Origin of the sequence: Arthrobacter sp. ok909, assembly GCF_900104405.1 — a bacterium.
Lineage (GTDB): Bacteria > Actinomycetota > Actinomycetes > Actinomycetales > Micrococcaceae > Arthrobacter > Arthrobacter humicola.
On the sequence record NZ_FNJS01000015.1, the window covers coordinates 1 to 57,671 of the forward strand.

The window sequence follows — 57,671 nt, forward strand, 5'->3', positions numbered from 1 at the left end:
CGGCGCGGTCCCGCACGGATCCCGCCGGCGGGGCCAGGAACCTGGCCGCCCGCGCGTAGTCGGCGGCCAGCTGAACCTTCAACGCCGCGGTCCGGGCCTCCAACCGGGCCACCTCGGCCAACCCGTCCAACAACGCATCCGCCAGATCCCGCAACGGATCACCACCACACAGGCCACCCGTATCCCGCAACGGATCAGCATCCCGCTGGGCGCCAGCATCCCGGTCGGCGGCGGGCGGATCAGCATGGTCGGCGCCGGCGCCGGCGCCGAACAAGGCAGCCAGCACAGCAACAGACGCGGCAACGGCCTCCACCGCCACCCTGGCGTCCGCGCCGGCGTCCACATCGCCATCCACGCCGCTGTCCACACTCGAGGCTGCTCTGCTCTCCACACCCACAGCATCTCAGGAGCCACCGACATTTTGATGAAGTGTGCGGCAGCGTCACGCCGACGCTGACTTCACCGCTGAAAGGCGTTTATCGCCAAGAGGCTGGCGCCCCGTTCACTGAGCCGTCTGCCCTGCTGCGCCCGCGGCGCCGGCCCACAACAAGAGCGGCGATTACCGGCTCCGGACGTGTGCCGGGAAACGATCGCACCAGCTTGCCGAAGCCGTCACGCCAAAGTGGGAGGCCCTGGCTAGACCTCCGCTGTTAGCCGCTGGCTGATGACCGTGGAGACGCCGTCGCCGCGCATCGTGACGCCGTACAGCGCATCGGCCACTTCCATGGTTCGTTTCTGGTGCGTGATGACGATCAGCTGGCTGGATTCGCGCAACTCTTCGAAGATGGTGATGAGCCGGCCCAGGTTGGTGTCATCGAGCGCTGCTTCCACCTCATCCATGACGTAGAAGGGCGAGGGCCGGGCCTTGAAGATGGCCACCAGCAGCGCCACCGCCGTCAGGGACCGCTCCCCGCCGGACAGCAGCGAGAGCCGCTTGATTTTCTTTCCCGCCGGGCGCGCTTCCACCTCGATGCCGGTGGTGAGCATGTCCGAGGGGTCGGTCAGGACCAGCCGGCCCTCGCCGCCCGGGAACAGCCGGGCGAAGACCCGCACGAACTGCCGGGAGGTGTCCTCGAACGCTTCGGCAAAGACCTTCTGGACGCGGTCGTCGACTTCCTTGATGATATCCAGGAGGTCCTTGCGGCTGGATTTCAGGTCTTCGAGCTGCGTACTGAGGAACTGGTGGCGTTCCTCGAGCGCGGCGAATTCCTCGAGGGCCAGCGGATTGACCTTGCCCAGGGCCGAGAGGTCGCGTTCGGCGCGTTTGAGCCGCTTTTCCTGTTCCTCGCGGACGAAGGGCTTGCCTTCGCTAATCTCCCGGCCATCCTCGTCCACCGGGGTGCGCAGCGCGGCCCACTTATCGCCCGATTCGCTGGCCGGCACCGGGACGGGCTGGTCGGGGCCGTAGTCGGCCACGAGTTGGTCGGCCGTCAGCCCAAGCTCTTCAATACTCCTGAGTTCCAGCGCCTCGATGCGCAGCCGCTGCTGGGCGCGGGCGAGCTCGTCGCGGTGCACGGAGTCGGTGAGTTCGGCCAGTTCGCGGGCCAGGGCGTCGTTGCCGGTGCGGACCGCGGCGAGTTCGCGCTCCATTTCGTCCCGGCGTTCCTCGGCGCTGTCCCGCTCCCGGCGCGCCAGCTCCACGGAGACGTCGATGAACCCGATAACCTGCTCCACGGCGTCGGCGACGGCGGCGGCGCGCCGGGCCTGGAGCCGCCGGCGGCGGGCCCGTTCCGCAGCCTCTTCACGGGCGCGGCGTTCAGTGGCGGCGGCGCGTTCCAGCGAGGTGGCCCGGTTGCGGGTGGCCGTGAGTTGTTCCTCGGCGCTGCGCAGGGCGAGCCGGGCCTCCATCTCGGCCGTGCGCGCCAGCGAGGCGGCCAGGGCCAGGGCGTCGCGGTGTTTCGGAGAGGGTTCCTGCTCCGCGGGGGCCTCCTGGGCCGCGGCGAGCCGCTCCGCCACCGCCTCGAGTGCCCCCTGTTCGCCGGCGATGTTGGCCTCTGCCCTGGCCAGGGACGCGGTGAGACGCTCACTTTCGCCAACGGCGCTGCGCAGCACCGAGTTGAGGTGGCCCAGGCGTTCGGCGACGGCGGCGAGCTTCGCGTCGGAGTCGTGGAGCTTCGCGAGGGCCCCGTCCGCGCGGTCCTGGGCTTCGGCGCGCCGGGACCGGGCGGTAGAGAGGGCGAAGCGGTTGCGTTCGAGGCCGGCGGTGACAGTGGCCAGCTTGGCGGCGGCGTCGTCGACGGCGGCCTGGACTTCCAGCAGCGACGGCGCCGTCGCGGAGCCACCGGTGACGGTCAATGCCGTCACGACGTCCCCGGCCCGGGTCACGGCGGTGAGCCCGGGATATGCGGCAATCAGGTCCGCCGCAACGTCGAGGTCGTCCACGACGGCGACGCCCGCCAGCAAGGCGGCCAGCGGCAGCCCGGCGGCATCGGGTGCCGTCACGGACACCAGTTCCGCGGCCCAGCGCGCTCCGGCGGGAAGCGGGGCCTCTGCGCCCAGGCTGGTGCCGGTGCGGGGCGCGGCAGCAGCACCGGCAGCAGCAGCAGCGGCACCGGCGGAAGGATCGGCGAGCAACAGCGCGGCGCGGCCGGCGTCGTCGTCGCGCAGAAGCCGCACGGCCGCAGCGGCCGTCTCCCGGTCCCGGACCACCACAGCGTCGGAAGCGGTGCCGAGGGCCGCGGCGACGGCGGGCTCGAAGCCAGGCTCGACCGTGATCATGGACGCCAGAGAACCGAGCACGCCGGCGGCCAAAACTCCCGAGTCCCCTGCACCGAGCACGTGCTCGGAGCCGTCCTTCCGGTTCAGGCCCAGCTGGAGTGCATCGCGGCGGGCCACGAGGGCGCCGCGTTCGCGCTCGCCCTCACGCTCGGCCGCTTCCAGCTCCTCGATGCCGGCGAGGATCTCGTCCAGCTCCGCACTGGCGGCCTCGTACTCGGCGTCGAGCGATTCCTCGCCGTCCTCAACGCCTGCCACCTGTGATTCCAGTGCGATGAATTCGCTGTGCGCCTGCCGGCGGCGCTCCTCGCCCGCTTTTTGCGATTCGCGGAGGCGTCCGAGCTCGGCCTGGGCCGATTCGACGCGGGACCGTGCGGCGCCGACCTGCCCGGCGAGCCGGGCCAGGCCTTCGCGCCGGTCCGCGGCGGCGCGGAGCAGGGCCGCCAGCCGCTTGTCCTCGGCCGCGGCGGCCTGTTCGGCGGCCTGCTTGGCGGCCGACGCGGCGTCCAGCCCCTCGGTGCGGTCCAGGATCTGGCGTTCCAGCCCGGCCTGCTCTTCGCGGACGCGGGCGGCCTGTTTCTCCAGCTGGTCCGGATCCCGGCCGGTGTCCGGAACCACGTCCGCGGCGCCCAGCAGGCGGCGGCGTTCCTCGGCGAGCGAGCCCAGGGACCGGAGCCGTTCGCGTCCCGTGGAAAGGGTGTACCAGTTGTCCCGGGCGGCGTTCAGCGCGGGGGTGGCCTCGGCGGCAAGCTGCTCAAGGACCGCCTGGCGCTGCCGGCCGGCCTCGAGGTCGCGTTCGACGACGCCGCGACGCGCCTTAAGCGCCGATTCATCCGCGACGTCCCGGGCCAGCGCGGACTGCAGCTGCACGAGGTCGTCGGCCAGCAGGCGTGAGCGGGCGTCGCGGACCTCGAACTGGACGGTCTGGGCACGCCGGGCCACTTCGGCCTGCTTGCCCAGCGGTGTGAGCTGCCGCCGGATTTCGCCGGTGAGGTCACTGAGCCGGGACAGGTTGGCCTGCATGGCTTCGAGTTTGCGGACCGTCTTTTCCTTGCGGCGTCGGTGTTTGAGGATGCCGGCGGCCTCCTCGATGAACCCGCGCCGGTCCTCGGGGGTGGCGTGCAGGACCTTGTCCAGCTGCCCCTGGCCGACAATGACGTGCATTTCGCGGCCGAGGCCCGAATCGGAGAGCAGCTCCTGGATGTCCAGCAGCCGGCAGGCCGCGCCGTTGATGGCGTACTCCGAGCCGCCGGTCCGGAACAGGGTGCGCGAGATCGTCACTTCGCTGTACTCGATCGGGAGGGCGCCGTCGCTGTTGTCGATGGTCAGGGAGACGTGGGCCCGGCCCAGGGGCGGACGGCCGGAGGTGCCCGCGAAGATCACGTCCTCCATCTTGCCGCCGCGCAGGGTCTTGGCACCCTGTTCGCCCATGACCCAGGCCAGGGCATCCACCACATTGGATTTGCCCGATCCGTTGGGGCCCACCACGGCGGTGACGCCGGGTTCGAATTCAAACGTTGTCGCTGAGGCAAACGATTTGAATCCCCGGACGGTCAGACTCTTCAGGTGCAAGGTACTTCGGATCTCCTGGCTGGCGGACTGGGCACGCTGTTGGGCGAAAGCATGATTCGGACGGACATGGATGGTCGGGGACGGCCCCGGGTACCTACAATCTACTGCGGAGCTGCGGCAATTCCGCGCACAACCCGTGCGGGGCCGCCGCAGATGCCGCAGCCGGCATGTGCAGAAACCTGCCGGCACCGGGCATAGTTAAGCTCTTGGGCTTGTGTTTGAAGGGGCAGTCAACCGCTGGAGCGCAGGACGGACATGAACAGGGGCTTGAATTGGTAGGGAATGCGACATTCCGGCACTACAACACCGCGTTGCTTTCGGTGAGCAGCGTCGAAGCTCCGACGATCGTCAGTTCCAAGGATTTCGACCACAGGCTGGCTTTGACCCTGCGGCGCCTGAAGTTCCCGCCGAAGCTGCTCGAACGGGTCGCCGGCATCACGCACCGGCGCTGGTGGGCCCCCGGGACATCGTTCGACGACGCGGCCATCGAGGCCGGCGCGAAGGCCCTGGCCGAGTCCGGCATCGAAGCGGCCGACGTTGGCCTGCTGATCAACACCTCGGTCACGCGGCGCAACCTCGAACCCTCCGTCGCAGTGAAGATCCACCATGCACTCAGCCTGCCGTCGTCGGCCATAAACTTCGACCTCGCCAACGCCTGCCTCGGATTCGTCAACGGCATGACCCTGGCGGCCAGCATGATCGACTCCGGCCAGATCAAGTACGCAGTCATCGTCAACGGTGAGGACGCCCAGGCCACGCAGGAGGCCACCCTGGCGCGGCTGCAGCGGCCCGAGACGACCCGCGAGGACTTCAACCGCGAATTCGCCACACTCACGCTGGGCTCCGGAGCCGCTGCGGCTGTCCTGGGCCCGGCGGACCAGCACCCCGGGGCGCACCGGATCGTCGGCGGCGTGATGCGCGCCGGCACCGAGCACCATGAACTGTGCGTGGGCGGCATCGACGGCATGGCCACCGACACCAAGGGCCTGCTCGATGGCGGCCTGCAGCTCGTGGTCGATGCCTGGAAAGAGGCACAGCCGGAGTGGGACTGGGCCTCGATGGACCGCTACGTGACGCACCAGGTGAGCAATGCCTACACGCAGGCCATCATCGACGCCATCGACCTGGACCCGGACAAGGTCCCGATCACGTTCCCGCACTGGGGCAATGTGGGCCCGGCCTCCCTGCCCATGACCCTCGCGGCGGAGGCACAGACCCTCGTGACCGGGGACCGCGTGCTGTGCATGGGCGTCGGCTCCGGCCTGAACACCGCCATGGTGGAAATCGTTTGGTAACCGCCGACTGGACCGGCGTCGACCCCGAGTGGTCGCGCTGCATCGATGTGGCGTCCACTTCCGCAGCGGATGAGCCTGGGACCGTGCGCCGCTGGCACCTGCTCGACAACGGCGCCCAGCTCGCCCGCCGCGGCCTGACTCCCGCCGGCACGCTGCTGTGCGTGCACGGCAACCCCACGTGGTCGTACCTGTGGCGGACCCTGCTGGCAGCCGGTTCCGACCCCGCGCATCCGTGGCGTGTGGTGGCCGTGGACCAGCTGGATATGGGCTTCTCCGAGCGCACCGGCACGTTCCGGCGCCTGGCGGACCGGATCAACGACCTCGGCGACCTCACCGCCGCCCTCGGGCTGGACGGGCCGGTTGTCACCGTCGGCCACGACTGGGGCGGCGTGATCAGCCTCGGCTGGGCCCTGGCGCATCCGCAGCAGCTCGCCGGTGTCGTGCTGACCAATACTGCCGTCCACCAGCCCCCCGGCTCACCCATCCCGCCGGCCCTGCGACTGGCCCTGCACCCTGCCGTGCACCGCTGGGGAACGACGACGTCGGACACCTTCCTGCGGGTGACGCATTCCCTGGCCCGCCCGCCGCTCGCAGAGGATGTCCGCAGCGCCTTCATGGCCCCCTACCGGGGCGCCGGCCGCCGCGCCGGCGTGGGAAACTTTGTCGCCGATATTCCCGCGGACGCGTCCCATCCGAGTTTCCCGGCGCTCACCCGCGTCGCCGAAGGCCTGCGCAGGCTGAGCGTTCCGGCCCTGATGCTCTGGGGACCGCGGGACCCGATCTTCTCCGACCGGTACCTCAAGGACCTCGTCAGCCGGCTGCCGCACGCGAAAGTCCACCGCTTCGAGGGCGCCGGCCACCTGGTCGCCGAGGACCGGGACATTGCCGCCCCCGTCTTCGAGTGGCTGGCGGAGAGCGGCCGGGACAACGGCCCCGAGGACGGTCCGGCGCCCCACCCCCTGGCGCCCGAACCCCCAATGCCTGAACCCTCGACGCCGGACCCCGGCACCGGGCTCCCGCCCCTGTGGGCGCCGCTTACCGTGCTGGCGGCAGGACCCCATGCCGGGGACACCGCCGTCGCCGAGATGGCCGCGGACGGCAGCGTCGCCCGCTCGCTCAGCTGGCAGGAGCTGGAACGGAACATCGCCGCCCTCGCAGCCGGCCTGAAGGAATCCGGTGTCCGGCAGGGCAGCCGGGTGAGCCTGATGGTCCCGCCGGGCGTGGACCTGACCGTGGTCCTTTACGCCTGCCTGCGGCTCGGCGCTGTGGTGGTGGTGGCCGACGCCGGCCTAGGCACCCGCGGCCTGAACCGCGCAGTGAAGGGTGCGACCCCGGATTACGTCATCGGGATCGACAAGGCCCTCGTCGCCGCGTCGGTGCTTGGCTGGCCCGGCCGGCGCATCAGTGTGCGGGACCTGCCCGCCGCCCGCCGCCGCGTCCTCGCCGTCGAGACTTCCCTCGCCGCCCTCGCGCGCCGCGGAGCCACACGCAGCCCGGAACCGGGCGAGGTTCCGGACCCGGGCCCGGACTCCCCCGCCGCCGTGCTCTTCACCTCCGGCTCCACCGGTCCGGCCAAGGGCGTGGTGTATACGCACCGGCAACTGGCCGCAATGCGGGACACCGTGGCCGCGACGCTGGCGATCCGACCCGGCGCACGCCTCGTGGCAGGCTTCGCACCGTTCGCCCTGCTGGGACCTGCGCTGGGAGCAGTGTCGGTGACGCCCGCCATGGACGTGACGGCGCCCCGCACCCTCACTGCCCGCGCGCTGGCGGACGCCGCCGCGGCGATCGACGCCACGGTGGTCTTCGCCTCGCCCGCTGCCCTGCGCAACGTCCTTGCGACCCAGGGCCGCCTGGACGGTGCCGGCCACGAGGCCCTGGGTCGCGTGGAGCTGCTGCTCTCCGCCGGCGCGCCCGTCCCCGCCTCCCTCCTCGCAGAGGTCCAGCGGCTGCTGCCCCGCGCCTCGCTGCACACCCCGTACGGGATGACCGAGGCGCTGCCCGTCACGGACACCAGCCTCGAACAGATCTGCGCCGCCGAGGCCGATGCCGCCGCCGGCACCGTCGCAGGGGCCGGCAACGGCGTGTGCGTGGGCCGGCCGGTGCACGGCGCCCGCGTGGCAGTCATCCCGCTCGACGCGGACGGCTCAGCCCCCGGGAACCGACCCGTCACCGAGCCGGGATTGGCCGGCGAGATCCTCGTCAGCGCCCCGCATGTGAAGGAAAGCTACGACAGGCTCTGGCTGACCCAGCGCGAGAGCGTCCGCACGGCCGGATGGCACCGCACCGGCGACGTGGGGCACTTCGACGCCGCCGGGCGGCTCTGGGTGGAGGGCCGACTCGCGCACGTCGTGACCGCGCCGGGTGGTGTGGTGACGCCTGTCGGCGCCGAGCAGGCCATCGAGCGCCTGGACGCCGTCGGGCTGGCCGCCGTCGTCGGGGTCGGCCCCGCCGGAACGCAGGCCGTCGTCGCCGTCGTCGAAACCGTTCCGCCGCTGCGCCGGGCCGGCCCCGCCGCGCCGGACCTCGCCGGGCGGGTGCGCGATGCGGCCCGTCAGGCAGGCGTCAGCGTCTCCGCCGTGCTCACCGTCCCCTCCCAGCCGACCGACATCCGCCACAACGCCAAGATCGACAGGGCCCGCCTGTCCCGGTGGGCTTCCGCGGTGCTGGCCGGCGGCCGGCCGGGCACGCCGTGAGGGTCCTCGTCACCGGCGCGAGCGGCCTGCTCGGGCGGGAAGTCGCCGGACTTCTCGTGCGTCAAGGCCACGTCGTCACCACCTTCCAGCGCCGTCCCGCGGGCGTCGATGGCGCCGCGGACCTCTCCGGGTCCGTCACGGACGGCACCGCTGTCCGCCGCGCCGTCGCCGGGGCCGGGGCCGGGGCCGGGGCCGGGGCCGGGGCTGTCATCCATCTGGCGGCGAAAGTCTCCTTCACGGGCCGTGCCGCCGATTTCGACGAGGTGAATATCGACGGCACGCGCCGCCTGCTGCGTGCGGCCCGCGACGCCGGCGTGCGGGACCTGGTGTATGTCTCGTCGCCGTCCGTGGCCAATTCCGGGGCTGCTATCGCCGGACTGGGCGCGGAGCCGGCGGACCCGGCCCGCGCGCACGGCGACTACTCGCGCACCAAGGCCGAGGCCGAGCTGCTGGCACTGGCCGCGGACTCGCCGGACTTCCGGGTCGCGGCGGTGCGCCCGCACATCGTCTGGGGTCCGGGCGATACGCAGCTGGTGGAACGGGTGCTGGAACGTGCCGGCCGCGGCCGCCTGCCGCTGCTCGATGCCGGGGCGGCCCTGATCGACACCACTTACGTGGACAACGCCGCATCGGCTATCGTCGCCGCCCTGCACCGCATGGAGCACATTCACGGCCGGGCGCTGGTCGTCACCAACGGCGAGCCCCGCCCGGTCGGGGAGCTGCTGGCGGGCATCTGTGCCGCGGGGGGCGTCTCCGCGCCGTCGTGGCGGGTGCCGGGCAGGCTCGCGCGGGCGGCCGGATCCGTGGTCGAGAAGCTCTGGGCCCGTTCCGGCCGGTCCGACGAGCCGCCGATGACCCGGTTCCTCGCCGAACAGCTCTCCACCGCCCACTGGTTCGACCAGCGCGAGACCCGCGAACTCCTCGACTGGACCCCCGCCGTGTCCCTTGATGACGGCCTGGCGAGGCTGGCCGAACACTACGGTTCACTTCGCGGCGGCGCTTGAAGGTGTCGGCCGGATCCTAAGGACGCGGGCGCCGGCCGCCGCGCTACCGGACCACCGACGGGGAAAACCCATGCTCGATGAAGAGGACGGGCTGCGCGGCCGGGTCCGTTGAGATGGACCAGATGTCGCTGTCCACCTCGGAGCCGTCCCGGGGAAGGGCGTACAACAGGGTGGAGTTGTCCAGCCACTCAATCTGATCGTCAATGCTCTGTTTCTCCGCCAGGACGGTTTCCGTGCCGCTGGCGAGGTCCACGACGGCGACACTGCGGTGGCCAGTCAGGGTGCCGTTGTCGCTCTTCTTGTAGGCGATGCGGGTGCCGTCCGGGGAAACGGACGGGCATTCAATGCCGCTGCGGACCACGGTGAGCGTCCGGCCGGCAATGCTGCCCTGGACCAGCCAGATGTGCCCCTGCGAGGACGCCGTGGCGTAAAAGACGTCGGGCTTTCCGGGAGCAAACGTGACGCCCCAGATGTTCCTGTCGGTGGCCTTGATCCGGGTGCCGTCCAGCATCAGGGCGAAGCCCTCGAGGCTTCCGCTGCTCTGGCCCGTCTTGTCCCGGATGACTGTTTCGGTGGAGAACCCGGCGGCGGAGTAGGAATGGCCTGACACGAAGACGGTCGTGGCCATCAGGGACCCGTCGGCGCTGGTCCTGGCCCGGTTCGGGATGCCCGGCAGCGGCCAGCTGCGCGTCTCCTGCCAGGTGCTGTTGTACACGGTGGCCTGGAAGGTGGTGGCCAGTCCCTGCGTGGTCTGCAGGCATAAGGTCTGATCGTGCGTGCCGTAGACGCGATCGCAGCTCGCTCTGCTCAAGGCGCGCTGACCGCCGGGCCCGGACAGCGGCACGGTGGCGGCCGAGCCGAACCCCTGGCCCGGCGCGGTGTTGCGGAACAGGACAAAGGGTGCCGCCGGCAGGGCCGTGGACGCGGTGACGTCGACCGGCGGCGGTGCACTCTGGCTGGCCTGGGCGTCCCGGAAGGCTAGTCCGGCGTAGAGTCCAGCCGCCGCAATGGCGCCCACGGTGATGAGTACCAGGGCCAGGAGGCGCTTCCTGCTGATCGCGACCCGCTGGGCTGAGGTTTCTTGTCCGGACGTGGAATCTGTGTCCCGCGGGCGCCCGCTGGACCCTTTTCCGGTCGTGGATCCTTTTCCGGGCGGGCGACCGGTGCGGGTGGCCGTCATGCGCCGGCCTCCTGTGCACGGGTCGTGCGCATCAGCACGGCCGCGGCCACCAGTGCCGCAGCCAGACCGGCGGCGGCCGTCGTCATTGCGGCGGGGGCCCCGACGGCGAACCAGAGGATGCCGAAGCCGGCCGACGCCGCCATCCGACACAGCGCCACCACGGTCTGGGCGGCCCCGATGCCGGTGGCCACTTTGTCCGGGCTGACCAGCCGGCTCGCCAGCGCGGCCAGCACGCCGTCGGTTGCGGCGTAGAAGAGTCCCAGGAGCATCAAGCACGCCACCGTGACGCCCAGGCCGCCGAACGGCACGGCGGCCAGCAGGTAACACGCCAGCAACGCTCCGTGTCCGCCCAGGAACACCCGGATCCTGCCCCAGCGGTCCGCGAACCGGCCCAGGGGAACGGCCAGGGCGAGGTACACGACGTTGGTTCCCACATAGAGCAACGGGAACCACTGCACGGCGAAGGAGTCCCGATCCTGGAGCACGAGGTAGATGAAGCCGTCCCCGACGGTCAGCAAAGCGAGGATCCCCGCGGTCACGAGCAGGCGGGTCAGTCCGGCGTCCTTCAACTGGCTCCACGTGAAGGGCGGCCGTGCCCGGTCCGGCCGCTGCGCCGTCCGCGGCGTCCTCCGGTCTGGCACCACCAGCACCAGGAGGGCGACGCCGATTACGGCGAAGGCCAGCGAAACGACAAAGACGGTGCTGAACCCGTTGGGGATGAACAGGAGGATCAGGAACGCCAGGAGCGGCCCTGTTGCGGCGCCGACGGTGTCCAGCATGCGGTGTACGCCAAAGGATCTGGCCAGATGCTCCGGTTGGGCAGACGATGAGATCAGGGCGTCCCGCGGCGCGGTCCGGATGCCTTTGCCGATGCGGTCGCCTGTCACGATCCCGGTGATCGCCCAGAACCCGCCCGCAAACAGGAAGCCGACCCGGGCCAGCATGGAGAGCCCGTAGCCTGCAACCGCCACCCGTTTCGGGTGGCCCGTGCGGTCCGAGGCCCACCCGGCGGCGATGCGCACCACCGCGCTGACGCCCTGGTTGAGACCGTCAATGAAACCGAAGGCAATGGTCGAGAGGCCCAGAAATCCGGTGACGTACAGCGGCAGGATGGCGGACACGGATTCCGAGGAGATGTCGGTGGCCATGCTAACGATGCCCAGCCAGAGAATGACAGGCGACAGCCGGAAGGCCACGCCCGGTCCGGGCGGGGCTTCCGTCCGTGTATCGCCGGCGTTCTTCCTGCCACCGGTGCGGTCGGCCATTGAGATGTACACGGCGGCCTACCCTTGCGTGTCCGGCGTCGTGTCGGCCCTTTTGACTCCGGCTTTAACGCCGGCGCGATAACAATTCCTACAGTCCCCAGCTCCCATGGCGACAGTTTGTCACCGGCCAAGAGGGGTGCGGAAGCGTAGGACTACTTGTTTTCGGCCTGCCTACCAGCGGCCGTTACGCGGTCTGGGCTGGCAGACGGGGCAGGTATAGGACGAGCGGTTCATGAACTGCTCCCGCCGCATGATGCTCACGAGGCCGGCGGCGGCGCAGCGCTTGCACTCCTGGCCCTCACGGCCGTAGGCGTTGAGGGAGCGGTCGAAGTATCCCGAGGCGCCGTTGACATTGACGTAGAGCGAATCGAAGCTCGTCCCGCCGGCAGCCAGGGCGTCCGTCATGACCTCGCGGGCGGCGTCGAGCACGCGCAGCGCGTCGGCCCGGCGCAGGGTGTCGGTGGGCCGGGCATAGTGCAGCTGCGCCTTCCAGAGAGCCTCGTCGGCGTAGATGTTGCCGATCCCGGAGACCAGGCCCTGGTCCAGGAGCGCCCGCTTGAGTCCGGTCTTCCGGGCACGCAGGCGCCGGTAGAAGGTGGCGAAGGAAAAGTAGGGATCCAGCGGGTCCCGGGCAATGTGCGAGGCTTCCTCGGCGATGAGCGGCAGCGGTGTTTCGGCGAGGCCGCCAGGGCCGCCGTCGTCCGTGGGAATCAGCGAGGTCAGGAACAGGCCGCCGAAGATGCGCTGGTCCACGAACCGGAGCTGTTCCGGCATACCTTCGGCCGGGCTGAGCCGCAACCGGACTTTCAGGTGCTTTTCATCCGGCACGCCGGGGTCCTGCATGAGCAGCTGGCCCGACATCCCCAGATGGGCCATGAGGGCGACGGCGGGGGCCGGTTCTCCGGGGGCAGCATCTGCGGATACGGCGGGCGTGTCCGCCAGCGGCATCCAGAGGAATTTGCCGCGGCGGACCACGTCCAGCACCCGCGCGCCTTCCAGGTTGCCGGCGAAGTCCTCCGGTCCCAGGGCGTGCCGGCGCAGGGAGCGCGGATCCAGGACGTCGACGGCGGTGATGGTCCGGCCCCGCACCCAGCTCACGAGCCCGCGCCGGACCACCTCGACTTCGGGCAGTTCAGGCAATGCCGCTGCCTAGCTGCCGGTTTGGGTGTCGGAGGCCTGGGCGTCGGAGGCCTGGGTGTCGGCAGCAGGGGTCGTCAGCCGGCGCCAGGCGTCGGCCGCAGCTTCCTGCTCGGCTTCCTTCTTGGAGTTGCCGGTGCCGGTGCCGTAGTCCGTGCCGCCGATCCTCAGCACCGCCTCGAACGTCCTGGCGTGGTCCGGTCCGGAGCCGTCAACCGCATAGTTGATGGTCCCGAGCTGCCGGCTGGCCGCCAGCTCCTGGATACTCGTCTTCCAGTCGGTTCCCGCGCCAAGGGCCGCGGCATCCTTCAGCAGCGGGCCGATCAGCCGCATGACCAGCTGCCGGGCCGTTTCGATGTCGTTGGAGAGGTAGGTGGCGCCGATCAGCGCCTCCATGGTGTCCGCCAGGATCGAGGCCTTGTTCTTGCCCTCGGTGAGCTTCTCGCCCTGTCCGAGGTAGATGTACTCGCCCAGGCCGATGCTGCGGCCAATGCCTGCCAGCGCCCGCGTGCTGACGACGGCGGAACGGCGCTTGGCCAGGTCGCCTTCGGGCAGCGTGGGGTTGTCACGGTACAGCGCGTCAGTGACGGAGAACCCCAGGATGGAGTCGCCAAGGAATTCGAGCCGTTCGTTGGTGGGGATGCCGCCGTTTTCGTAGGCATAGGAACGGTGTGTGAGCGCAAGACGAAGCGTCCCGGCGTCAATAGTGACACCGAGACGCTTCAGAAGCTCTTCAGTTGAAGACATCTTTTTCAGCCTGTTGGCGGATTAGACGTCTGCGACCTTGCGGCCCTTGTACTCAAGGAACAGCGCGGTGCCAGCCGAGTCGGTAACGACCTTTGCCTGGTGCGGCAGGCTGTAAACAACCTGGCCGTTCTCTACGGTCTTCACCAGGTGGGGGGCAGTTGCCTTCCACTGGGAGCGGCGGGCGCGGGTATTCGAGCGAGACATTTTCCGCTTCGGGACAGCCACGGCTAACTCATTTCTCTCTAGTCCAACACTTACAAATCAGTTTTGCCGGTCAGGCTTAGCCAAGTCAGCCAGGGCGGCCCAACGAGGATCTACGACCTCGTGGTGATGCCCCGGCTCGTCTTCCAGGCGAACTCCGCATTCGGAGCAAAGGCCCTGGCAGTCTTCCCGGCACACCGGCTGGAACGGCAGTATGGTGACAACTGCGTCCCGCAACACCGGCTCAAGATCGATTAGATCGTGCTCGACTCGACGTTGCTCTTCTTCGTCTTCTTCGTCCGAGAACACAGCGTCCTCATAGAAGAAAAGTTCTTGCACATCGACCTCTTGGTCATACGCAAGGGGATCCAGGCATCGGCCGCATTCGCCAGTTACTTCAACGAGCGCGGTTCCTGATACCAGAATTCCTTCGTGTACGGCCTCGAGCCGCAGATCCAGCTCGACATCCGAGCCTTCCTGCACGCCAATGAGTGCCACACCAAGATCACTTGGCGCGGGTACATGTTCCTTCAGTGTCCGCATGCTTCCCGGACTGCGTCCGAGGTCCTTGACGTCGAACGCCAGGGGCGAACTAGCATCTCGCTTAATGAGAACTCCTGTTGAACATATGACCGACGTACCATCTTAGCCTGAACTTCCGGACGGACTCAAACCGGGCAGCAGGTCAGCAGCATGATGCCGCAAACCGGCCCCCGGGCCGGGCCGCGCAACCGGCAGCAGGCCGCCGAGTACCGGTCAAGCTTACACTTTGCGGGCACGGTTCTGGACCGGCTCCCCCGGAGCCAGCCGCTTCAGCACGGACCGGGGCACAAAGTCCGAGACATCCCCGCCCAGGGTGAAGACCTCTTTGATGAGGGTGGAGGACAGGTGCAGGTAGTGGCTTTCCGCCGGCAGGAACACCGTCTCGACGCCGGTCAGCTGCCGGTTCATCGTGGCCATCGGCAGCTCGTAGTCGAAATCCGAGGACGAGCGCAGGCCCTTAACGATTGCGGAGACGCCACGCTGCCGGCAGTACTCGGCCAGGAGCCCCTCCCCCACGGGTTCCACCACGATGCCGCGCAACGATGCAAAGGTTTCCCGGGCCATGTCGATCCGCTCTTCCAGGCTGAAGCGGTACTTCTTGGCGTAATTCGTGGACACGGCCACGATCACCTCGTCGAAGAGGCCCGCGGCACGGGCAATGACCTCCAGGTGGCCATTGTGAATGGGATCAAAGGAGCCAGGGCATACGGCGCGTCTCATGGTCCGAACCTACCGTATTCGCGCCGCGGGCCGGGATAGCATGGCTGAATGTCAGCATCGAAGAACCGCTTCGCCCTGCCTTTGACCGTGCAGCCTTTTGCCACTCGGCCTTTCACCATGCAGCCGTTCACCATGGACGGGGGCGTGGCCCTGGTCACCGGCGCCGCCATGGGCATGGGCCGGCTGTACGCCCTCCGCGCCGCCCGGGAAGGCGCCGCGGTGGTGATCCTGTGGGACATCGACGCCGACGCCCTGGCCAGCACCGCCGCCGAAGTCACCGCCCTGGGCGCCCGCGCCGTCCCCCGGACAGTGAATCTGGCGGACCCCGCCGCGATCGCCGAGGCCGCCCGGGAGGCCCGGGCCGAAGGGCCGCTGGCGTTGCTGGTGAACAACGCCGGGATCGTCCGCGGCGCGTACTTCTGGGACCACACCCCGGACCGTGACATCGCCCTGACCATGAAGATCAATGCCCTGGCACCCATGTATGTCACCCTCGAATTCCTGCCGGACATGATGGCCGACGCCGGCCGGCCCCGCCGGATCCTCAACGTCGCCTCCGCCGCCGGCACGGTGTCCAATCCGCGGATGAGCGTCTATGCCGCGTCCAAATGGGCCGTCATCGGCTGGAGCGACTCGCTCCGGCTCGAGCTGGAGCAGCAGGGCTACCGCCACGTGGCCGTCACCACGTTTTGCCCCAGCTACATCTCCACCGGCATGTTCGAGGGAGCCCGCGGTCCCCTGCTGACGCCGCTCATGACGCCGGAGGATGCCGTGGACCGGGCCTGGCGGGCCACCGTCGCCGGGCAGCCGCAGCTGATCGCCCCCGCCATGGCCAAACTCGGCAAGGTGCTCAAGGGCATCCTGCCGGTGCGGGCCTGGGACTTCGTGGGCGGGAAAGTCTTCGGGATCTACTCCACCATGGACAAGTTCACCGGCCGCGCCGTCCCCGACACGAAAGCAGGCCCCCGATGACCGCGCCGATCCCCCTTCCGTGGCAGCGCGCGGCGACGGGCGCCAACCTGCTCTCCGCGGACGGTTCGCTGGGCGTGACGATCTTCGAGGAGATGACCACCCTGGCCCTCAGCACGGGTGCCATCAACCTCGGCCAGGGCTTCCCGGACGAGGACGGCCCCGTGGAGATCAAGGAGGCCGCCCAGGCCGCCATCGCCGCCGGTGCCAACCAGTACGCGCCCGGCAAGGGCATCCTGCCGCTGCGGGAGGCCATCGCCGTCCACCAGCAGCGGTTCTACGGGCTCGCTCCGGACCCCGAGACGGAGATCATCGTCACCACCGGCGCCACCGAGGCCATCGCCGCCTCGCTGCTCGCCCTGGTCGGCCCCGGAGATGAGGTGCTGACGTTCGAACCGTTCTATGACTCCTACGGCGCCATCATCGGGCTCTCCGGCGCCACCCATGTCACGGCCCCGCTCCTGGCCCCGGATTTCATGCCGGACCCCGCCGCGCTGGAAGCTGCCTTCAGTGCGCGCACCAAGGTGGTGCTGGTCAACAACCCACACAACCCCACCGGTGCCGTGTTCCCCCGCGAGGTGCTTCAGCGCGTCGTCGAACTCGCCGAGAAGCACGACGCCGTCATCATCACCGACGAGGTCTACGAGCACCTCACCTTCGGCGCCCGGCACATCCCGATCGCCACGCTGCCCGGGGCGGCCGAACGCACGCTGACCATTTCCTCCGCCGGCAAGACTTTCTCCTTTACCGGGTGGAAGATCGGCTGGATCTCCGGGCCGGCGCATCTGATGGCCGCCGCACGGACCGTCAAGCAGTTCCTGAGCTACAGCTCCGGCACTCCGTTCCAGGCGGCGATCGCGGTGGGGCTGGGACTGCCGGACGAGTTCTACACCGGCATCGCGGACACCCTCCGGTACAAGCGCGACATCCTCAGCGAGGGACTGCGCGCGGCCGGCCTCGACGTCTTCACGCCGCAGGGGACGTACTTCGTGAACGTGGACACGTCTCCGCTGGGCATCACCGATTCCGTGGAGCTGGCCCGCAGGCTCCCGGCCCTCGTGGGTGTCGCCGCGATCCCGGTGCCGGTTTTTTGCCACGCCGACGGCGCCGAGCGCACCCGCAGCCTGCTGCGCTTCGCGTTCTGCAAGCAGCTGCACGTGCTGGAGGAAGCGGCCGAGCGGCTGGCGACCCTGCGCGACAGGCTGTGAGGATGGCCGAGCAGCAGCCCGGCTCCTCACGGTTCCTGCGGACCACGGGACAGCACGCCGAGATCGAACCGGATCCTTTTACCGACGGCGGCTTCGTGCTGAGCATCGGCGGCGCGGAACAGTCCCACGTCAACCTGGCCGATCCCGGGGACATCTTCTACGAATACCTGCGCAGGATCGGGCACGTGGTGGACCTCGCCGCTCCGTGGGGCGAGCCGATCACGGCGCTGCATCTGGGCGCGGGCGCCCTGACCTTGGCCCGCTACATCCAGGCCACCCGGCCAGGCTCGGTCCAGTACGCCGTGGAGCTGGAGCGGGAGTTGCTGGACTTCGTGCTGGCGCAGCTGCCCCTGCCGGAGGGAACGCAGCTGCACACGGTGATCGGCGATGCCCGCGACGCCCTCGCCGGGCTTCCGGCGGAGCTGCGCTTCGACGTCGTGATCCTGGACATCTTCTCCGGCCCGGAAGCACCGGAGCATATCGCGTGCACCGAGTTTTACCAGGAGGCGGCGGCACGGCTGACGCCGCGCGGGGTGCTGATTGTCAACGTGGGCGACGAACCCGGTCTGACCCTCGTCCGCAGCCAGGTCGCGGCCCTGCGCCGGGCCATGACGGACGTCGCGGCGTTCGCGGAGGCCGGGATGTTCACCGGCCGCTACCCCGGCAACATCATCCTGACCGGGACGCAGGGCCCGTGGCCGGAGGTCTGGACGGCGGCGCTCACGGCGCGCGGTCCGCATCCGGCCAAGGTCCTGGCCGGCGTCGAACTGGACGTGCTGTCCGATTAATCCGCGGCCGCGACGCCGGGCTCGGCGAACCACAGCCGGGTTTCCCCGTACTTCTTCTCGGCGAAGCGTTCCAGGCCCTCCGGCCACGCCGGCTCTGGACTCCGGGAGGAGCGTTCCACCACGACGACGGCCCCCTCGCCCAGGTGCGGCACCAGCTTGGCCAGCACGGCGGCGAGGGCCGGCTCGTCCAGCGGGTAGGGCGGGTCCAGGAACACCAGGTCCCAGAGCACGGCGTCGGCGGTCCGTTCCAGGAACGATTCGACCTTGGACCGGTGAACGAAGACCACCTTGCGGCGTGCCACGGTGTTGACCAGGTCCGCGTTCTTCTGGCAGACGGCGCTGGCCTTGGCATCGAATTCGACCAAGTCCACGGAGTCGGCGCCACGGCTGCCGCTCTCCACGCCCAGTGAGCCGGAGCCCGCGTAGAGATCCAGCACCCGGGCACCGGTAATGACGTTAAAGGCGTCCAGCCGGGAAAACAGCGCTTCCTTGACGCGGTCCGTCGTGGGACGCGTCATGTTCCCGGGGACGCTGGTCAGGGGGCTGCCGCCGGCCGCGCCGGCGATGATGCGGCTCATGCGCGATCCCCCGTGGACCTGTTTGCCTGGCTTGTGGTGCTAGCCGCGTTCAAGGAACGCCTCCTTCTCGGGGTTCAAGTATTCGTCGATGGCCGCGGCGAGCAAGGGCCTGCCCGCCAGCGTGGGATCGGCTGCCACGATCCGCTGGGCGTCCTGCCGGGCCCGGGCAATCACGTCCTCGTGTTCGAGCACGCGCAGCAGTTTCAGTGTGGAGCGCCCGCCGGACTGCGAGGCGCCCAGGATGTCGCCCTCCCGGCGCAGTTTGAGGTCCTCCTGGGAGAGTTCGAAGCCGTCCGTGGTGGCCGCCACGGCGTCCAGCCGGCGGCGGCTCGGATGGCCCGGCTCCAGGGTGGTGACCAGCAGGCAGGTCCCCGGCAGGCCGCCGCGGCCCACCCGGCCGCGCAACTGGTGGAGCTGGGAGATGCCAAAACGGTCCGCGTCCAGGATCACCATGAGCGTGGCGTTGTGCACGTCCACGCCAACCTCGATCACGGTGGTGGAGACCAGCAGCTTGGTCTGGTTGGCCGTGAAGGAGGCCATGGTCTCGGACTTCAGGGCGGGGTCCTGCCGGCCGTGCAGGGGCGCGACCGGCACCCCGGCCAGGGCAGGCTCGTCCCGGAGGTGTTCCACGACGCCGGTGACGGAGGCGAGCTCCCGCGCGCCGTTCTCGCCTTCCAGGTCCGCCGCGGACGGTTCGGCCTCGCCCGGGGTGAAGTCGCCGTCGTCGTCGTCGCCGATCTTGGGGCACACCACGTAGACCTGGTGGCCGGCGTCGATCTCCTCCCGCGAACGGGACCAGATGCGGCCGGCCCAGGCCGGGTGCTCGGCGAGCCCCACCACGTGGGTGGAGATCGGCGCGCGGCCCGCGGGGAGTTCGTCCAGGACGGAGGTTTCGAGGTCCCCGAATACGGTCATGGCCACGGTCCGGGGAATCGGGGTGGCGGTCATGACCAGCAGGTGCGGCGGTTTGCTCGCCTTGGCCCGGAGGGCGTCGCGCTGTTCGACGCCGAAACGGTGCTGTTCGTCCACCACGATCAGCCCGAGGTCGTAGAAGGACACGGTCTCGCTGAGCAGGGCGTGGGTGCCGATCACGATTCCCGCCGTCCCGGAGGCCGCGTCCAGCATGGCCTGCTTCCGCGCCGCGGTGGGCATGGAGCCGGTGAGGAGCGTGACCTGGACGGCGTCCGGACCGAACCCGCCGAGCATCCCGTCCCGGGAGAGCGGCCCGAGCGTGCGCCGGATGGATTCGTAGTGCTGGGCGGCAAGGACTTCGGTGGGGGCCAGCAGGGCCGCCTGTCCCCCGGCGTCCACCACCTGCAGCATGGCGCGCAGGGCCACGATGGTCTTGCCCGAACCCACCTCGCCCTGGAGCAGCCGGTTCATCGGCGAGTCCTGCGCGAGCTCCTCGGAGAGCGTCTTGCCGACGGCGGCCTGCCCGGCGGTCAGCGTGAACGGCAGCTGGCGGTCAAAGGCCGGCAGCAGCCCGTTTGGTGCCGGGCGCCGGGCCGTCGCTTCCTCGGCGGCCAGCTGGGCCCGACGGCGGGCCAGGGCGGACTGAAGCACCAAGGCTTCCTGGTAGCGGAAACGGTCCCGGGCGCGCTGCCAGTCGGCCGGGGTTTGCGGGGCGTGGATCAGCCGGTAGGCGTCCGCGACCGGCAGGAACTTCTCGCGCGCCGCGATCTCCGCGGGCAGCGGGTCGCCGAGGGCCTCGAGTTCCAGGGTGTCCAGCAGGGTCGAGATGACCTTCTGGATGGACCAGCTGGTGAGTTTCGCCGTGGCCGGGTACACCGGGATCGGCATAGCCGCGAGCTTCTCCGGGTCCAGGCCCGGGGTGTCGGGGTCCTCATCGAGCAGCAGGAAATCGGGGTTGGTCAGGCCCAAGGAGCCGCCGTAGCGCGTGACCTTGCCGGAAAACATGGCGCGCCGGCCCGGCTGGAGCTCGGCCTTGGCCCGGAACCCGTTGAAGAAGCTGACCTTGAGCGTGCCCGGCAGTCCGCCGCCGGCCCGTCCGGAACCGGCGGTCCCGGCGTCGTCGGAAATCACGACGTCGGTGAGTGAACCGCGCCGGGCGCGCATGGCCCGGGTGCTGTTGGAGATCACCCGCGCGATCAGGGTCACTTCCTCATCCAGCGGGACCTCGCTGATGGGTGTCAGCTCGCCGCGGCTGAGATAGCGGCGCGGGAAGTAGTTCAGGAGCCCGCCGACGGTGGTGATGCCAAGGTGTTTTTCGATGACAGCCGCGGAGCGCTTGCCGATCCGGCGTTCCAGGCCCAGTTCAAGTTCAGCGTGCATATCCGTTGGGGTTTCGGGTTTCAGCGGCCAGGACCGGGGCCACGGCGGCAGCGGTGACGGCGGCCTCCGTGTCCGGGTCGCGCGGCAGGGCGAGCTCGCTCACGGAGATGTCCGTGGGCTCGCCCAGGGAACGGATCAGCGCAACGGCAGGTCCGGCATCCAGGACGTGGACGTGGACGCGCCAGCGGTAGTTTCCGGCAGCATCCACGGCGCCGCCCACCTGGCTCATGATCACGGAGTCGCCCATTTCGTCGAGCCGCTGCCGCATCATGGCGGCGTCGAGCGGGGACAGGGAGATGGTGCACATGAGTTCGACGCCGTCGTCGCGGGGCATGCCGACGTGGATGTGCGGATCCTGGACGTCGTAGCCGTGCAGGCCGTCCAGCAGTTCGCTCTGGAGCTCCTCGCCGAGCACGGCGGAGCGGAGGCAGTCCAGGATCAGGAGCATGCCCACGCCGCCGGCGTCCACCACGTGGGCGGCGTGCAGGGCAGCGAGCTGGTCCTCCGTGTGCACCACGGCGGCCAGGGCTGCCTCGACGGCGGCGTCCAGGGCCAGGCCGAGGGTCTGGTTGCTGTCATCGCCGTCGTGCGCGGAGTCCACGGCGGCCACGGCGCGGGCGGCGGCTTCCATCACGGAGAGCATGGTGCCGGGCACTGGATCACTCAGCGCGGACCAGGCCCGGAGCTGGGCCCGGTTCAGGGCCGCAGCCAGCAGCGGCGAGCTGATCCGGGTGTGTCCGGCCAACGGTTCGGCGGCGGCGCAGAGGAACACGGCAAACAGTGTTCCCGAGTTGCCGCGGGCCTGTTCCATGGCTGCCTGGCCGGCCTGCGCCAGGACGGCGCCGACGTCGTGCTGGGCGGGGTCCGGGGCGGCAACGGCGTACCGGGAACTGTGCGGGGAACTGTGTTGGGACGTTTGCGGCGCGGGGTCTGCGCCGGCGGCGTCTGTTCCGTGCGCTGCCTGGGCGGCGGCACGGGCCGCAGCCCGGGCGGTCAGGTAGAGGTTGGTGCCGGTGTCGCCGTCGGCCACGGGAAAGATGTTGATGGCGTTCAGGCGGTCGCTGTGGTTTCCGAGCGTTGTCTCCGCCTTGCTCAACCACCGCTTCATCGCTTGCGCGTTGGCGGCAATTTTAGTTTGCAAAGTGATCCCATCCCACAGCGTCAGCGGGCCTGCCCGCGATCTTTACTCCCGTGCTTTCAGTTGGTGCAGGGGTCTCTACCGAGCCTATCGCAGTGAAACCGGCAGGGAGCTGAACCCCCGCGGGGAATGTGGCCAACAGCCCGTGGTCTTCGCCGCCGCCCAGGACCCAGGGCATCGGGTCTGCCCCCAGCAGCTCCGACGCCGGCAGCAGCGGAACAGCGAGTTCCTTCAGTGCGGCGGCGTCCAGGTTCAGCACGGCATGGCTGGCCGCGGCCATGCGGTTGCCGTCGCGGACCAGGCCATCCGAAATGTCCATCATGGCCGACGCGCCGGCGTCACGGGCCGCAGGGCCCGCGGCGAGCGGCGGCAGCGGCCGGCACTGGGTGTCCATGAGGGCTCGCTGTGCGGCCGTCAGCTCCGCGACGCTGATCTCCGATTCCAGCAGCGCCAGGCCGGCGGCGGCGCGGCCCACCGTTCCGGCCAGGGCCACCGTGTCCCCCGGCCGGGCCCCGGAGCGCAGGACCGGCTCCTTGCCGTCGAGGGTGCCCACGACCGCCACGCTGACGGCCAGTTCGCGGCCGCGGCCCAGGTCCCCGCCGGCCACCGTGCAGCCGCGAGCCCCCAGCTCCCGGATGCCGGCGGTGAGGCCGTCCGCGAAATCCTCCACCCAGGACACCGGGGTTTCCGGCGGCATGGTCAGGCTCACCACAAGGGACGTGGACCGGGCGCCCATGGCGTTGATGTCGCTGAGGTTTTGCGCGGCGGCCTTCCAGCCGACGTCGTACCCGCTGGTCCGGTAGCCGTTGTTCCATTGCAGCCGGAAGTCCTGGTCCGCCACCTGGGTGTCGATGCTCAGCACCGTCCGGCCGTCCGGGGCCGCGACAATGGCGGCGTCGTCCCCGGGCCCAAGCAGCAAGGACGTGCCCGCCTCCGGGCCGCCGGCGGGCTCCGGGATGATGAGCCGCGGGAAGATGCGCTCCAGCAGCTGGGACTCCGAGAGCCCGGCCACGGTCAGGCCGGGCTCCGCGGGCCGGGTTTCGGACACGGAAGTTACAGGCACGGGAGTTTCAGACACGGGAGATTCAGGCACAGCCCTACGCTACCGCGAGGGGCTGACACCGCCGAACGGGGGCTAGAAGGTGGTCTTGAGGCAACCAAACTGTGTATTGCCCGTCGACATCCCCGCTACGCCCAGCCCCCACGCGCACACGGTGTACGTGCCGCGTTTGGTGACCGGCATGACAACCCGGTAACCGTGGTTGCCGGAGACCTGGAACACCGAGTTCACGTCGGCCCTGTACTGGTTGGCCACGTAGGCCGTGCCCTTGGTGGTGCCGTCGGGGGACGTGACATACAGGTGGACGGGGATGCTCGCCTGCGTCATGCCCGGGTCCATGCCCCAGCCGCTCGCCACCAGTGCGGATCCCGTCCCGCCAAGCTGGACTTTGAGGGACTCCAGGTACCCGATGGGTGCGGGAGTGGCTGCGACACGCACCGTCGAGCAGCCTAGGAAGCTGTTGCCCAGCGGGAAGACGCTGACGGCCAGAGCGTAGGCACAGATCTTGTACTCACCTGGCGCCTTGACCGGCAGCGCCACCGTATAACCGTGGTTTCCGGTGGTACCCATAACCTGGTTGACGTCCGCTCGGGCCTGGTTGGCGGTGTAGGCGGAACTGGTGGTCACTCCGCCGGGGTCGGTGACGTAGAGGTGGACAGGGATAGGGGCAGCCGGAGTGCCCGGATCAAAGGTCCACCCGGTCGCGGTGATAGTCGCCGTCGTCGCGTCGGTCTTGGCAACCGTACTCTCCAAGTAGCCGACTGGCGCCGGCGTTGCGCGTGGCGTGAGGTATTTACAGCCCAGAAGGCTGTTGCCTTGGCTGAACGGGCTGACAGCCAAGCCGTAGGCGCACACCTTGTATTCACCGCTCACCGTCACTGGGATGTCTGTGGTGAAACCGTGGCTTCCGGTCACGCCCATCACCAGATTGACGTCTGAGCGGCTGTTGTTGGCAGTGATGGCCTGAGACGTCGTTTTCCCCGCCGGATCCGTCACGTAGATGTGGACGGGAATGGACGCGGCAGGCGTCCCGGGATCGTAGCTCCAGCCGGCGGCACGCAGCACCGTGATCCCGCTGGCCTTGGTGAGCGTCAGGGACTCGAGATAGCCGGCCGGGGGCGCCGTCGCTGCAAGGGTCAGTGACTGGCAGCCCAGGTCCGCGTTCTCAGAACTGCCCACGGCGGTCACGCAGACCTTGTATACCCCGGCGGCCGTTAGATTGAAGGACCGGGTGAACCCGTGGTTGCCGGTGACCTGCATGATCTTGTTGACGTCCGCGCGGGCCTGATTGGCTGCTACGGCGTAGCCCGTTGCGGTACCGCCGGGCGGGGTCACATAGATCTGGACCGTGGACGATGCTGAAGGCTGAGCGGAGTCGTACGCCCAGCCGGCGATGTCGAGGCTGGCCGTGGCGCCGGAGCGGTTGATGGCCATGGACTCGACGTAGCCCACGGCGGGCGCTCCGGGCGGTCGGATGGTCACGGTGGCAGCGGTGTCGCTGACGGAATCGATGCTCACCTTGGTGCCCGCGTGGGTGCTGAAGGTCTGCCCGGCCTGCCAGGCCTGGGTGTTGCTGTAGTAGCCGTTGAAGGCGGACGCACGGGTATCTGGTGGAAGCAGGATGGAGGAGTTGCCGCCACCCTGCTGGGTGATTTTCACACCGCGGTTTCCGTTTTGCGCGACGACGGCGTCGTAGCCCACTGGGGCGCGGAGTTCCAGGAAATAGACCTCGCCGGATTTCGGGTCCGTGAACTTCGCCGCCCGGTTGGCACCGGTTCCGGCCCAGGGTGTGAGGGTCACCGTCCGTGGGGCAGACACCGTGCCAAGGTTGGCGATCTCGTTGCCGTTGCCGAACCGGCCCATTTCCCAGAAGCTGGCGCTGATCTCCGGCATGATGTCCCAGTGCGAGATGCCCATCAGGTCCAGGTTGTCGCCGTAAGGCTTGATGCTGCAGGAGGGATCGGCGAAGCCGGCATACGGCCCGGCGGCCACGTCCATGGCACCGCTGCCGCACAGCAGGCTGTTGGCATGATCCATGCCCAGGGCATGGCCGAATTCATGAGTCAGTACCGGAGTGGAGAGCCGGCTGTTCTGCGGCATCAGGATGCGGCCGCCAATGTTGCCGTTGCTATAGGTCATGCCCGCGGCGCCGTTAGTGAGGTAGGAGCCCGGGATGAAGATCACCAGTGCCGTATAGGAACTCTGCGTCCAGCCCAGCTCTTGGGAGACGGTGTCCACGATCTGCGACGGCGACTGGGTGGAAGTCGCGGCCGACTTGTGCAGGGACTGCGACGAGCTCAGGGCAATATCCACCCGGCCCGCCGTGGCATATGCCCAGTAGCGGTTGGCCGCGCTGAGCGAGGCCTTCGCCGCGGCCATCGGTACGGCCGCATCCGTTTCGGCCAGCGTCTTGTCTGCCAGCTGCACGGTCACCACGGTGGTTTTCATGGTGCCGGCCAGCGGCGCGCTCACGTAGGTGTATTCGGACTTGGCACGACCCGCGGGAGGCTCCGGGCGCACAAAGTCATCCACTCCGGGTGCCGGGCTGGGGTCCGCGACTGCGGGGACGGCAGTCGGAGCCACCGCCTCAATCTGCGTGGCGACCGCGGCCACAGCGGCCTGGGGCAACGCTGCTGCAAGCATCACGGCGGCAAGCACTGTTGCCGCTATGTTCAGTTTTCGCAAGATTGCTCGCTTAAGGGTGAGACCTCAGGTGGAGACCTGGTGGTGGGAGCGACGTAAGGTGCCTATAGCATAAACGCCAATTCACGCCTGTCACCCCCATAACTTTGATCCCTTAAATCACAACTGCATCACGCATTTTTCTTTGCAAGTTTTTTCGCAGTAATCGCGCACCATTTCGCCACCTGAAATCTGCGTGCCAAACTCTTAGCCGTGCCTCCTTCCGTCGCCGCGGTGAATACCGCCACCCGCAGGGTGCTGGCCTTCGCCGTCGGAGGCTTCCTGCTGTTGCTGCTCGTTGCCGCCCAGATGTTCGTCAACGTGGATCCGCTCAGCCTTCACCGGACCGACGCGGTCATCATGCTCGGCGGCGCGGCCTCCGAGCGGCTGCCGGTGGCACGCCAGTTCCAGGAGCAATTCCACATCCCGGTCCTAGTGATCTCGCACACGGACACCGTGGGCAACCGCGTGGCGGATGAGGCGTGCAATGCAGCCGCCTTCCCCAACGCGGACGTCATCTGCTTCAGGCCCCCGGATCTGGACACCCGGGGCGAGGCGGAGGCGATCTCCCGGTTGATCGAGGCCAACGGCTGGAGGTCCGTCACCGTGGTGACGTCCAGCTATCACGTCACCCGCGCCGGTCGGCTGATCAGGCAATGCACGACGGCGGACGTCCAGATGGTTGCCTCACACCCTGACCTGGATTTCATCCAGTGGATCCGTCGGTTTGTGATTGAAACCGGGGGGCTGATCGATGCATCTTTCCGGCCGGAATGCGCCAATCAGCGGGCGGAAATGTAACAATTGAACCTCATCCGGTTGAACTGGTCAGCCGGTTCGGGCAACTGACCGAGGCGAGGAGGACACGCTGGAACACTTTTCCGAGGTCGCTCCCCCGCTGGTTGCCACACCCCGGCATTTGCGACGCCGCCGACTGCACCAGGACATTCCCGACACGCTGCTGGTCCCCGGCGCCGAACCGCTTCCGCTGTCGACCGAAACTACGGCGTCTGCCGAATGGCCGGCAGAGGATTCGACACACGGGAAGGGCAGAAGCGACAATCCAGTTGTCGGCCGCCAGAAGCAGGAGTCCATAGAAGTTTCACGGCGACGGAAGCGGACCATAGCGCTTTGCATAGTGATTTTGGTCGCTCTCAGCATCCCTGCGCTGGTGCTGGCACTGATCTTCGCCGGCTAAGGGTCCCGGACGGCTGTCCGAGTTCACGGCTCGGCTGTGCAGTCGCGTAGGATTCAGTGGCAAACCAACTCGCGATCCTATGGGGGGACTTTCCATGCCCAGCATCATGCCGATTTTCGGGACGCGGCCAGAGGCCATCAAGATGGCCCCTATCGTTGCCGCGTTGCAACAATCTGATCATTTCGATTGTGTCGTGACAGTGACCGGGCAACACCGCGAAATGCTGGACCAGGTCAACGAGCTCTTCGGCATCGTGCCGGACCACGACCTCAACATTCTCCAGCAGCGCCAGTCCTTGTCCGCGATCATGACCCGCACCATTGACGGGCTCGACAAACTGTTCACCGACAATAAACCGGACGCAGTAATTGTCCAGGGCGACACAACCACCTCCACTGCAGGAGCCATCGCTGCGTTTTACCACGGTATTCCGGTGGTGCACGTTGAAGCCGGGCTGCGCAGTGGAGATCTTTTTTCACCGTTCCCGGAAGAGGCAAACCGGAAGATCACCAGCCAGATTGCCAGCCTGCACCTGGCGCCGACCAGCACCAGCAAGGCTAACCTGCTGGCCGAAGGAGTGAACCCGGACGACATCGTCGTCACCGGCAACACGGTCATCGATGCTCTGCTCACCACCGTGGACAAGCAGATCGCCTTCACCGATCCGCAACTCGAAGACCTCGCCGCCAGCGGCCGGAGGATCCTTTTGGTGACGACGCACCGCCGCGAGAACCAGGGTGATGCCATGCGCGGCGTGGGAAGGGCGCTGGCCCGAATCGCCGCTTCCGAGCCGGAACTGGTTATCGTTTTGCCCGCCCACAAGAATCCCGTGGTACGCGAAGCCGTCCTACCGGCACTCGAAGGCCTGTCCAACGTCGTGGTCACCGAGCCCTTGGCATACGGTGAATTCACTCGAATGCTCTCGCTGGCTCACGTCGTTCTCACAGATTCAGGCGGCGTGCAGGAGGAGGCTCCGAGCCTCGGCAAGCCCGTTCTGGTCATGCGGGACAACACGGAGCGTCCGGAGGCCCTCGCTGCTGGAACGGTATCGCTGATCGGCACCGACGAGGAACGAATCGTCAGCGAGGTATCGCATCTGCTGAAGGATCAAGACCACTATGATTCCATGGCCAATGCGGTAAACCCTTACGGCGACGGCAAAGCCGCCGAAAGGACCGTCGCAGCTTTGGAGCACATGCTGAATCTCGGCGACCGAATTGCCGAATTCGGTCTATGACCGAACAGCTAAGCGCGGGCCCGGCGACTGAATCTCGTGTATCAAAGCGCAGTAGAAGACTGGAGAACCGATGGTGCAGCCGATCAATTTTGAGGTGATGAAGGAAGCGGTTTCCCGGCAATTGCCCCAGGGATCCGACGAAGCCTCCCGATCGCGAGCCGCGCGGCTGTATCGCCAAGGCGAGATCGTCAGCGCAAGATTTGGGGTTCTTGACTACAACGGTGGTCAGATCTGGGCTGACTCGACCAAGAGGTCGCAGGCCAGATTTGTTCACGGCTTCCTTTTCCTCTCGGACTGGCACGGAACTTTGCTGCGTGATGCGGAAGTGAACCGGTCTGCTGCAGCGACCGCAATACAGATTGTCCGGACCTGGGCCAGCGCGTACGCCGATGGAACCAAGATCCCCGCTGTCTCTCACCATGACGAAACGACGGCTCAGCGGCTGATTCAGCTAACTTCATTGATCCATCAGCTCAAAGCCCTTGTGAACGAGGAAGACTTCATCTGGCTGACCGATTTGGCCGTGAATACAGCGGACCTTCTTGCCTCTGACGAGTTCCATGCCACCGGCAATAACCATGGCATGTTCCAGGACCTGGCCCTTCTGTACTTCAGTGTGATGTGCGAGGAGACTCCAGAGGCAGATCGCGTGCGCTTTTTTGACGTATCGACGCGGCGTCTCCACTCCTATTTTTCCTCGTCGTTCACCGCGGACGGGGTGCACGTGGAAAACACGCCCACGTACCACCTTATGGTTTGCAGGCACGTGCATGGGGTCCTGGAGATTCTGTCGAAAGTCAACCACGAGCACGCGGACTACTATCGCCGTCTCTTGTCAGCTGCCGCAGGTTACGCAAGCCACGCGCTCATGCCGAACGGTATGTACCCACCCGTCAGCGACACGACTCAGCAATCGGAGGTACGGGCCGCGCGGCAGAACATCTTCGACAGCGAAGAATTTGCGTACGCTGCCTCGGCCGGCAAACTCGGATCCAAGCCTCAACGGAGGACCATGGTCCTCCCGGACTCAGGCTATGCGATCTATCGGAGTGCGTGGGGCGACCCGAAGGCAACCTTTGCATTCTTCTCGGCGGCGTACAACGCAAATTATCACAAGCACTCCGATGATCTGAGTCTGTTTCTGCGCAGCGACGGAGTGGATCTCCTCTCCGAAGCAGGCGGCTATGGCTACGATTACAAGGACCCGCTGACTAAGTTTGGTTACTCCTCCTACGCCCACAATTGCCTTGTTGTCGATGGTGTATCGCTGCCCCGCACCGACGAGTCCAGCCACCTGACGACCCTCGAAGCGCATGAAGTTCGTGATGACGGCTACCGGGTCACCGGGCGGACGCAGCGCCTTAAAGACACGACGCACAGCAGAACTGTCGACATCCGCGAGGAAGCGGGGATCCCCCGGCTTGATATTTCGGACGCCATAGAATGCCATGGCGAGCATTCATTTGAATTGCTGTGGAATCTCGGCCCGGAGGTCGAGCCGGTAGTTCACGGTAACGGTTTTGAACTGTTCCACAACGGCCGTAAACTGATGGACCTTCAGTTCGATGCGGATGTACCCACATACGTGTCGGTGCATAAGGGGGAAAAGCGACCAAAATATCTTGGTTGGCGGTTTCCGCGCTTTGGTGAGGCTATTCCCTCGAATGTCGTCAAAATTGCTTTCACCGGCAGCAGCGCCCATCTCCACACCCGCATTAGACTAGCCGGCTTTAGCTACCTGGACCGCGGACTCAGCGAGGCATCCTCGGACTGGAAGCGAAGCGGCGGGCGTGTCGGGCTGAATTATCTTTCGGTGCCGGCGACCTCCGAAGCGGGCTCGGGGAAGCTCGCGGTTGTGTTTACAGCGATACACCAGCCTGGCGACTTCACATTCAACTACAAGAAGTCCGTAGATCAGACCGGGACGAATGCCCTCTACATTCTCGATGATTTTGGGGACCAGGGAGCTTACTATCTGGCTGACCATGGTGACCGGTCCATTTTCGATTCGACACAATCGCTGATCCGTGCGGAACTGCACCGTTTGGGACTGACGGCCGCGGATCTGATTACTGCGGGCTCTTCCAAGGGCGGAAGCGCAGCAGTGCTCCACGGAATAGCCGCCGGCGCCGGACGTATTATTGTCGGCGCACCTCAGGTGAAGATCGGTTCGTTCCTTCAGACACCGCACCCGAACATCTTGCGGTTCATCATGGGAGGCACCGACGATGAATCAGTACGCGCCTTGGACCAGGTGTTGTTCGACGCGATTGACGGCCTGGGGGACTCAACGAGGATCAGCATTGTTGTAGGCGAGGCCGACCACCATCATCGCAACCATGTTCTCCCGCTTAAGGAATACGCGGATCGTCACGGCAAGAACATCGATGTAACGGTGCTTCCGGGATTGCCACACGCAGAAATTGGCAGCGTTTACAGAGCTTTCCTGGTCGCAAATATAGAGCAGGAACTGCTGGGGAGCCGCGAACGTGTTGTAACCCACTTGTTCCATCACGCCGGTGACGACTCCACGTCCCTGCACTTGGTCGTGCACGCGCCATCTGGCTGGGAGATTGCTAGTCGCCTCTTCTGCGGTTCCGACCCCGTAGACAGGACCCCCTTCGGAGAAGGCCGTACTCTGCGCTGGAGTTCGCTTCCGCCGGGCCGCTACCGGGCGAGGGTCTTTCTACGAAATCCCGAAAACAGTGATGTGCCCCCATTTACCACCAAATGGTTGACCGTTTCATAGCCATCGGCTGGCCGGGAACAATCAATACGCGGTAGTCGAAAGATTCAGGTTCCGTACCTGAGGCATCGAAAGCTTGACGATGGTTAGCGCCCGTCCATCGGGACCCTTCTCGGGGGCTGGCACGGCGGTAAGGACCGACCCTGCAGGGGCGCCGGTGAATCGCAGAACGAGAGTCTGCCCATCGCGGCTGAGTACGGCCCGGTTCGACCCAAGGGTTACCGATGCATCCGTGACCCACTGCCACACGAGATCAGTGGCCTTGTCGGCGCTCACGACGTCGTTTATCACCATCGAGGTCGTTCCGTGAGAGATGGAACGGGTTGCAACTGATGTTCCCGGCAACGCTTGGCGGAGGTCTGCAGAAGCTGCCGAGGCTGAGGGCTCGGTTACCTGAGCGATCGCAGTTGTCGGCTGGTTGACACCCTGCATCATCAATGTCGAGTGGGATGATGTGCCGGCTTTCCAGTAAGTCCATCGGGTGGGCTCGGCATAGTAGGCGGAGGGGGCGTTGTCCAGTCCGCCCGGGTCTACTGACCATTGGACTCCACGGCGAAACAAGGAGACCGCGCCCAAATCCAGGTGTGCATGATTGGCTGCGTTGACGCCTCCCTTGAGCGTGGCCGTGCTGCCCGGGAGCTGCAGGACTGCAAGCCCCGTGTGGGGATACAGTGCCGATTTCTTGGCTGGCAGGCTGCCCGGTGTCGATGCCCACCACATGAGGTATGCGTCCGGTTTCTGCTTGAACTTCTTCGCTACCCAGGCCGCGACTCCTGAATTGTTTCTCACGTGGGCGTCCCAGGCAGGCATTAGGGGGCTGAGTTCAGCGGGCTCCGCATCTGCGAACGGTGTCGGATGGTCCGTGGGATCCGTACTATTCATCGCGTAGGCCGAAACTTTCGCCAACGACGGCATCGCCACCGGCACGGCTGAATACACGTTGGGCAGCGACGAGTACAGAACGGCGATCGCCCGGCTTTGGTATGTCCAGTAGCCGGGCCCCTCCTGGGTACCGCCATCTGCCGTGATCAGGCGCAGCGCCGGCTGAATGGAAACGAGGGATTCTCTGGCCAGCGCCGCAGCCCTGGCTGGAGACTTCTTGAGGAATACCGCGGCGGCGATGAAGTTGGCAGAGTTGTGGATGGCCGCGATGTTCGTGGGGGCATCGACGAAGTTCTCTTTGTCGGCCTGCAAGCATGTTTGAGGGCCGAGCCAACGCACTAATACTGTCTCCTCCATACCGGTCGACTTCGCCCAGTCCGTCGCCGTTGCTGCCGCGAGCAGTAGATGGGATGACGTCAATGTATTCATGCCAGCGGGCCCGGCTGCCAGTATTTCTTTAGCCTCGGATGCCAAGGCGTTTCGCGCCGCTTGGTCCCCGCCGGAAAGCCAACCGTATCCAAGTCGCGCGACCCGGGGGACATAGGCGGTTCGCAGGTCCGACAGCTGCAAGTGGGTCGCAGCTTCGGACGAAGCCGAGCGAAGCATTTGCGCGTGTACCGCGGCGAGGGTCGGATCCGCATCGACTCGTCCCTTGGCGTCGGCGATCAGCTTCGCGGATGTCGCTACACCAGGGCCGGTGGACGGAAGTACCGGCGTGAATGCACTGCTGGCAGAGGGCAACGCGCAACCACCCGGAAATCCTATCCATCCCGGAGCGGACGGAATCGTGCCCGCGGCGTTCTGCAGTGGGGCTAGCCACGCCGGAGACTTCAGGTCTATGGCGGGAAGCGGTTTACCGATCACCCCTAGCTGGGCAGCTGTGTCCGCCGCCAACTGCGTGGTGAATGCACTCGTCCTGTCCTTCGTCGCCCCGTAGGCAACCGGAGTAATCCGGGCCGCCGCAAAGTCATCGAGAGCTGTGGTCGCGACCGTTTGTTGAGTCGCCCGGAGACCCTTCAGAACCGTCAACTGTTCGGCCGTCTTCCGGACGGTGGATGCCTTGAGCGCCTCTGCCTTCATCTGTGTGGCAACGGCGTCCATGGCTGATTGGGTTGTAGCTGCCGTCAGCGCATCCCCCGCCTGCTTCAGGGACGCGGTACCCGAAGCGATGGCGCTCTTGACCGTCAGGGCATTCGATCTGGCCAGCTGTGTCATGAATGGGCGCGCGTCGACGTAATTCTGTGCGGCCGCATACGAGATCTGGCGCAGGGCGGCCCTTTGCTCGCTTAGAGTGGCGGCCGAAGCCGGGCTCATCGTCAATGCGGAGATCAGGACCGAGAGGGCCACGCCAGCCGAGGTGATACTAACCCATCTGGACGTGGGTCCGGCCGGCACGCCGTTTGTCGCCTGACACGCAAGATCGCGGCGCGGTGATTTCACTAGACCTACTCCATGGAGACGGAACTTCTTCTTATGCCTGGTGGTGCCCAATTGCAGCAACAACCCCTTCCGGAGCTATCGCAAATGGATCACGCCTTGCGCGTCCGTCATCAGCCTATGTTCCGGACGAGTCATGGAAGAAAGCATGCGACGAAGTTTTCGCGCAGGATTAGCCCATGATGCTCGAACCCGGGAAAGATCCTGCCCGAACGCAAGAGGCTCGGGGCAGGATCCCGCACGCTGGCGATGGTGGGCCTCAGTTATCCCCGATGATGACGTTCGACAATTCCGGAAGCACTGTGCGGGCGTCAAATTTCGAGGCGACGAAGTCCCGGGCGCGCTCGGCAGCATTGCCCCACGTCTGCTCGTCCAGGCCACCGATGAACGCCGCCATTTCCGTCTCATCACCGTGCAGCCAAGACGCCGGATAGATCTGATCCGCGCCAGGCCAAGCCAGGCTCACGGGCACGGACCCGGACGCGGCACCGTCGGGAAGCGTCAGGTGGAAGGACTCGAAATCGCTGACCGAGAGAACGATCCCAATCTTGCGGTACCAAGCCGCCATGTCGTCACCTTGTTGATCAAAGGCCACGGCTCCTGCAAGAAGCGGATCCGTTTCGATCTTGCGGTACTGCTCCTCGTAGAAGGACATCTCTTCCGGCCTGTTGGCCATCCAGGGGAAGTCCTCGGGGCGCTTGCCCTTGATGAACAGCCGGTAGCGATCGTCCTGCATCCGCAGCAGCCTCAGGACTTCGAGGGCCTTATCCAGACGCTTGCGGGCAGGCACGATGCCAACGAATCCCAGATTGAATCTGGCGCCGTCGAGCTTGTCCTGATGGAGCGATTCGATATCGACGGCGTTCGGAATGACTCTGCTCTTATGAGAAGGGACTCCGTGGTCGCGAACCGCAACATCCAAAATATGCTTCCCCACGAAGATGACTTCGTCTACGTCAGGGAATGAGACTTCCCTGACGTAGGGTCGGAAGATCTCTTGAAGGTGCAGCCGGGTCACCAAACGCTGGTGTGATGCCTTGTTTTTCGAATACCAAACCGCGTTACCGAGTGTCCACTCGCAGAAGATGACGTCTGCCTCGGCGAGCAATCGGTGGCTCTGCGCCTCGTCGTGCTTGTTGTGGTCGAGCCACTTGTCAATCGTGACGCTGTGACCAAGCTCCTCCAGCTCTGAGATTATACCGTTGGCAAATTTCAGGTCGTGTCCCGCGACCAGTACCTTCTTAGGTCCGGCACTGGTTCCGGCTATCGCCGCAGCCGGCTGGGCCACCAGTTCCCGCCGGAGACACAAGTCCCCGTCGCTCTGGGACACCTCCAGCGTTCGGAGCTGCGGGCCGGATCCATTCCCAAGGCGACGCTGGGCCAATCCAAGTCCCGGAATCTGGAGGTCATCGCTGGAAATGGAGACCGAACCCCATTTTCCGAAGCTGGCAGCCGACAACATGTCCTCGAACACCGTACGGTCGCAATGGCCCGTTCCGGGGCTGCCGATAAATGAGATGCCCTCGGCCGCCGCGCGTCGTGCTGCATCGTCACTGTCGCTGACGATCTCTATTGGCACCTCTGTTTGAACACCGGTATTGGTGCAGTAGATGCGGGCGGGTTGCACTGTCTGCCGACTCAGCAACGACGCGATGCCCGCTGTCAGTTCGGGTACAAAGACCGCGTACGGGGGAAGCTTGGGCGCCAGCACGACGATTCCCGCGGTACGTAGGACATAGGCAAGCCTGTGAGCGGCCGTGTGTGCGCGGTGCACGTGCCGGTAAGCCAGCCAGGCGTCCCGGACACGGGCCGGCTCATTGCCCATCCATTCCTCGATGAGCAGATCTGCCTCTTCCGCCCCGTTCACGATGGGAATCAGTCCGTTCATGACATGCTCGACGCCGACGCCCGTCCCGCTGATTACGGCTGAACCAGACGCGGCAACTTCCATCACCCGCCGCGAAAACATGGTGGGTGAGGCGTCGACAGAATTGACGTTGATATGCACCGGATGTGCCTTGTAGGCTTCGACCATTTCGGCATATTCAAGTCCGCCCCGGACAAAGCGTCCCAGATGCCCAGGGAAACGGTACGGGCTGTCCGGATTCAGATGCTGCCTGTCGTAAATAGACAGTCCATAGTCCTTGGCGACATTGAGTATTGTGGCCAACTCTTCGGACCGGTTCTTGTACCGGTCGCCGTAGTAGGAGCCCGCGTAGGCCACAGAGTGGTCGTACGGACGGAGCGGCGGAACAATGTTGTGCAGCCGCGGTTGGGCATAGAACGGAAGCGAAGCGACCGTCTTTTGCCTGGAACCAGCATTTTCCTTGTACCTGCGTATGCAATCCGCATCGGTGGTGAACACGTGATCAAAGTACGTGGACGTCTTCCGGAAGCGGTTGAAGTGAACCGGGTCCTCCTTGTTCCAGAAGATCGTCGGTACACCCGTTGCGTTGCAGTGCCCCAAGATTGTCCTCAGCGTTGAGAAGGACTCCTCATCGTAGTAACCGACCTTCTGGGCCCACAGTCCGTCAATTCCCTCCCAGGCAGACTCCACGAAGAGCGCATCAATGGGCTGGGCAGCGATCTGTTCGCGCCAGGACTCGGGGCGGAGTTCAACAAGCGTAGCCTCGCCCCGCAGGCCGGCCAGCGTGAACTCGTCGGAAATGATGCCGATAGTCAGCTCGCGAAGTCCGCGGCCAGCCGGCACTGCACTGGCGGCCCTTGCCCTGCCGTGCGCCTCGATGGCCCGTTTACCCGCGGCTTTCCACGTACGCTCGTTGATGGCCCATAGCCGGGCCCGTCTGCCCATCGCGGCGCGGAGTTCTGCATCCTGGGTCAGCCTGCTTATCGCTGCCGCAAGGGAAGCAGGCCGTCCGGCCTCGCTGAGAAGTGCCCGCTCCTGACGTGTGCCTGCAAGATCTCTTGAGGGTCCCAAGTCGCTGAGGATCAAAGCTTTGGCGCTGGCCATGGCTTCGAGGGGCTTGAGCGGGGACACCATCTCAGTCACCGGAAGCCGCCGCCTGGGGCAAGGCATGATGTCGAACAGGCTTACGTAGTCCGGGATCTCAGTTGCCGCTACACGGCCGGTGAAGATGACACTGTCGCGGATCCCGAGCTCCGCTGCGTGACGCTTCAGCTCGGGCAGTTGCGCTCCGTCGCCGACCACCACCACCTTGACGTCCAGCCCCTCGTCAAGAACAAGCTTGCTGGCTTCCAGCAGGTCCTCGAGGCCCTCGTACGGAACCAGGCTGCCAGCGTAACCGACGACGGTCATCCCAACTTCCAGTCCCAATTTTTGACGCAATGCGTCAAGGGGAGGCATAGGAGTAAACGTCTCGGTGTCGACCGAATTCGGCATGAGACCAATCGAATCGGCGTCGACTCCTCGTTGCACCAATTCATCTCGCAGTTGGCTCGTGATGGCCAAAACGGAATCTGCCTCTTTGGCAACGAGGGTCTCGAGCTGAACGGCGAGTCTGAAGCGATCCGTCTCGCCCCATTCGGGGTTATTTGACAGCTGTGTTATTTCCCAGAGGCCTCTCACCTCATACACAAACGGTATGCCCAGTCTGCGGGCCGCCATCAGCGCGGGTAGTGCCGTGACGTAATTTGAGGCGGCGTGGATCACGGAAACCCGATTGCGCTGGGCTTCCCGCACATAGACGTCGACGGCCTCAGTCAGGTAATAGTCCAGGCGGTCGGCGGTCCAGCTCGGTCCGGGACTGAAGATATGTGCCACGCCGTTGATCTCGCGCTCAAATCTGGCCGTTGAGTCAACTGGCACATCAACTTTGGAATCCCACGGATAGCCGGGGCGGGCTACGACGAGCACGTCCTCTCCGTTGGCCTTGAGGCCGGCGACGACGCCGGCCGTTCGCGTCGAGTAGCCATTGCTGTTGAAATGGCCGGTGCTGTGGGCGCAGTACATGATCCGTTTGCGCTCCGCGAGATAACCAATGTTGGGTTGGCGCGGCGAAAGAGCAGGTTTCCGGCTCAGAAGTTCGCACTGGCCCAGGATGTTCTGGATCAGCGCCAGTTCCGTCCCGGTGACCTCGTCCAGCAGCTCAGCATTCCGCAGAATAAACTGGGCGGGCTCCACAATGGATCCCATGACGAAGTAGTCGTGCGAAATCAATTTAATTGCAGCGGCCTGGGACGGCGTGGCCATGAAGTCACTCAGCAACTGTTGCCGTGTGACCGGGGCACTCGCGGACGCAACAACGGCCCCCAGCGCCGTATCCGCAGTCCGCGATGGCGCTCCGCCGACGGTCCGGTTCCGTAGCAAGCGGTCAGTTCCCCCGGGCCGCCCGGCTCCCGCAACGGCGTTGGATAGCAACCGGGCCGGCGCACCGATGGCACGTCCCAGCCGGAGACTCTTGGACGACCTCAGGGCCTTGAGCGCAGCTTTGAGCTCGTTGCGGCTCTTGTTCGCCGCGGTCAATTGGGACTTTGCATTGTCCCTGGCCCGCCGCATAGCCCGGAGGTCTTTCTCCAACGCCTCGACCCGCCGGCGGTCGCTGGCTTCTTCGGCCAGAAGCCGCTCATAGTCCTGAATAACAGAGTCAATGTCCTGCAAATACCGTTTGCGTTTCGCCAGCTGGACCGTGGTCAACTGGGCGACTTCGTCTGAATACTTCATTACTTCGCTTCGCGTCCGCTCGCTTGTATGGTTGCCGCCGTCGTTCTTCTATTGCCAGATGCCCCTGGTGTCCACGATCGCCTTATTGGCCGTAAACGCCGGATCAACTTCCTTGAAGACGTCGTGGTCGACCAGGAGCACGACGGCGTCAGCCGCCGCAATTGATGGTTCGAGTTCTTCGAGTGAAACGTTGTGGAGGTTCGACAACTGTCGCGGCAGGCTGTCGACATGTGGCTCCACAACCAGGATCTCGGCTCCGTCCAGCTTTAGGCTCAGCTTCTGAACAATGGACACAGCGGGAGACTCACGCAGGTCGTCGATGTTGGCTTTGAATGCTAGTCCCAGCACGGCGATCTTCGGCGAAATCTTGTCAGCCACGGCCTCCTGGACTTTTTGGATCACCCAGTCAGGCTTGGAGTCGTTGGTCTCCCGGGCCTGGCGGATTAGCCGGGCTTCGTCAGGCGCCGCCGCCACAATGAACCATGGGTCAACCGCGATGCAGTGACCGCCGACGCCGGGACCTGGCTGAAGAATGTTCACCCGCGGGTGATGATTTGCGAGCTTAATAAGCTCCCAGACGTTAATCCCGAGCTTGTCGCTGATGATGGAAAGTTCATTCGCGAAGGCGATGTTCACGTCGCGGTAAGAGTTCTCCACGAGCTTGGCCATTTCGGCTGTCGCGGCATCGGTGACGAGGATTTCGCCCTGGCAGAAAACACCGTAGAGGGCCCTGGCCAGCTCTGCCGCATGGGGCGTCAGACCGCCAACGATGCGGTCATTAGTGACAAGCTCGATCATGATACGGCCGGGCAGAACGCGCTCCGGGCAGTGAGCCACGTGGATGGCCTTGCCGCCCTGCCCGTCGAGGCTGAGATCGGGCCGCAGTTCTACGATGTATTCACCCAGAAGCTGAGTGGTGCCGGGAGGGGACGTTGATTCGAGAATGATCAGCTCGCCGCCTTCAAGCTGCGGGGCAATACCTCGGGCTGCGGCCTTGATGTAAGTGACATCCGCTGTGCGGTCCGGGTTGAAAGGCGTCGGAACAGCCACGATGTAGGCCTGTGCTTTGGGGGTTTCAATTGCGGCACTTAGCTTTTGCTGGCTCACGGCACCGGCGACGTAGGACGCCAGATCGGGTTCCACGAAGGGGACCTCGCCGCGATTGACCGATTCGACAGTTTTGGAATTCACGTCGACGCCGACGACGTTGATTCCGTTGCCAGCAAGGATGGCGGCCGTAGGGAGGCCGATGTAGCCGAGTCCGATGACGGCTACTTTGTCAATGGTATTCATAGAGAACCCCCAGTTAGACAGAGACTTCGTCCCTGTAGTTTCCAAAAAATTTCACTGTTCCGCTGGCCAGCAGCTCGGCGTCGTCCACCTTCCACGTGTGGCCGTTGGACAGCCGCTGCTGGCAATAGTTGAACCGGTCCGAGGAGTAGACAACTCCCCCACTCCCCGTGAGATCGTTCAGGAAGCGGGTGTCTTCGCCACCAGGCAAGGGTGCAAAGGGCGTAGCGCGGAATATTTCCGCCCGACCGAAAATGGTCGGTCCCATGATGGACCGCGTGTAGCGGTGTTCCCAGTCCGGAAATCGGAGGATGGTGGCGTTGTGTCCGGCCAGGTGCATGTAGTGTGCTTGCTTCCCCACCAGATCAGCCCCAGAGTAGCCTAACGCGTATAGCTGGTCGCTGAGGTAGTGAACCCCGTAGAAATCGTCGTCGTCCATCTTCGTCATCACTTCGCCCGAGGCTGCCGCCACGCACATATTGAGGCACTCACCCAGTGGAACGGACAGCTTGGCCGTTAGCGATGTCATCTTTTTAACGCCAAAGCGCTCCTTGAGCTGGTCCAACAATTCGGACTCAGGTTCAAATCCGTGCGTCAGTAGCACGAGTTCCACATCGACGTCAGCCTGGCTGCCGATTGTCTGAAAGACATGCTCCAGCTGCCATGGACGAATGGTGGACACAAGTGCGGAGATCGACGCCCGCGGTTTGCGATTCACGAGTTCAGGGCTGACTGCCGCCATCACCTGTGCGGCACGGGCGCTGTAGGTGTGGTCCCGCCATATTCTGCGCTGACCGCGGTGGAGTTGGCGATCCCCCAGTTCAGGGTTCCGGTGGAGTGCCCGCAGAAGATTTTCCGCCTCAGCCTGGGTACGGACACTGAAGATTTCATCGGATGCAAAATATGAGTCGATGGCAGGGCTGGGAGTCGTGACGAGATTGGAGCCGGATGCCACAATCTCAAATACCCTCCTGGAGCACATCGTCGGCGAATCCACAACGGAATTCACATTAAGAAATGTCTTGTACGCCTTATAGGCGGTGAGCATTTCGGCATAGTCAAGTCCTCCGACCACGCGGGCGGCAAAAGGTTCGGGAAACTGATACTTCGCGTCGCCACCCATCTGCCGTGAAAAAATCTCCAGGCCCGTATCCATTGTCGATGACGCGGAAACGGCAGCGTTGAGCAGCAAGTCCAATTGTTCACGACGTTCGGGGTACTTCTCCGTGAAATACATGCCGCCAAACGCCACATCCCGTTCATGCCACCCGAACTTGGGCCGAACTGGGTTGTGCAGCGCAGGCTGGGCTGCGAACGGCAGTACCGCAACGCGGTCGTGGCCCAGATCCTCCCTATAGGAGTCCAGTTTGTTGGCATCGCTGGTGAAGACGTGGCCGAACAGCTTCGCAGCCGCCAAGAAATCGTCGTAGTGGGGAGGGTCTTCCTTGTTCCAAAAGACGGTCGGTATATTGCGTTCGTTGCACCATCTGGTCAGTTCGCGCAATGTCGAAGGGCTCGTGTGGTCCTGGCCGGCTACTTTACCGGTCCACGATCCCCCGTTTCCCTTCCAGGCTGATTCGACGAACAGGAAGTCCACAGACTCCTCTTCGAGTTGTACCTGCCACGCCCTCGGCGTCAATGGCACGCAGTCCCATTCCAGACCGAGGGAGGTCGCTGAGAAGTCGTCAAGAATCACGCCAACGCGCGCACGGCGGCGCCCAAGGTCTCGGCGCGGATTGCTTACTGAGGGCTGGAATCTAAGCCGCCGCTTCTTGCCGCGCCCGATCCAAGCGCCCTCGGCGCCCCGCACGGTTTCAAGCTTTCGGTGGCCTGCCTCGAGCGCTTCCCGCGCCAGCCAGAGCCTTACCTGCTGGGGGCCGCCCGATCGGAGATGCCATAGGAACCTCCGCAGAGTCTTGACGTTCGCCCTCACGCTCCGGCCCGCCGAGCAGAGTTTCGATCGCTGACGTCGGCGACTTCAAGATCCTGAATCATCCGGCGCCGCAGCTTCAATGCACCAACGCGATCGCCAGCGGCCATCTTCTGGGTAAACAACCGGTACCACTTGATCACGGCGGCTGGTTCTCCATCGGAAATCAATTCACCTTGATCGATCCAAATAGCCCTGCTGCAGAGATCTGAAATTGTCGCCATGCTGTGACTGACCAGAAACACCGTGCCTGCTTGGTCCAGCAACTCCATCATGCGCTTACGGGTTCTGTCCTTGAACTGCGCATCGCCTGTGTTCAGTGCCTCATCGATGATGAGGATCTCGGGGTCGATACTGGCGGCAATGGCAAACCGCAGCCTCGATGCCATCCCGGCCGAATAGGACTTCATCGGCATGTGGATCGCATCTTCCAGGCCAGACAAGTCGACGATGGAGTCGTACTTCTCGTCGATCTGCCGGCGGGACATTCCCATGGCGAGACAGCCCAACACAATGTTTTCGTCGCCGGACAGGCCCGGCAATAGCGCCGCATTAACACCCAGCAGCACTGGCGTGGACGTGGCATAGACGGCACCGGAGGTGGGCGGGACCTGGCCTCCAACGAGCTTGAGCAAGGTGCTCTTGCCGGAGCCGTTCCTGCCGATGATTCCCACGGACTCACCGTGTTCCACAACTAGTGACAGCTCTTTGAGGGCGGTTACCTCCACGGCCTTGGACTGCTTTACTGCACTCTTGAGCCCGGCCCAGCCGGACGACGAAGACAAAACGTTTTGCCTTGTCCGGGACGTGGTCCTGTAGGTCATGCTCACCTTGTCGATGACAACGGCAGGTGTTCCTTGAACGAAGTTAAGCTCAGAGCTCTCGGCCATATGACTCTTCTCCCTTCCAGAAGAAGACGATTCCGAAAGCCACGGCCGCCACTGACCAGAGGGCCAGAATCACCCAGGACCGCCAGGGACCGACACTTCCGTTAAGCAGGCATTCCCGAGCCAGATAAAGAACATTGTATAGGGGGTTGTATTCCATGATCCCCTTTATAACCGGCGCCCCATCGAACCGATCAATCGAAAAGAACATGCACGAGGCATACATCCACAGCCGCATTGCGTAGGAAATCAGCTGACTGGCGTCATTGAAGATTGACACGACCCTGGCGAGGATAAGCCCAATGCCCAGATTGAAGATGAACTGAAGGACGACTATTGGTATAAGCATCAGCCAACGCCACGAAATTTCTTCCGCCGGCGGCAGGATGATAATTAGAATGAGCATCGTGATGAGGACCGGAATGTTTGATAGCAGCTCTCGCAAGTTGGCTGCTAGAACCACACTGGCACGGGGAAACTGAAAGGCCTGGATAACGTTCTTATTTGCCGAAATGATCCGAGATGAGCTTGAAATAGCCCGGGTAGTCATCTGGAAGAGAAACACGCCAATAATAAGGAAGGCGACGAAATTTTCAATTCCACCCCCGGACTTCAGCAGCACACCCATGATCAGGTAAAACATGAGCCCGTTCAGCAACGGGCCCAGCACCAGCCAAGCCAACCCGAGCCGGTCCTGCTCATTCCCGGTCTGAACCCTCGACCTGGCATCGTAGTAGACGAAGTGCCTGTAGTCCCAGAGAGCAACGAGGTAGTCAAGCAACGGCGGGCGCGCACCCACGCGGCGAAGGCCGCGCAAGTTCACGGAAGTACTTACCGCTGTGGGTTGCGGCGTGTGGGGGGCGGTTGCCGTCTCGGTACTCATGAACGCGCCACCAATAGTCGCTCATATGCCGTGGTCAGGGACAGTGCATTGGCCCTCCAGGTTCGTTTGTCCAGCACGTCTTGCCTTCCTGCCCGTCCCAAACGGGTCCGCAGCTCTTCGGAGTTGATCAACGACTCCAATTTAAGGGCGATGTCGTGGCTGTCTTCCGCATTTGCGAGCAGACCGTTGACACCGTCCGTCACTATTTCCATCAGTGCTGGCAGCCTGCTCGCTACAACTGGCCGGGCGCATGCCAGCGCTTCCACAGGTTTGAGGGGAGTGACGGAACGCGTAACTTCGAGGTCCCGGCGCGGAACTACAAACACGTCCAGCGCCCGGTGGTAACCTACCGCCCGTTCCTGAGGCACTCGTCCCGTAAAGATGATGCGATCGTTGAACCCGCTCTGACGAGCCTGCGCCTGAAGTAGAGGCTTAGAAACGCCATCCCCCACGATGAGCAGACGCACATCCGGACGTTTCCGTGCGATCAGCGTATACGCCTCAATGAGGTCGTTAATTCCCTCATAGGCTACTAAGCTACTGACCGTCCCAATGTAATAGCCGTCCTCTTCGAGGCCCAACTCGCGGCGCGCGTCGGCCGCACCCGCGGGCTGCTGGAGGAACGCTCCGCCCACGGCATTGGGAGCGATGATGATCTTCTCGCCGGGGATGCCCGCGGCGAGAATGTTGGCCTTCATGGCATCCCCCAGCGTCACCACCAAATCGGCGTCGCCCATGAGATCGGTTTCCCGGTCCTGGAATAGTCTGTACTTTTCGCTGTCCCGTGCCTCTGGTGCCCGCGTGGCAGCCCAGGTGTCCGCCAACTGACCACGGACCTCGTACACCCAAGGAATGTCCAAGGCCTCGGCCACCGCACGGACCACCATTCCATTGACAAAGTGCGTGGTGGTGTGGAGGACGCTTGGCCTGAACTGCAAGGCAACCCGCAGTAGTTCCTCCGCCTGCTGCTGCAGACGCGCATCCATGGTCGGTGCCAGCCGTGACGGGAGGAGACGACGGTAACGGACGCCGTCCACCACGTCACTGGCGCGGGCAAGGAATTTGCCCACCTGCACGGGATACCCGAGCCTCGTGACGGCCAGGACGTCCCAGCCCGCTTCCTGCTGGGCCACCATGATTGAGTGGGACCTCTGGGCGTAGCCGCTGGCTGTGTGGGGAAGGGAATTAGTAAGCAAATGCAGTACCCTGCGAGGGACGGGTGTGAAGTCCTGCCGCTGCAGCGACGGCGCCGCGCCCGCGAACACTGCTTGTTCGCCGGCGAGACGTGCCTGCTGTCGCCGTCCCGCAGCGCCGGAGCCATCGAGGGCCCTCACGGCTTCGCTGAGGTTTCCGTCATGCCACAACCTGCGGGCCCGTGCAGACTTGAAGCCGGGCGCACCGCTGGCCCGGGCCAGTAGCGCGTCGGAAATCTCGGTTAAGCCCGCAGACAGGGCTATCTCAGCCAAACGCCGGTCCCGCTCCCCCTTGGCGCACCCACGGACGGCGAGTTCGAGACGACGCTTAACGTCGTCGTCGTTTCCGTTACTCAGCGCCGCGAGGACCACCGGCGTTGCAACAGAATCTCTCGGAAGGACGGCGGAAGCCAAATTCCCCAGCGGACGCATTACGGAGGGCAGACGGCGCGCTGCCTGCAGGTACAGAAGGAAAGGATCATCAATGAAGTGCTGGCTGAGAACGCCCGCGGCAAGCCGCGCATTCTTGAACAACTGGATCATGTGCCGGAGACAGTTCGCGCAAGGAGTTCGGAGATTAGATCCATGTAGCGGCCGGCAAGGTGTCCATATTCTGCGTTGGCCTTCACCCACTGCCGGCTATCCCCGTTACGCACGAGCCTGCTCCGATCGGCGGCGAGTTCGCGCCACAGATCCGCCACGGCCTCCGGGGAGCTGGGAACAATGTCCCCAGCCTCCGCGTCCATGACAATCCTGGCTGCTTCACCGCGCACCATGGCTGTTACATGCCGCCCGATTGCCAAGACCTCATAGGTTTTGGACGGAACGGTGGTTTCGAAGGATTTCCAGTCGTCGCGAAGAGATACGACGCAGGTATCGGCAGAAGCATACCGTTCGAGCATGGCATCGCCGGTCAGGGGAGAATGAAACGTGACCGGTGCTTTCAGTTGCCGCGCCAGTTTCTCCAACGCCGGCCGCTGTGTCCCGTGTCCCACCATGTGCAAGTGCATAGAATCACCCACGAGGGCACTTGCTCTGATGGCCACATCAAGTCGCTGGCTCTCGCCGTGGTTACCCAGGTACAACGCCTCGAATACATCCCGCTCGGGTTCAGGCGGCCCGACGACGGGGATGGCGTCCAAGTGGACGCCGTTGCTGACAGTCGCCACGTTGCGGATGCCGCGCGCCCTTAGCGTAGCGGCGAAGCCCTCAGTCACGGTGATCACGAGGTCCGCCCGGTGCTGGACGAATTCCACCACATGTTCCACAACGCTCTTGACGCTGCCTTGTACTAGCCGGGCGTCGCGCGCAAGGTCCGGCCATGCATCCCGCATTTCCACGATCAACGGTACGCCGCGGACCTTGGCCAGGATGAATCCGGCCGCGAGGGACGGCAGACCGGGGGCGGTGACAATGACGACGTCAGGTTTCCCAACCATAAATCCTGCGGGAACCGATAAAGCAGCGGAAAAACACTGGTCCAGCAGACGCGCCGCTCGGGAGTTGCCGTGGCGGAGGTAAGGAACACGGAGTATTTTTTCGGTAAATTGCCCCTTTTGAAGGCGAAACGGCCTCCCCGCCATCCGACGAGGCAGGGCCCGCCGGCCGAACGGATAGTGCGCCACGGGCGTCACGACGTCTACATCCCAGCCGGATCGTGAAAATTCCTTGATCATGGCGGTCCACCGGCGCTGCGGGGGGCTTTGCTCCGGCCAGTAGGAGTGAGTCAGGAGTGTTATGCGCAGGCGATCCTTACGCGTCGCGACGGACGAGCGTTCACCATAGACTTCATCGTGCATCGTCGATATCTACTTGGCGGTTCGTTGAAGAGTGCTGGCGCTCTTGCGGCCCATGAACCGCAAATAGGCAAAGCCCAGGCCCAGCAGGACCAGCACCGTGATGGCCTGTACGGCCAAGGGGCTGCCGGTAGCCACGGCCACTGCCGCCTGGACCTCGGACTTCACCTTGACCGGGTGCCGGGTGGGCGTGGCGATAACGGCGGTGGCCGTCGACGGCGCCGATGTCGGGGTGGGTGAGGGTGTTGGCGTCTCCGTCGGGGCGTCCTCAACGGCGGGAGACGGAGCAACGGGGGCCATGGCGGACGGCGTTTCCACCATGGGCGCAGGCGTTTCGAGGGGTATAGCCGGCGGCTCTACGGGTACGACGGGCGGGACTACCGGCGCCGGGGCGGTGTCCACCGGCGGCGGTGTAGCAACGGGCAGGGACGGGTTGTCCACCGGCGGCGGCACGATCACTGGTTCGGTCGGCGTAGTCGCCGGATCCGTCGCCGGCGCTGTCGGCCCCGGGTCAGCGGGCGCCGGAGAAGGCGAAATCGCCGAAGCCAAGGGGCTAGGGAGCACCAGATCATCAGCGTTGGCGGGCGCCGCCGTGCCCATGACCGAAGCGGCGAGGATCAAAGCTCCCAGCCCCATGCCTATAGATTTCATTCGGCTGCACGACGTCATCGACAGTCCCTCCCCCAGAGTGCGAGATTGAATCAGGTGTGCGTTATGCGGCCAACACTAACGTCATTGTCGGCAGAGCCCCAGAGGTGCACGAGGTCCCAGTCTACTCGAAGGTAAGAGTCAGGCTGTTCAAAGAGATGCTACCCGCAGACCCTAAAGTGTGGCCATAGCGGCACGCGGGCCGGGTTAAGCTGGATGAATGCTCCCGTTCAGCCGCCTTGTTTCCGCGCGTCTTCCCCTTATTGTGGCGGCTGCCGCGGCCGGGCTGGCGTTGACGTCCTGCTCGCCGGTCGTCGACGTCACGCCCGCGAAGGACGCCGCGAACGCGGCCTGCGCACCGATGATGCTGGCCCTTCCCGACGCCCTTGGCGACGCCAAGCTGCGCAAGACCAATGCCCAGGCGACGGCGGCTTGGGGAGACCCGTCCCTGGTGATCCTGCGCTGCGGTGTCAACGTTCCGGGTCCCACGACGGACCGCTGCGTGAGCGTCAACGGCGTCGATTGGGTCATCAAAGAAGGCAACCCGGTGTGGACGCTGACGACGTTCGGCCGCGAACCGGCCACGGAGATCCTCATGGATCCGGACAAGATCAGCTCGGCTACCGTGCTGGCGGATCTCTCCCCCGCGGCGCTGAAGATTAAGGCCACCCGGAACTGCGTCGGCCAAGAGGACCTGCAGAACCTGCCGACCAGCAAGTAAGAAGCCCGGCGCCGTGACGCCGGGCCCGGTGCTAGTGCCCCGCGGGGCCTAACGCAGCCCCGTCTTGCGGTGCAGCGCGAGGTAGATCAGCTCGTCAATCAGTTCCGCATAGCCCAGGCCAGTGGCCTTCCACATCTGCGGGTACATGCTCTTGGGCGTGAACCCGGGCATCGTGTTGATCTCATTGATGATGAGCTCGCCCTCAGGCGTGTAGAAGAAGTCGACCCGGCTCAGTCCCTCGGCGCCGACGGCGTCGAAGGCGACGGCGGCCAGTTCCCGGACGCGGGCGATTGCCTCGTCGGGGAGGTCGGCCGGACAACTGAGCGCGGCGGCGTCGTCCACGTATTTGGCGTTGAAGTCATAGAACTCGTGTCCGCCGCCTGCCACGGAGATCTCGCCCGGCATGGACGTGCGGGGAGCATCGGTCCCCCGGCCTTCCAGCACGGCGCATTCAATCTCACGGCCCGTGATGCCGGCCTCGATCACCAGTTTGGGATCGTGCTCGCGGGCCGCCTCGATCGCGGCGTCCAAGCCCTCGAGGGAGTCCACCTTGGAGATGCCCATGGAGGAACCCGCCCGGGCCGGCTTGACGAACACGGGGAAGCCGAGCTGGTCCACGCGTTTGCGGACGGTCTCGGGATCCGTGAGCCACTGCCGGTCGGTCACGGCGATGTAGGGCCCTACGTGCAGCCCGGCCGACTCAAAGACCACCTTCATGAAGTGCTTGTCCATGCCGACGGCCGACGCCAGCACGCCGGCGCCCACGTAGCGGGTGTCGGAGAGTTCCAGGAGGCCCTGGATGGTCCCGTCTTCGCCGAACGGCCCGTGCAGGAGCGGGAAAACGACGTCGACGGCGCCGAGTTCCTGCGGAACCGCGTTCGGGGAGGCGACGATCAACTGATGCTCTCCGCCAATCTCGGCCAGCGCCACGGTCTGCGTCGACGGCGCCACTTCAGGCAGCGACGTCGCCGAGAGCGACCATTCGTTGGTGTCCCCGGAGGCCAAAACCCACTGGCCGGTCTTGGCGATCCCGATGGGGATGACGTCGTACTTGTCCTTGTCGATCGCGCCGAGGACGCCGGCGGCTGTCACGCAACTGACGGCGTGCTCGCTCGAGCGCCCGCCGAAGAGCACCGCGACGCGGGGTTTGGACTGGCCTGTGCGGGCTTCTGTGGTCATGTTGTTCTCTGACACTCTCAGTAATCGCCTTCGGGTTTCAGGTCCCGGGACAGCAACAGCGGACCCAGTTCGTCTACGGACAGTTTTCCGGCCAGGACGGCAACGACGGCTGCCGTGATCGGCATGTCGACGCCGAGCTTTCCGGCGAGTTCGTGGACCGCCTGGCTGGACTTGATGCCTTCCGCGGTCTGCTTCATCTCGGCAGTGACCTGATCGAGCGTCAGCCCCTTGCCGAGCAGCCGGCCGGCGGTGTGGTTTCGGGACAGCGGGGAGGAGCAGGTGGCCACGAGATCGCCCAGGCCGGCGAGGCCGGCCATGGTCCGGGCCTCGCCGCCCAGGGCAAGCGTCAGCCGGGAGGTCTCCGCCAGACCGCGGGTGATCACCGAGGCTTTGGTGTTGTCCCCCATCTTCTTGCCTTCGCAGATTCCGACGGCCAGGGCGATGACGTTCTTGACGATCCCACCGATTTCGACGCCGACCACATCGGTGGTGGTGTACGGGCGGAAGTAGGGGGCGGTGCAGCTGCGCGCGATCCAGCCTGCCGTGATCGGATCCGTGCAGGCCACAACGGACGCAGTCGGCTCGTCCCGGGCGATCTCCATGGCCAGGTTGGGCCCGGAAACCACGGCCACGCGGTTGGCGGGCAGGTCCAGCTCCGCGCAGATGACCTCGCTCATGCGGGCATCGGTGTGCAGCTCGAGCCCCTTCATGAGGGATACGACCACGGCGCCCGGCGTCAGGTGCTTCTTCCAGGCCTGCAGCTGCGGGCGCAGGGTCTGCGCCGGAACGGCCAGGATCACCAGTTCCGCGCCGGCCAGGACCTCGGCGACGTCCGTGGAGGCCGTGATGCTGGACGGCAGGGCGACACCGTTCAGATACTGCTCATTGCGGTGCAGGGCATTGATCTGGTCCACGACTTCGGGACGCCTGCCCCAAAGGCGGATGCTGCGCTCGACCCCGGAGGCCGTGGCTGCGTCGGCGACCACTTTGGCGAAGGTGGTCCCCCAGGAACCTGCCCCCAGGACGGCCACGGTGGTGGCGGAATCCGTTTCGCGGAAGGCCGGCGCCGGAAGCTCCGCCGTTACGGATTCCGCCGTCACTGACTCCGCCGTCACTGATTCCGGGGTCATGTGGTGACGTCCGGGTCAATGCGGCCGTGGCTGGGCTGGTTGTGCGCTGCAGGGTCCCAGCGCTCTGCTGGCGGCTCTTCGCCGCGCAGTCCGGCCAGGAGCCCGGTGATGGCGTTCATGATGACGTTCGTGGCGGCGGTGAGCGTCGCCCGGTCCAGCGGGCGGCCTTCGAAGGCGCTCAGGTCCACAGGATCCCCGACTACCAGGCGGGAAGTCTTGCGCGGGAAGAGGTACAAGCGCTTGGCGTAGCGCGGCAGGACCTCTTGGGCACCCCAATGGGCCATGGGCACCACGGGGATGCCGCTCTCCAGCGCCATGCGCGCAGCGCCGGTGTGGCCCTTCATCGGCCACAGGTCAGGGTCACGGGTCAGGGTCCCTTCCGGGTAGATGATGATCGCCCCGCCCTCGTCCACGATCTCCTTGGCGAGTTGCAGCGAGCGGTTCGCTCCCGCCGTCGTGCGTTCCACCGGGATCTGCTTGGTGGACCGCAGGATCGCCCCCAGAACCGGAACCTTGAAGAGGCTGGCTTTGGCGAGGAAGTGCGGCATCCGCTTCTGGTTGTAGAGCATGTGCCCCACTACCAGGGGGTCGATCTCGGTGCAGTGGTTGGGGGCGGCGATGAAGCCCCCGGCGGGCAGCTTTTCCAGGCCTTCCCACTTCTTGCGCATCAGCAGATTCATCACGGGCCGGATGATCCCGGCGACTGTCACAAACGTGGCGTGGCTCTTGGCCGTTTCCTTCACCGGGCCCCCGCTACTTGGCCGACGTGATGTCGAAATCGGCGCCAAGGCCCGCGAGCTTCTCGGTGAAGCGCTCGTAGCCGCGGTTGATGATGTCAATGCCTGTGACACGGGAGGTGCCGGTGGCGGCCAGGGCGGCGATCAAGTGGCTGAACCCGCCGCGGAGGTCCGGCACGTCAATGTCGGTGCCCTTGAGCTGCGCCGGCCCGGAGATCACGGCCGAGTGCAGGAAGTTGCGCTGGCCGAAGCGGCACGGCACGCTGCCGAGGCACTCCCGGTGCACCTGGATGTTGGCGCCCATGCGGATGAGGGCCTCGGTGAAGCCGAAACGGTTCTCATACACGGTCTCGTGCACGATCGAGACGCCCTCGGCCTGGGTCAGGGCGACGATGAGGGGCTGCTGCCAGTCGGTCATGAAGCCCGGGTGAACGTCCGTTTCGAGGACCAGCGGGTTGAGCTTGCCGCCGCGGTGGTAGAAGCGGATGCCGTCGTCGCCGATGTCCATGCCGCCGCCGACCTTGCGGTAGGTGTTCAGGAACGTCATCATGTCGCGCTGCGTGGCGCCTTCAACAAAGATGTCGCCGCGGGTGACCAGGGCAGCGGAAGCCCAGGAGGCCGATTCATTGCGGTCGGAGAGGGCGCGGTGGTTGTAGCCGCCGAGGTCCTGGACGCCTTCGATCCGGATGGTCCGGTCAGTCTGGACGCTGATGATTGCGCCCATCTTCTGAAGCACCGCAATGAGGTCCACGATCTCCGGCTCGGTGGCCGCGCCGGAAAGTTCTGTAATGCCCTCGGCGCGCGTGGCGCTCAGCAGGACCTGCTCGGTGGCGCCGACGGACGGGTACGGAAGGGCAATTTTGGCACCCTTGAGGCCGTTCGGGGCTGAGATGTGGATGCCGCCGGGCCGCTTCTCCACTACGGCACCGAACTGGCGCAGGACGTTCAAGTGGTAGTCGATCGGACGGTCGCCGATCTTGCAGCCGCCCAGGTCCGGGATGAAGGCCTCGCCGATGGCATGGATCAGCGGCCCGCACAGCAGGATCGGGATGCGCGAATCGCCGGCGTGGGCGTCGATCGCCGTGCTGGAGGCGGTCTTGGCGCCCTTCGGGTCAAGCGTCAGATCACCGGTGACCGGGTCCTTATCAACCCTGACGCCATGGAGTTGGAGCAGGCTCGTGACAACCTCGACGTCCTTGATTTCCGGGACGTTGCGCAACACCGATGGTTCATTGCCCAGAAGGGCAGCCACCATGGCCTTGGGGACAAGATTCTTGGCCCCGCGAACGGTGACGCGGCCAGTTAGCGGGACGCCTCCGCGGATTGTCAGAACACTACTCATATACCGGTTTCCTCACGACTACTCGCCCCCAAATCCTTACAAAGGCTCCAGCTAAGCATAGGAGTATCCGTTACCGATCCGAAATACGGGGCGGTTTGCTGGGCCGAGTGTTGGCCTTGCCTGCATGGATGCGACGGCGCTTTCGGCCATGCTCCCGCCGCCCAAGGTTTTCCCATGCTGCCCTTCCTAGAGTCTGTCTTGCCAAGGCGGAAGGTGCCGCATGGGGGCCCAAAGGATCGTTGGATGACACACAGACAGCACCGCAGAAACGCTCGCCGTGGAACTCCATCTGTCGGTGGCGTCTTGGACTCCTTTAGAAATCCAACTCCTGAAATGTGGCGAGTCATGCCGGGAGGGGTGCGTGCCATGATTCGGCCGCGGCGACGGCACTCTATCCCGGGGGTGCTGCTCGCAGATATTCGCCGCCTGTTCTTGGTTCTGGTCGGATCCGTCCTGATGATGGCTTTGGCGGCGCTGGCTCTGCACGTGCCCGCAGGCAAGGCCAGCTCGCACGATCACAGCGTGGGGCTGACGGCGACACAGGCGGCTCCGGACAGCTCCCAGGACGCGACCGGAACGCACATTCACAACGCAGTGCTGCCAGCAGCCGCGATGCTGGCCGCTCCGGTTCCCCTGTCACGGACCGGATGGACCGCTACAGCCAGCGACGAGGAGACCTTGGGCGAGGACGGTAAAGCCAGCAATGTGCTCGACGGCAGTGCTGCCACGATCTGGCACAGCAGGTGGTCCCCGGCGCCGAGTGCACCGCTGCCGCATACCATCACGATCGACACCAAGGCGACGCAAAGCATCTCGGGACTCCGCTATCTACCGCGTTCTGACCTACCTAACGGGCGGGTCGGCAGCTTCGCGATCACGGTGAGCACCAACGGCAGCACGTGGAGCGCGCCGGTGGCTCGCGGAACCTGGCCCGACACCTACGCGGAGAAGTCAGTGACCTTCACTGCGGTGAGCGCCCGGTACGTCCGGCTGACAGCGGCCACGGAGGCCGGCAATCGGGGTCCATGGAGCAGCGCGGCGGAGATAAATCTCCTGGCCGGTCAATCCACGCCTCCAACGGGAGTGCTGCCACGGGCCGGTTGGACTGCCAGTGCCAGCGATGAAGAGGTCCTCGGCGAGAACGGTCGGGCCAGTAACGTACTCGATGGCAGCACAGCCACCATCTGGCACAGCAGATGGTCCCCGGCGCCGAGTGCACCGCTGCCGCATTCCATCACGATCGACACCAAGGCGGCGCAAAACATTTCGGGTCTGCGCTATCTCCCGCGTTCCGACCTCGCGAACGGGCGGGTCGGCAATTACTCGATCGGAGTCAGCTCTGACGGAATCACTTGGAGCACGGTCGCCAGCGGGACCTGGCCGGACACCGCCGCGGAGAAGACAGCGACCTTTAACTCGGTCAGCGCCCGGTTCGTCCGGCTGACCGCTACCACGGAGGCCGGCAACCGGGGTCCATGGAGCAGCGCGGCAGAGATAAATCTGCTCGGCCCTTCAGTGGGCTCGTGGGGTCCGACGATCAGCTTCCCGATCGTCCCGGTGGCGGCGGCGCTATTGCCTGGCAACCGGCTACTCACCTGGTCCGCCTATTCACCCACGGCTTACGGCGGCAGCAAGGGATATACCCAGACGTCAATCCTGGACCTCACCACCGGAACCGTAAGTCAGGACCAACAGGTGGCCAATACCGGCCACGACATGTTTTGCCCCGGGATCTCGATGCTAGCGGACGGAAAGATCCTGATCAGCGGCGGCAGCAATAGCTCGAAAACCACCATTTACGACCCGGTGACTAACGCCTGGACTCCGGGTCCTGACATGAATATCGGCCGGGGATACCAGAGTAATGTGACCACATCGACCGGTGAGGTCTTTACCATCGGTGGGTCGTGGTCGGGTGGCACTGGCAACAAGAACGGCGAAGTGTGGTCGGCCTCAGGGGGTTGGCGAACACTTCCGAATGTGCTGGTGAACAACATCCTGACCAACGATCCCCGAGGCAGCTTCCGTGCTGACAATCATGCCTGGTTGTTTGCCGCCCCGGGTGGCCGGGTGTTCCAGGCGGGGCCGAGCCGCCAGATGAACTGGATCTCCACCACCGGCGCTGGAAGTATCACCTCTGCCGGGCTGCGCTCGGATAGCCCGGACGCGATGAACGGCGACGCTGTGATGTACGACGTGGGAAAGATTCTGACCGTAGGCGGGGCAACCGCCTACGAGAACGCCCCAGCCACGGCGGCAGCCTACACCATCGACATCAATAACCGGGTCACCGCAACCCGGACCGCAGACATGGCGGTCAGCCGGTCGTTCGCGAACGGTGTCGCGCTACCCGACGGCCAGGTTCTCGTGGTCGGCGGTCAGCCTACCCCGGTTGCGTTCACCGACACGGACGCCAGAATGACTCCCGAAATTTGGAATCCGGCGACGGGGCGATGGACGACGCTGGCCCCGATGGCCAACCCCCGGACATATCACAGCGTCGCCCTACTACTCCCGGATGCCCGGGTTTTCGTCGGCGGCGGGGGACTGTGCGGCAACTGCACGACCAATCACATGGACGGCGAAATCTTCACGCCGCCCTACCTGCTGAACGCCGACGGCAGTGCCCGCACCCGGCCGAAAATTGTGGCGGCACCCACAGCCGCCACGGCCGGCAGCACGATTGCCGTCACCACCGGAGCGCCGACCACCAAGTTTTCCCTGATGCGGATGAGCACGGTAACCCACACCGTAAACACCGATCAGCGGCGTATCCCGCTGACAGCAACCGCCGTGTCAGGCAACACCGCGTCACTGAAGCTGCCAGCGGATCGCGGAGTGCTGGTGCCAGGCACCTACATGCTCTTCGCTATGGATAGCTATGGGGTTCCGAGCGTCGCCGCTACGATCAGGATCAGTTGATGACGCCGGCACGGCAGCATCACGCCACGTGGGAACGGATTGGCCGGAATTCCGGCACCGACGCCAGCTCCCGCGCCGGGCTAAAGCCCACCAGAGCGGCATGCATCTTCCAGTTGCAGTGGCAAAGGACCGGTGACTCGTGGCGCTGGAGTCAGGCCAGCAGTGCTACAAACTTGGGACCGCGGAAAAGGCGAGTGCCGCTGTCGAGTCTTACGACTCGACAGCGTCACATCATCGCCATACACTTCATGGCCCTCCGCATCAGCGCCAGGCGCTTTCCGAAGTCCGGAGCCTCAGCGCTGGATCCCTAGGACAACTTGGCGGGCAGCGTCTTGGGCTTGAAGGAGGGCCGGGTGGCTTCGTACGCGGTGATGTCTTCTTCGTGCTGGAGGGTCAGCCCGATGTCGTCCAGGCCTTCCAGGAGGCGCCAGCGCGTGTAGTCGTCAATCTCGAACGGCGCCACAATGTTGCCGCACTGCACGGTCTTGGAGACCAGGTCCACCGTGACCTCGGTGCCGGGGGCGCTCTCAAGCTCCTTCCAGATGAGCTCGATGTCGTCCTGGGCCAACTCGGCGGCGAGCAGGCCCTGCTTGCCCGAGTTGCCGCGGAAGATGTCGGCGAAGCGGGAGGACAGCACGGTCTTGAAGCCGTAGTCCTTGAGCGCCCAGACGGCGTGTTCACGGGACGAGCCGGTGCCGAAGTCGGGGCCGGCCACCAGGACGGATCCTGCATTGAACGGCGCCTGGTTCAGGATGAACGACGGGTCCTTGCGCCAAGCGGCGAAGAGCGCATCCTCGAAGCCGGTGCGGGTGATGCGCTTGAGGTACACGGCGGGGATGATCTGGTCCGTATCGACGTTGCTCTGGCGCAGCGGGACACCGATTCCGGTGTGGGTGGTGAACTTTTCCATGGCGGATCCTTCTTCGGCTGTGTGGATCGAGGCTGGGTGGATCTGGGCTTCAGACCCGGGTTTCAGGCCTGCGCTTCAGATCCGGGGAGGGGCTAGGCAACGCCGCTTCGGAGCGCCGCGGATTCCGGAGCGGGCTCCAGATCCGAGGGCGCGCTCAGGGTGCCGCGCACCGCCGTCGCCGCCGCCACGACAGGCGAGACGAGGTGGGTGCGGCCGCCCTTGCCCTGGCGTCCTTCGAAGTTGCGGTTGGAGGTGGAGGCGCAGCGCTCCCCCACTTCCAGCTGGTCCGGATTCATGCCCAGGCACATCGAGCAGCCCGCGAACCGCCATTCCGCCCCGAAGTCCTTGAAGACCTTGTCCAGGCCCTCGGCCTCGGCCTCCAGGCGCACCCGGGCCGAGCCCGGAACCACGAGCATCCGGATGTTGGGGTCCTTGGTGCGGCCCCGGATGATGTCCGCGGCGGCACGGAGGTCTTCCATGCGCGAGTTGGTGCAGGATCCCAGGAACACCGTATCCACCCGGATGTCCTTCATCGGCGTGCCGGCCTCGAGCCCCATGTACTGCAGGGCGCGTTCGGCGGCGGCCTTGGCGTTTTCATCGCCGAAGTCATTCGGCGACGGCACCTTCGCGGACAGGGAGACGCCCTGGCCCGGGTTGGTCCCCCACGTCACGAACGGTTCCAGGGTGTCGGCGTCGAGGTCCACCTCGACGTCGAACAACGCGCCGTCGTCGGTGCTCAGCGTGTTCCAGTATTCGACGGCGGCATCCCACTCTGCGCCCTGGGGCGCGTGCGGACGGCCGTACATGTAGTCGTACGTGGTCTGGTCCGGAGCCACCAGCCCGGCACGGGCACCGGCCTCGATCGACATGTTGCAGATGGTCATCCGGGCTTCCATGGACAGGGCCCGGATGGCGGAGCCGCGGTACTCGAGCACGTAGCCCTGGCCTCCGCCGGTGCCGATCTTCGCGATGACGGCCAGGATGATGTCCTTGGCGCTCACCCCCGGACGCAACGTGCCCTCGACATTGATGGCCATCGTCTTGAACGGCTTCAGTGACAGCGTCTGGGTGGCCATGACGTGCTCCACCTCGGAGGTGCCGATGCCCATGGCGAGCGCCCCGAAGGCACCGTGTGTTGACGTGTGCGAGTCGCCGCAAACCACGGTCATGCCCGGCTGCGTCAGGCCCAGCTGCGGACCCACCACGTGCACGATGCCCTGCTCGGCGTCGCCGAGGGAGTGTAGGCGGACGCCGAACTCCTGGCAGTTGTTGCGCAGGGTCTGGATCTGGGTCCGGCTGGTGAGGTCGGCAATTGGCTTGTCGATGTCCAGCGTGGGAGTGTTGTGGTCCTCGGTGGCGATGGTGAGGTCCGGGCGGCGCAACTTGCGGCCGGCGAGCCGCAGGCCCTCAAATGCCTGCGGCGACGTAACCTCGTGCACCAGATGGAGGTCGATGAAAAGGAGGTCCGGCTGGGCGTTGGCTCCTTCGCCGTCCCCCTTGCGCACCACGTGCGCGTCCCAGACTTTCTCGGCCAGTGTCTTTGCCACGGCCTTCTCCCTTCACTGCGGTGATTAATGTGCGTTCCTGCGGGCTGTTGCTTCCACTGAACCAGCACAGCCAAGTAATACGCCAGCGCATTGACTTGCATCTCAGATAATGAGACGTCAATATCATTACATGGACAATTCTAGTGGAGTCGGTGTCATCGATAAAGCGGCCCATGTGCTTGACGCACTTGAGGCCGGCCCCACCACCCTGGCGCAGCTGGTTGCTGCCACCGGGCTGGCACGGCCTACCGTGCACCGGCTGGCCCTCGCCCTGGTGCACCACCGGCTCGTGAGCCGCGATATCCAGGGCCGGTTTGTCCTGGGCAGCCGCTTGGTGGAACTGGCTTCCGCCGCCGGCGAAGACCGCCTCATCGCCTCCGCCGGGCCCGTGCTCATGCAGCTGCGCGACGCCACCGGCGAGAGCGCCCAGATCTTCCGCCGCCAGGGCGACTGGCGCGTCTGCGTGGCCTCCGCCGAGCGGCCCATCGGTTTGCGCGACACCATCCCCGTCGGCACCCAGTTGTCCATGAAGGCCGGCTCCGCCGCCCAGGTGCTGCTGGCGTGGGAAGATCACGACCGCCTCCTGGAAGGTCTCCAGTCCGCCCGCTTCACCCCCACCGTTCT

The 57,671-nt window shown here is 65.4% G+C and carries 39 protein-coding genes and 2 pseudogenes (1 of these 41 running past the window's edge); 12 read left to right on the top strand and 29 right to left on the bottom strand.

The window, feature by feature from the left end; translation table 11 throughout:
* Both BLR03_RS13150 and smc read right to left on the bottom strand, forming a co-directional pair.
* Positions 1 to 391: pseudogene (locus tag BLR03_RS13150) on the bottom strand (hypothetical protein); the annotation flags it as partial.
* Positions 392 to 636: 245 nt separating this feature from the next.
* Positions 637 to 4,287: a chromosome segregation protein SMC gene (gene smc, locus BLR03_RS13155; protein ID WP_175460540.1), complete on the bottom strand. Its 3,651-nt coding sequence runs from the start codon at positions 4,285 to 4,287 to the stop codon at positions 637 to 639.
* Positions 4,288 to 4,559: 272 nt separating this feature from the next.
* On the opposite strand from smc, the gene BLR03_RS13160 reads away from it, so the two are divergent.
* The 3 genes from BLR03_RS13160 to BLR03_RS13170 are packed head-to-tail and all read left to right on the top strand — an operon-like array spanning position 4,560 to position 9,282.
* Complete coding sequence (locus BLR03_RS13160) at positions 4,560 to 5,582, top strand: 3-oxoacyl-ACP synthase III (RefSeq protein WP_091253225.1); 1,023 nt, start codon at positions 4,560 to 4,562, stop codon at positions 5,580 to 5,582.
* Positions 5,576 to 8,278, top strand: a complete 2,703-nt coding sequence (locus BLR03_RS13165; protein WP_091253227.1) for an alpha/beta fold hydrolase — start codon at positions 5,576 to 5,578, stop codon at positions 8,276 to 8,278. Before BLR03_RS13160 ends, BLR03_RS13165 begins: the two co-directional genes overlap by 7 nt.
* A complete protein-coding gene (locus tag BLR03_RS13170; RefSeq protein WP_091253369.1) occupies positions 8,275 to 9,282 on the top strand; it encodes an NAD-dependent epimerase/dehydratase family protein in 1,008 nt (335 codons plus the stop codon). Before BLR03_RS13165 ends, BLR03_RS13170 begins: the two co-directional genes overlap by 4 nt.
* Before the next feature lie 43 nt (positions 9,283 to 9,325).
* Here BLR03_RS13170 and BLR03_RS13175 read toward each other — a convergent pair whose 3' ends face one another.
* From BLR03_RS13175 to coaD, 7 genes are all read right to left on the bottom strand, one after another.
* Complete coding sequence (locus BLR03_RS13175; protein WP_254788472.1) at positions 9,326 to 10,462, bottom strand: TolB family protein; 1,137 nt, start codon at positions 10,460 to 10,462, stop codon at positions 9,326 to 9,328.
* Positions 10,459 to 11,658 (bottom strand): MFS transporter, encoded by a 1,200-nt coding sequence (locus tag BLR03_RS13180; RefSeq protein WP_091253372.1) that lies wholly within the window; start codon positions 11,656 to 11,658, stop codon positions 10,459 to 10,461. The genes BLR03_RS13175 and BLR03_RS13180 overlap by 4 nt, the downstream gene beginning before the upstream one ends.
* A gap of 240 nt (positions 11,659 to 11,898) precedes the next feature.
* Positions 11,899 to 12,867, bottom strand: coding sequence for a bifunctional DNA-formamidopyrimidine glycosylase/DNA-(apurinic or apyrimidinic site) lyase (gene mutM, locus BLR03_RS13185; RefSeq protein WP_091253228.1), 969 nt, complete (start codon positions 12,865 to 12,867; stop codon positions 11,899 to 11,901).
* Positions 12,868 to 12,876: 9 nt separating this feature from the next.
* Positions 12,877 to 13,611 carry a ribonuclease III gene (gene rnc / locus BLR03_RS13190; RefSeq protein ID WP_091253230.1) on the bottom strand — a complete coding sequence of 245 codons (735 nt, stop codon included), beginning with the start codon at positions 13,609 to 13,611 and terminating at the stop codon, positions 12,877 to 12,879.
* A gap of 21 nt (positions 13,612 to 13,632) precedes the next feature.
* Positions 13,633 to 13,836, bottom strand: coding sequence for a 50S ribosomal protein L32 (rpmF, locus tag BLR03_RS13195; protein WP_056738282.1), 204 nt, complete (start codon positions 13,834 to 13,836; stop codon positions 13,633 to 13,635).
* Positions 13,837 to 13,872: 36 nt separating this feature from the next.
* Positions 13,873 to 14,397, bottom strand: a complete 525-nt coding sequence (locus BLR03_RS13200; RefSeq protein ID WP_091253231.1) for a YceD family protein — start codon at positions 14,395 to 14,397, stop codon at positions 13,873 to 13,875.
* A gap of 177 nt (positions 14,398 to 14,574) precedes the next feature.
* A complete protein-coding gene (gene coaD, locus BLR03_RS13205; protein WP_091253233.1) occupies positions 14,575 to 15,075 on the bottom strand; it encodes a pantetheine-phosphate adenylyltransferase in 501 nt (166 codons plus the stop codon).
* 48 nt (positions 15,076 to 15,123) lie between these two features.
* On the opposite strand from coaD, the gene BLR03_RS13210 reads away from it, so the two are divergent.
* Genes BLR03_RS13210 through BLR03_RS13220 form a run of 3 tightly spaced genes read left to right on the top strand, consistent with a single transcriptional unit; the run spans position 15,124 to position 18,040 of the window.
* Positions 15,124 to 16,047 carry an SDR family NAD(P)-dependent oxidoreductase gene (locus tag BLR03_RS13210; protein ID WP_368086968.1) on the top strand — a complete coding sequence of 308 codons (924 nt, stop codon included), beginning with the start codon at positions 15,124 to 15,126 and terminating at the stop codon, positions 16,045 to 16,047.
* Positions 16,044 to 17,252: an aminotransferase class I/II-fold pyridoxal phosphate-dependent enzyme gene (locus BLR03_RS13215; RefSeq protein WP_091253242.1), complete on the top strand. Its 1,209-nt coding sequence runs from the start codon at positions 16,044 to 16,046 to the stop codon at positions 17,250 to 17,252. Before BLR03_RS13210 ends, BLR03_RS13215 begins: the two co-directional genes overlap by 4 nt.
* A gap of 2 nt (positions 17,253 to 17,254) precedes the next feature.
* Positions 17,255 to 18,040, top strand: coding sequence for a spermidine synthase (locus BLR03_RS13220; protein WP_175460541.1), 786 nt, complete (start codon positions 17,255 to 17,257; stop codon positions 18,038 to 18,040).
* Here the strand turns inward: BLR03_RS13220 and rsmD are convergent.
* The 5 genes and pseudogenes from rsmD to BLR03_RS13245 form a co-directional block, all read right to left on the bottom strand.
* Positions 18,037 to 18,627, bottom strand: a pseudogene (rsmD, locus tag BLR03_RS13225) (16S rRNA (guanine(966)-N(2))-methyltransferase RsmD); the annotation flags it as partial. The gene BLR03_RS13220 and the pseudogene rsmD sit on opposite strands and share 4 nt — an antisense overlap.
* 30 nt (positions 18,628 to 18,657) lie before the next feature.
* A complete protein-coding gene (locus tag BLR03_RS13230; protein WP_091253245.1) occupies positions 18,658 to 20,910 on the bottom strand; it encodes an ATP-dependent DNA helicase RecG in 2,253 nt (750 codons plus the stop codon).
* Positions 20,900 to 22,018 (bottom strand): DAK2 domain-containing protein, encoded by a 1,119-nt coding sequence (locus BLR03_RS13235; RefSeq protein ID WP_091253246.1) that lies wholly within the window; start codon positions 22,016 to 22,018, stop codon positions 20,900 to 20,902. The genes BLR03_RS13230 and BLR03_RS13235 overlap by 11 nt, the downstream gene beginning before the upstream one ends.
* 22 nt (positions 22,019 to 22,040) lie before the next feature.
* Positions 22,041 to 23,111: a thiamine-phosphate kinase gene (gene thiL, locus BLR03_RS13240; RefSeq protein WP_091253248.1), complete on the bottom strand. Its 1,071-nt coding sequence runs from the start codon at positions 23,109 to 23,111 to the stop codon at positions 22,041 to 22,043.
* A gap of 72 nt (positions 23,112 to 23,183) precedes the next feature.
* Complete coding sequence (locus BLR03_RS13245) at positions 23,184 to 25,754, bottom strand: zinc metalloprotease (RefSeq protein WP_217639787.1); 2,571 nt, start codon at positions 25,752 to 25,754, stop codon at positions 23,184 to 23,186.
* A gap of 249 nt (positions 25,755 to 26,003) precedes the next feature.
* On the opposite strand from BLR03_RS13245, the gene BLR03_RS13250 reads away from it, so the two are divergent.
* The 3 genes from BLR03_RS13250 (at position 26,004) to BLR03_RS13260 (ending at position 30,974) form a co-directional block, all read left to right on the top strand.
* Positions 26,004 to 26,591: a YdcF family protein gene (locus tag BLR03_RS13250; protein WP_091253251.1), complete on the top strand. Its 588-nt coding sequence runs from the start codon at positions 26,004 to 26,006 to the stop codon at positions 26,589 to 26,591.
* A 491-nt stretch (positions 26,592 to 27,082) separates the two neighbouring features.
* On the top strand, positions 27,083 to 28,225 hold the full coding sequence (gene wecB / locus BLR03_RS13255; protein ID WP_091253377.1) for a non-hydrolyzing UDP-N-acetylglucosamine 2-epimerase: 1,143 nt from the start codon (positions 27,083 to 27,085) through the stop codon (positions 28,223 to 28,225).
* Positions 28,226 to 28,295: 70 nt separating this feature from the next.
* Entirely contained in the window at positions 28,296 to 30,974 is a 2,679-nt protein-coding gene (locus BLR03_RS13260) for a heparinase II/III domain-containing protein (RefSeq protein WP_091253253.1), read from the top strand.
* Positions 30,975 to 30,995: 21 nt separating this feature from the next.
* On the opposite strand, the gene BLR03_RS13265 is transcribed toward BLR03_RS13260, so the two are convergent.
* The 9 genes from BLR03_RS13265 to BLR03_RS24010 form a co-directional block, all read right to left on the bottom strand.
* A complete protein-coding gene (locus BLR03_RS13265) occupies positions 30,996 to 33,200 on the bottom strand; it encodes a heparinase II/III domain-containing protein (RefSeq protein WP_139184549.1) in 2,205 nt (734 codons plus the stop codon).
* Positions 33,201 to 33,549: 349 nt separating this feature from the next.
* Positions 33,550 to 37,932 carry a glycosyltransferase gene (locus tag BLR03_RS13270; protein WP_091253256.1) on the bottom strand — a complete coding sequence of 1,461 codons (4,383 nt, stop codon included), beginning with the start codon at positions 37,930 to 37,932 and terminating at the stop codon, positions 33,550 to 33,552.
* A 48-nt stretch (positions 37,933 to 37,980) separates the two neighbouring features.
* Positions 37,981 to 39,225 (bottom strand): UDP-N-acetyl-D-mannosamine dehydrogenase, encoded by a 1,245-nt coding sequence (wecC, locus tag BLR03_RS13275; protein ID WP_091253258.1) that lies wholly within the window; start codon positions 39,223 to 39,225, stop codon positions 37,981 to 37,983.
* A 13-nt stretch (positions 39,226 to 39,238) separates the two neighbouring features.
* Entirely contained in the window at positions 39,239 to 41,032 is a 1,794-nt protein-coding gene (locus BLR03_RS13280; protein WP_254788473.1) for a glycosyltransferase, read from the bottom strand.
* A gap of 119 nt (positions 41,033 to 41,151) precedes the next feature.
* Entirely contained in the window at positions 41,152 to 42,042 is an 891-nt protein-coding gene (locus BLR03_RS13285) for an ABC transporter ATP-binding protein (protein ID WP_175460542.1), read from the bottom strand.
* A complete protein-coding gene (locus BLR03_RS13290) occupies positions 42,026 to 42,922 on the bottom strand; it encodes an ABC transporter permease (RefSeq protein ID WP_091253262.1) in 897 nt (298 codons plus the stop codon). Before BLR03_RS13290 ends, BLR03_RS13285 begins: the two co-directional genes overlap by 17 nt.
* Positions 42,919 to 44,658 carry a glycosyltransferase family 4 protein gene (locus BLR03_RS13295; RefSeq protein ID WP_091253264.1) on the bottom strand — a complete coding sequence of 580 codons (1,740 nt, stop codon included), beginning with the start codon at positions 44,656 to 44,658 and terminating at the stop codon, positions 42,919 to 42,921. Before BLR03_RS13295 ends, BLR03_RS13290 begins: the two co-directional genes overlap by 4 nt.
* On the bottom strand, positions 44,655 to 45,914 hold the full coding sequence (locus tag BLR03_RS13300) for a glycosyltransferase family 4 protein (protein ID WP_091253266.1): 1,260 nt from the start codon (positions 45,912 to 45,914) through the stop codon (positions 44,655 to 44,657). Before BLR03_RS13300 ends, BLR03_RS13295 begins: the two co-directional genes overlap by 4 nt.
* Before the next feature lie 9 nt (positions 45,915 to 45,923).
* A complete protein-coding gene (locus BLR03_RS24010; protein WP_139184550.1) occupies positions 45,924 to 46,547 on the bottom strand; it encodes a hypothetical protein in 624 nt (207 codons plus the stop codon).
* Between the two features lie 232 nt (positions 46,548 to 46,779).
* On the opposite strand from BLR03_RS24010, the gene BLR03_RS13315 reads away from it, so the two are divergent.
* Positions 46,780 to 47,280 (top strand): DUF3515 family protein, encoded by a 501-nt coding sequence (locus BLR03_RS13315; RefSeq protein ID WP_091253271.1) that lies wholly within the window; start codon positions 46,780 to 46,782, stop codon positions 47,278 to 47,280.
* A 48-nt stretch (positions 47,281 to 47,328) separates the two neighbouring features.
* Here the strand turns inward: BLR03_RS13315 and BLR03_RS13320 are convergent, their stop codons facing one another.
* Genes BLR03_RS13320 through murA form a run of 4 tightly spaced genes read right to left on the bottom strand, consistent with a single transcriptional unit; the run spans position 47,329 to position 51,668 of the window.
* A complete protein-coding gene (locus tag BLR03_RS13320) occupies positions 47,329 to 48,474 on the bottom strand; it encodes a D-alanine--D-alanine ligase family protein (RefSeq protein ID WP_091253273.1) in 1,146 nt (381 codons plus the stop codon).
* A gap of 2 nt (positions 48,475 to 48,476) precedes the next feature.
* Positions 48,477 to 49,589: an NAD(P)H-dependent glycerol-3-phosphate dehydrogenase gene (locus tag BLR03_RS13325; RefSeq protein WP_254788475.1), complete on the bottom strand. Its 1,113-nt coding sequence runs from the start codon at positions 49,587 to 49,589 to the stop codon at positions 48,477 to 48,479.
* The gene (locus BLR03_RS13330; protein WP_091253275.1) at positions 49,586 to 50,332 is read right to left on the bottom strand and encodes a lysophospholipid acyltransferase family protein; all 747 of its coding nucleotides are present in this window, start codon (positions 50,330 to 50,332) and stop codon (positions 49,586 to 49,588) included. The genes BLR03_RS13325 and BLR03_RS13330 overlap by 4 nt, the downstream gene beginning before the upstream one ends.
* A 10-nt stretch (positions 50,333 to 50,342) precedes the next feature.
* On the bottom strand, positions 50,343 to 51,668 hold the full coding sequence (gene murA / locus BLR03_RS13335) for a UDP-N-acetylglucosamine 1-carboxyvinyltransferase (RefSeq protein WP_091253277.1): 1,326 nt from the start codon (positions 51,666 to 51,668) through the stop codon (positions 50,343 to 50,345).
* 174 nt (positions 51,669 to 51,842) lie between these two features.
* Between murA and BLR03_RS13340 the strand changes: the two genes are divergently transcribed.
* Positions 51,843 to 54,590: a galactose oxidase family protein gene (locus tag BLR03_RS13340; RefSeq protein ID WP_217639788.1), complete on the top strand. Its 2,748-nt coding sequence runs from the start codon at positions 51,843 to 51,845 to the stop codon at positions 54,588 to 54,590.
* Between the two features lie 307 nt (positions 54,591 to 54,897).
* Here the strand turns inward: BLR03_RS13340 and leuD are convergent, their stop codons facing one another.
* Both leuD and leuC read right to left on the bottom strand, forming a co-directional pair.
* A complete protein-coding gene (leuD, locus tag BLR03_RS13350; RefSeq protein ID WP_091253281.1) occupies positions 54,898 to 55,500 on the bottom strand; it encodes a 3-isopropylmalate dehydratase small subunit in 603 nt (200 codons plus the stop codon).
* Between the two features lie 92 nt (positions 55,501 to 55,592).
* The gene (leuC, locus tag BLR03_RS13355; RefSeq protein ID WP_091253283.1) at positions 55,593 to 57,047 is read right to left on the bottom strand and encodes a 3-isopropylmalate dehydratase large subunit; all 1,455 of its coding nucleotides are present in this window, start codon (positions 57,045 to 57,047) and stop codon (positions 55,593 to 55,595) included.
* 130 nt (positions 57,048 to 57,177) lie between these two features.
* On the opposite strand from leuC, the gene BLR03_RS13360 reads away from it, so the two are divergent.
* Positions 57,178 to 57,671, top strand: partial view of an IclR family transcriptional regulator gene (locus tag BLR03_RS13360; RefSeq protein WP_026266447.1) — the 5' portion only. It continues 226 nt past the right edge of the window; the window shows 494 of its 720 coding nt (coding positions 1-494); it begins with the start codon at positions 57,178 to 57,180; the stop codon falls past the right edge of the window.

Excerpts from the sequence above, each read along its gene's own strand:
- wecC (WP_091253258.1), bottom strand. The coding sequence starts at position 39,225 with ATGAATACCATTGACAAAGTAGCCGTCATCGGACTCGGCTACATCGGC.
- BLR03_RS13285 (WP_175460542.1), bottom strand. The coding sequence starts at position 42,042 with ATGGCCGAGAGCTCTGAGCTTAACTTCGTTCAAGGAACACCTGCCGTT.
- rnc (WP_091253230.1), bottom strand. The coding sequence starts at position 13,611 with ATGTCTTCAACTGAAGAGCTTCTGAAGCGTCTCGGTGTCACTATTGAC.
- BLR03_RS24010 (WP_139184550.1), bottom strand. The coding sequence starts at position 46,547 with ATGGGGCTGGGAGCTTTGATCCTCGCCGCTTCGGTCATGGGCACGGCG.
- murA (WP_091253277.1), bottom strand. The coding sequence starts at position 51,668 with ATGAGTAGTGTTCTGACAATCCGCGGAGGCGTCCCGCTAACTGGCCGC.
- BLR03_RS13260 (WP_091253253.1), top strand. The coding sequence starts at position 28,296 with ATGGTGCAGCCGATCAATTTTGAGGTGATGAAGGAAGCGGTTTCCCGG.
- BLR03_RS13340 (WP_217639788.1), top strand. The coding sequence starts at position 51,843 with ATGCTGCCCTTCCTAGAGTCTGTCTTGCCAAGGCGGAAGGTGCCGCAT.
- BLR03_RS13295 (WP_091253264.1), bottom strand. The coding sequence starts at position 44,658 with ATGATCCAGTTGTTCAAGAATGCGCGGCTTGCCGCGGGCGTTCTCAGC.
- BLR03_RS13230 (WP_091253245.1), bottom strand. The coding sequence starts at position 20,910 with ATGCACGCTGAACTTGAACTGGGCCTGGAACGCCGGATCGGCAAGCGC.
- coaD (WP_091253233.1), bottom strand. The coding sequence starts at position 15,075 with ATGAGACGCGCCGTATGCCCTGGCTCCTTTGATCCCATTCACAATGGC.
- BLR03_RS13175 (WP_254788472.1), bottom strand. The coding sequence starts at position 10,462 with ATGACGGCCACCCGCACCGGTCGCCCGCCCGGAAAAGGATCCACGACC.
- BLR03_RS13220 (WP_175460541.1), top strand. The coding sequence starts at position 17,255 with ATGGCCGAGCAGCAGCCCGGCTCCTCACGGTTCCTGCGGACCACGGGA.
- BLR03_RS13290 (WP_091253262.1), bottom strand. The coding sequence starts at position 42,922 with ATGAGTACCGAGACGGCAACCGCCCCCCACACGCCGCAACCCACAGCG.
- BLR03_RS13270 (WP_091253256.1), bottom strand. The coding sequence starts at position 37,932 with ATGAAGTATTCAGACGAAGTCGCCCAGTTGACCACGGTCCAGCTGGCG.
- BLR03_RS13210 (WP_368086968.1), top strand. The coding sequence starts at position 15,124 with ATGTCAGCATCGAAGAACCGCTTCGCCCTGCCTTTGACCGTGCAGCCT.
- leuD (WP_091253281.1), bottom strand. The coding sequence starts at position 55,500 with ATGGAAAAGTTCACCACCCACACCGGAATCGGTGTCCCGCTGCGCCAG.
- BLR03_RS13315 (WP_091253271.1), top strand. The coding sequence starts at position 46,780 with ATGCTCCCGTTCAGCCGCCTTGTTTCCGCGCGTCTTCCCCTTATTGTG.
- BLR03_RS13215 (WP_091253242.1), top strand. The coding sequence starts at position 16,044 with ATGACCGCGCCGATCCCCCTTCCGTGGCAGCGCGCGGCGACGGGCGCC.
- wecB (WP_091253377.1), top strand. The coding sequence starts at position 27,083 with ATGCCCAGCATCATGCCGATTTTCGGGACGCGGCCAGAGGCCATCAAG.
- BLR03_RS13325 (WP_254788475.1), bottom strand. The coding sequence starts at position 49,589 with ATGACCCCGGAATCAGTGACGGCGGAGTCAGTGACGGCGGAATCCGTA.
- BLR03_RS13235 (WP_091253246.1), bottom strand. The coding sequence starts at position 22,018 with ATGAAGCGGTGGTTGAGCAAGGCGGAGACAACGCTCGGAAACCACAGC.
- BLR03_RS13300 (WP_091253266.1), bottom strand. The coding sequence starts at position 45,914 with ATGCACGATGAAGTCTATGGTGAACGCTCGTCCGTCGCGACGCGTAAG.